This window comes from Edaphosphingomonas haloaromaticamans, from assembly GCF_001853345.1.
GTDB lineage: Bacteria > Pseudomonadota > Alphaproteobacteria > Sphingomonadales > Sphingomonadaceae > Sphingomonas_E > Sphingomonas_E fennica.
The window spans coordinates 1-45,542 of record NZ_MIPT01000002.1; the positions used below are offsets into that span (position 1 = coordinate 1).

Consider the following 45,542-nt stretch of genomic DNA (forward strand, 5'->3'; position numbering starts at 1 on the left):
CAACCGCGTGGCTGTTCATCGCCTCGATCCAGCTCCTTACTCGCCGCATCGCAAGAGCATGAAATCAGGCCCGATAGTTTTGAATCAGACTCTTACACATCGGCACAACAACGATGCCAGTGCGATAATTTATGGCCATCTCAGAGACGGACTTCGCACATTACGTATACAGCAAGGCGGAAGGTGACACCATTTCACGGGCAAGCTCCGGAAGGGGCGACAATCGACCGGGCATATGCTCGATCGAACGGGAAACCCAGACTTGAAGGAATGGATACTTGCGCAAGAAGACGGCAATGATCGCTTCGCTCGCAGCTCTCGGCTTCCTCGCCGTCAGTGCCGGACCGGTGCTGGCGGACGGGATGCCGCCGGGCATGCCCGATCTTGAGGAGACCCTCAAGGCCAGGCCGGCGCCTGCCCAGCCCGATCCTGCCCACATGCAGGGCATGGCTCACGGTAAGGAGCAGATGCACGGCCAGATGATGCAGGGCCATCGAATGGCGATGCGGGATTCGCAGGACCAGGACGGCGCCTCCGGCATGTCACACAGGTCGGACGGTGGTTGCTGACCCTGCCATCATTCCATCAGACGACAAGGTTGACGGACAAGATCATGGCCGCTTTCAACCGAAGCCTTGGTCCGCCGTTCCCACGGCGGGCCAATCGCTTTTCTGGCCGGTCTCAGGACGAGAAAACCAGGCCGGGTCACATTTTTGATCGATCCCGGATCATCATTTTACGCGCCTGCTCCAGCAGGCACACGGCCGATCGGATTTCGATTCGTAACTTACGTATACAGACAGCGTCTCGCTAGCAGCATTGAAGCTTCGGAATTGCCGGGATCGGAACGTCGATCGGGCAACAGGAAGAACACTCGGAGACCCTCAATGCGACAGACGACATTTCTCGCGGCGCCCGTCAGCCTCTTCGCGACGCTAACCTTCGCCGCCGGCACCGCTCTCGCCCAGTCGACGCCCGCGCCCGCGCAGGCTGCGCCGGCCCATGCCCACCAGCAGGGCATGGATCATGGCGGGCAGCAGATGCACGATCAGATGATGAAGGATCATCAGGCCGGCGCGCAGAAGCAGCAGGGGCAACCGGCCCAGCAGGATCAACAGGGCATGTCGGGGATGGCCGGCATGTCCGGCGGCTCGCCTGCATCGAACGGCTCGGGCATGGCCGGTAAGGCGAAGAGTGGCTGCTGCAAGATGCCGATGAAGAAGGCCAAGCCGGCGGCGAAGAAGAAGACCGCCAAGCCCATGGCCGACAAGCCGATGAGCGACATGTGAGGTTTCCAGCCCCGAGAACAGACCCCAGGGGCTGAGGGCCCGCCGTTCCCCCGCGGCGGGCCAGTTCTTTGACGATGCCCAGCGTCGCCCCGTGCTCCCAGCTTTCAAAACCGGGTCCGAGCGTCTGACTTGACAGAGGAAACAGCGATGCGAAAACATCTTGGCGTCGGTGCTGCTGTTGGCTTTCTGCTCTTTGGCAGCACGCCGCTCCTCGCACAGGGTATCGGCCATAGCTTGTTCATGCGCGGCAAGATCGTCCGTATGGATGCGGGCGGCACAGTGGCCTGCCTGGGTAAGGCCGATGGCGCGCACATCGGGCAGATACTCGAAGTCTATCACGCAACGCCGCGCCACCGCCGTCTTGTCGGTCATGTCGAAGTCGACCAGATTTTCGACGACCATTATGCTCATTTCCGCGTGAGGGACGGGACGCTTCAGAAAGGCGATTGGGTGAGCCTAAAGCGCGTCCGGGCGTAACGCCAGAATTGGAATGCCAAGCGCCGCCCTCGCCAAAAGAAGACTCGGCCGAGTAACGCCTGTCTCGGCATAATTCCGATCAGGCGTGCGCGAATACGTTCAGGAGTCGATGAATAGTCATCGGCTCTGTTGGCGTGTCTGACCCTCAAGCCCGCGACCCCGATACCAGACTACCTTCTGCGGAACTTACTTATAGGCCACCCGGGCAAAGAGATTACTCCGTCAGGCCATCGATAGAGATGGAGTCAGGTTATGTTCGAGAAGGCGATCGGGACCATTAACGCGGCGGCCTCCTTCCGACACCGCTATGATAATTTCATCGGAGGCCGCTGGAGCGCTCCTGCGGGCGGCGAGTATTTCGCCGACACGAGCCCGATCAATGGCGCCCAGATCGCAGAGTTCGCGCTGTCGACGCCGGAAGATGTCGAGCGCGCGCTCGATGCGGCGCACGCCGCCAAGGATCAATGGGCAAGGATCGCGCCCGCCGAACGCGCCAGGATTCTCAATCGCGTCGCCGACCGGCTCGAAGACAATCTGGAGTTGCTGGCACTTGCCGAGACGATCGACAATGGCAAGCCGATCCGCGAGACGCGCGCTGCCGACGTGCCGCTCGCGATCGACCATTTCCGCTACTTCGCCGGCTGCATCCGGGCGGAGGAAGGCGGCATCTCGACGATCGATGCGGACACCATCGCCTATCATTTCCGCGAGCCGCTCGGCGTCGTCGGCCAGATCATCCCGTGGAACTTCCCGCTGCTGATGGCGGCGTGGAAGATCGCCCCGGCGCTGGCGGCGGGCAACTGCACCGTCATCAAACCCGCATCCCAGACGCCGCTCACCTTGCTGATGTTCGCCGAGCTCACCGCCGACATCCTGCCGCCCGGCGTGCTCAATGTCGTTACCGGCCCGGGACGGACCGTTGGCCAGGCGATCGCCGCCAATCCGCGCATCGCCAAGGTCTCGTTCACCGGCGAGACCGTCACCGGCAAGCAGATCATGCACGCCGCGGCGGACCATCTGATCCCCCAGACGATGGAGCTTGGCGGCAAGTCGCCCAACATCTTCATGGCGGACGTGCTCGACGAGGACGATGCCTTCTTCGACAAGGCGCTCGAAGGCTTTACTTTGTTCGCCTTCAACAAGGGCGAGGTCTGTACCTGCCCGTCGCGCGCCCTGATCCATGAGTCGATCTTCGACCGCTTCATCGAGCGCGCCGTGGCGCGCGTCGCCGCGATCCGCCAGGGCGATCCGCTCGACCCGTCGGTCCAGGTCGGCGCGCAGGCGTCGGAGGACCAGCTCCACAAGATCCTGGGCTATATCGATATCGGCAAGGCCGAGGGCGCGCAGTGTCTGGTCGGTGGCGCCAGGGCGCTGCCGGGCGGTGCGCTCGACCAGGGCTATTTCGTGCAGCCGACCGTGTTCGTGGGTCAGAACCACATGCGCATCTTCCAGGAGGAGATCTTCGGTCCCGTCCTGTCGGTCACCACGTTCAAGACGGTCGAGGAGGCGATCGCACTTGCCAATGACACCGCCTACGGTCTTGGCGCGGGCGTCTGGACCCGGAGCGGCAACACCGCCTACCGGCTCGGCCGCGCGATCGAGGCCGGGCGGGTCTGGACCAACTGCTATCATCAGTACCCCGCCCATGCCGCCTTCGGCGGATACAAGGCATCGGGCTTCGGGCGTGAAAACCACCGGATGATGCTCGATCATTATCAGCAGACCAAGAATCTGCTCGTCTCCTATGACGAGCACGCGCTCGGCCTATTCTGACCCCCCGCTTAAAAGGAGAAACGGACATGGCGAAAACCATGAAGGCGGCGGTCGTCCGCGAATTTGGCAAGCCCCTGGTCATCGAGGACGCGCCGATCCCGACGGTCGGCCCCGGGCAGGTCCTGGTCAAGATTGCGGCAACCGGCGTGTGCCATACCGACCTGCACGCGGCAGAAGGGGACTGGCCGGTCAAGCCCAACCCGCCCTTCATTCCTGGCCATGAGGGCGTCGGGCATGTCGCCGCCGTTGGTGCCGGCGTCACCCATGTGAAGGAAGGCGACCGGGTCGGTGTGCCCTGGCTCTACACCGCCTGCGGGCACTGCGTGCATTGCCTGGGTGGCTGGGAGACGCTTTGCCACGAACAGCAGAACACCGGCTATTCGGTCAATGGCAGCTTTGCCGAATATGTCCTCGCCGATCCCAACTATGTTGGTCACCTTCCCGACAATGTCGACTTCCTCGACATTGCGCCGATCCTCTGCGCGGGCGTCACCGTCTACAAGGGATTGAAGGCCACCGAGGCCCGACCCGGCGAGTGGGTGGTCGTCTCCGGCATTGGCGGGCTCGGCCACATGGCGGTGCAATATGCCCGAGCCATGGGTCTCAATGTGGCCGCGGTCGACATCGACGATAGCAAGCTCGACCTCGCTACACGCCTTGGCGCCACACTGACGGTCAACGCGCGCAACGAGGACCCTTCGGCAGCGCTCAAGAAAGCCATTGGCGGCGCGCACGGGGCGCTGGTGACCGCCGTTTCGCCCAAGGCGTTCCAGCAGGCGCTCGGCATGGTCCGGCGCGGCGGCACGGTCGCGCTCAACGGCCTGCCGCCGGGCGACTTCCCGTTGTCGATCTTCGACACCGTGCTGAACGGCATTACCGTGCGCGGCTCGATCGTCGGCACGCGGCTCGATCTGCTCGAGGCACTGGCGTTCGCCGGCGAGGGCAAGGTCAAGGCCACGGTCCATGCAGACAAGCTGGAGAACATCAACGACGTCTTCTCCCGCATGCATCATGGCGACATCGAGGGCCGGATCGTCCTCGACCTCGCCTGAAGCCGACTTCGCGAAAGTACAGTTCATGTCTCCCTTACATATCCGGCCGATCGCGCGGCGCCGTTTCGTCCAGGGGCTGGCGATCGGCGGCGCGGTCGCCGGTTTCGCCCCGGCGCTTCTCGCGCGATCCGCACCAACCTTGCCCGCTGAGCTGAGCGGGACCGAGTTCGACCTCGAGATCGCCGAGCTGCCGGTCAACTTCACCGGCAAACGCCGTATCGCGACCGCCGTGAACGGCAGCGTGCCCGCGCCGGTCCTGCGCCTGCGCGAAGGCGACACGGTCACGCTGCGCGTACGCAACGGCCTCAAGGAGATGTCGAGCATCCATTGGCACGGCATCATCGTGCCGGCGGAGATGGACGGCGTGCCCGGCATCAGCTTTGCCGGCATCGCGCCGGGCGAGACCTTCACCTATCGCTTCGAGGTCCGCCAGAGCGGAACCTACTGGTATCACGCTCACACGCTCGCCGAGCAGACGGGACTCTATGGAGCGATCATCGTGGAGCCAAAACAGGTGCCGACGGCGCGGGCGCCCGATCGCGACTATTGCATCGTGCTCAGCGACTGGTCGGACGAGCCGCCGCTGCAGATCTTCCTCAATCTCAAGAAGCAGAGCAGCTACTATAATTTTGCGCAGCCGACCGCCGGCGATTTCCTCAAGGATGTCGGCACCATGGGCTTGGGCAAGGCGCTCGAGCGGCGGCGGATGTGGAACAGCTCGCGGATGAACCCGACCGACTACAGCGATGTCTCTGCCGCGACCTACACCTATCTGATGAACGGCGCGCCGCCCGCCGGCAACTGGACCGGTATCGCCGCGCCCGGCGAGCGCGTGCGCCTGCGCTTCGTCGGCGCGGGGACGGCGACGTTCTTCGACGTGCGGATCCCCGGGGTCGAGCTGACGGTCGTATCGACCGACGGGCAGCCGGTCGAGCCGGTCACGGTCGAGGAATTCCGGATCGGCCCGGGCGAGACCTATGACGTCGAGTTCACCATGCCCGAGGGCGGCGCCCGCACCATCTTCGCGCAGGCGATCGATCGGAGCGGCTATGCCCGTGGTACGATCGCACCAGCCCCGGGCATGGCGGCAGCCGTGCCGCCGCTCGAGGCCCGGACCTGGCTCGAGCCGGTCGACATGATGGGCGCGATGGCGACGATGGGCGCAATGGGAGGCGACGCGCATGCCGGGCACGGCATGACCGAGATGGCGGCCAGGGCACGGCACGCCCGCACCGAATATGGCGCCAATACCGACATGCGCGTCGACTATCCGCGCACCAATCTGGACGATCCCGGCGCCGGGCTGCGCCGGCGCGGCTGGCGCGTGCTGACGCTGGCCGATTTGCGCACGCCGGGCGGCGATCCGGACCCGCGCGAGCCCGAGCGCGACATCGAGCTGCATCTGACGGGCAATATGGAACGGTTCATCTGGTCGCTCGACGGCATCAAGCTCAACGATTCCAGGCCGCTCCATTTCAGGCCGAACGAGCGGCTGCGCGTCACCTTCGTCAACGACACGATGATGGCGCATCCGATGCATCTGCACGGCATGTGGAGCGATGTCGAAGGCCCGGACGGCGCCTTCCAGGTCCGCAAGCATACGGTGGTGGTCCAGCCCGCCCAACGGGTGAGCTTCCGCGTCACCGCCGACGCCATGGGCCGATGGGCCTTCCATTGCCATCTGCTCTATCACATGGCGGCCGGCATGTTCCGGGAGGTGGTGGTCGCATGATCCGGATTTTCCCCTCGCGCGGCATCGCTCTTGGCGCTGCCCTCTTCCTGGCGCCGGCGATCACGGCCCCCGCCCTCGCGCAGGATGCCTCGCCCCCGTCGCCCGCCACCACCCCTGCCCAAACGGCCACTCCCGCTCCGCACACTCCTTCCGCGCAAGGCTCTCAGGACCATGCGGGCATGGACATGCCGGGCATGGATATGACCGACACGAAGGCGTCCGGTAACGGCGCCACGATGGACATGGGCTCGATGCAGGGCGGCCAGGCCCCGCCGGACGCGCGCAACTCGGACGATTATGCCGACGGCTACCGCAACTCGACGCTGCCGGGCTATGAGATGGCCGACAAGCTCTCAATCCCCAAGATACTTGTCGATGAGCTTGAGTTCACCAGCGGCAACGAGGGTCAGGGCGTGGGCTGGACCGTGCTCGTCACCAAGGGTCAGGACAATGACAAGCTCTGGCTGCGCAGCCAGGGGCTCAAGAACTCCCGCGACCAACGTCTCGATCCGGAGAGCAGCGTCGAGGCGCTGTGGTGGCACAGCAAGAACCCGTTCTGGGGCACGCTGCTCGGGGTCAGGCAGGATCTCGGCAAGGGTGCGACCACCTGGCTGGCCGCCGGCGTCGAGGGACTGGCGCCCTATTGGTTCGACGTCCAGCTCACCGGCTATGTAGGAACCGATGGGCGTCTCGCGGCGCGCGCCAAGGCGTCCTATGAGGTCTTGTTCACCAATCGGTTGATCCTTACGCCGCAGGTGGAGACCAATATCTATTCGAAGCGGTCGAGCGATCGGCAGCTCGGCAGCGGCTTCAGCAATGTCGAGCTGAGTGGACGGTTGCGCTACGAGGTGTCGCGCAAGTTCGCGCCCTATATCGGCTTCGTCTGGGAGCGCGCATTTGACGGCACGGCCGATTTCCGTCGCCTGCGCGGGGAAGGGCCTTCCGAACACAGGCTGGTGATCGGCTTGCGCGCCTGGTGGTGATCCGCGGATGGCCACTCGAGGGGTCGACCGCGAACGCGCCGCGTGACAAGGCTGGATCGCAAGCCAACGGTCGCTGGCCGGCCTCCTTTTTCGTCTTGTTGCTCGCGGCGGCTGCGGCGTCGGCGGGACAGACGGCCATTCTCGCCTTCCTTCCGGCACTGGTCGACCCGGCTCGTGGCGCGCTATCGTCAAGCGCTCATGATTTTCATGTCGCGAGCCTGACCGCGGTCCATCCCCTGGCAGCCTTGCTGGCGGCGCCGCTCTGGGGCTGGATCGCGGACCGGGTCGACTATCGGGCGATGTTGCGCGCAGCGCTGGTCATCCTCGCCCTGGTGACCGCGCCGATCGGCCTCGTCGGGCTGCCTGAGCTTTATGCATTGCGCCTGGTGGCGGGGATGGCGTCGGCCGCCATCATACCGTTGGGCTTGCTCTGCGCGAGCTTTGCCGCAAACGAGCGCGCGGACCAGGCGCGGCGCTTCACCTGGCTGACCGCCTTCTTGTTTCTGGGCGATCTCGCCGGTCCGCTGGTGGCGGAGGTCTCGGCCGCGATCCTGCCCCGCGCTCCCCTCATGATCCTCGCTTTCGGCATCGGTGCCGTCGGGGCGGCGCTTTGCGCCGTGCGTCTGCCGCGCTGGTGTGCACCTTGCATCGATGGCGGAGACCTGCCCGCGCCGACGCTCGGCGCGACGCTGATCCTGCTTTTCGTCACGATCGTCGCGGGCGGCGGGCTGGCGGCGATGCATGTCAATCTCCTGGTGACGCGGAGCGTCATTTCGCTGAGCCGCGAAGAGATCGCCTGGATGCTCAGTCTCTGCGGATTGGGCATGCTGGCAGCACAGATCTTCCATGCGAGGCTCGATTGGCTGGTGACCATGCCGAGGCGGCTTGCGGGGCTGACGCTCGGCCTGCTGGCTGCGGCGCTCTTCCTGTTCCCTGTCGCCGCGAGCATGGCCGAACTCAGTGGGATCATCGTTGCTGCCGGCTGGAGCTCGGCAACCCTTCGATTGGTCACCAGCTTCTGGATCAGCGGTGCGGCAGCCCCTTCGGGTCTGAAGCTCGGTCTCCAGCATTCCGCCGCCAGCATCGGGCAGGCGCTCGCGCCGCTGGCGATCGCCGTCGTCGCTCCCGGGGCGCAGCACTTAGTCTTGTGGGGGATTGGTGGTCTGTCGCTGGCGCTGCTTGTGTCCTTGCCGCTCGCCTGGAGGCCGCGCGCCATCGTGAAATCTTCAGCGTGATGAGGGGTAGGGGGCATCAATGCGTATAGATCATTAGGAACCCTATCGCATGCTTCCGGGAGCCGTTCATGAAGACCCGTCTTTCTGCCGCCTTGCTGTTCCTCGCCCTGCCCGGCGCAGCGCTTGCGGCGAATGATGTCGTCGTCCACCGGGACCCGGGTTGTGGATGCTGTGAGAAGTGGGCCCAGGCGCTTCGCGCGAAGCTGGGCCGCACGGTCGTCATGCGCGACGATGCGTCGCGCGGGGCGCTTCAGCGGAGGGCCGGCATGCCGGGCACGCTGGCATCCTGCCACAGCGCGATGGTTGATGGCTATCTGATCGAGGGCCATGTCCCGGTCGCCGATATCAAGCGCCTGCTGGCAACCCGTCCCGTAGGCGTCAGAGGCATTGCGGTGGCGGGGATGCCGATCGGCTCGGAGGGCATGGAAGTGGCAGGCGCCGCCCGCCAACCCTATGCGGTGGTGTCGTTCGGCAGTTCGGGCCAGAAGGTCTTCGCGCGGCATTGATCACGCACGCCTCGGCTCTCGCTGGTGATTTCCTGTTTGAATGACTGGGACTTGCTCGCCCCCACCTGTATAGTCATTTGATGCATGCTCCCGCTCGCCCCCATAGCCGCGCATCCGCTCCCCGGACGAAAGCTGCTTCTGTGGGCGAACCCGCGGTCGACGCTGCCGGTGCGGAGAAGCAACCTCGCTATGTGGCGATCAAAGACAGCATTTTCGAGGACATCCGGGAAGGTCGCCTGAAGCCCGGCGACCAGACGCCGTCAGAGGCCGAGCTCGTCGAGACGTTCAAAGTCTCGCGCATGACCGCAAACCGGGCGTTGCGGGAACTGCAATCGGCCGGTGTCGTGGTACGGCGGGCGGGGCGGGGCAGCTTTGTCGCCGAGCCCCGGCCGATCGGGCAGCTGATCGAGATCCGCAACATCGCGGAGGAGGTGCGCGGCAGGGGCCACGCCTATCGCGCGCGCGTCATTTATAATATCGAGATACGGGCTGATGCGGAAAGGGCAGCTCTGCTGGAAGTCGGCTTGGGCACGCGCCTCTTCCATTCGCTTATCGTCCATCACGAGACCGAATTCCCAATTCAGGTCGAGGAGCGCTTTGTACTGGCATCTGCTGCGCCACGCTACGGAGAGAGGGATTTCAGCGCCTCGACGCCGAATGAATATCTGACACGTGTTGCCCCGCTCGAGCGAGTAGAGCACCGGGTGTGCGCGGCGATGCCGGATACAGCCATGCGAACAATGCTGGGCCTCGCTGAAGGAGAACCAGTGCTAATGATGACGCGCAGAACCTGGAGTCGCGGACGTCTCGTATCGCACGCTTGGCTCACGCACCCGGGCAATCGGTTCGAGCTATCGGCGGCTTTTTCTGTTGGGACCTAGCGATCAGCCCGCGCCCAACTTGACGGCCGATTTGCGCCTGCGCCGCAACCATCGCACGTCGGCGCGACTGAAGCTCTTAAACAGCAGGTAGAAGCCCGTCCCCGACAGCCACAAAGTACCGAACGCAACGAAGACGATCAGCGGGTGATTGAAGCTGGTGCGGTTCACATAGTCCATATTGTGGAGCATCCAGAAGAAATCCCAGGTGCGCCATGTGTCGCCGCGCATGACCAGGAATCGGCCGGTGTCGGCGGAGATGTAGGCGCTGCTGTTCTCTGCGTCCGCGAAATCCAGTCGCCACATGGTGCCTTCGTGCTCGCGCGCTTCCACATTCGGTTCGGCGAGCAACGTTGCCTTGCGGATCGGTGCTTCATTCACCATCGTCGCGACGTCGCGCGCGACCTGCTCGTCGACCCGAACCGGGGCGCCGCTCGTCGCGTCGATTAGCCGCGTGCCCGTGGTGGATCGAAGCTCGTAGACGGGGCGTGTGGCAAGGGACCGCAAGGCGATGCCGAGCACGGGACCATCAAGAGCGAGCTTTGCCGGCGCAATATAGTCACCGGCAGGTAGGGCGTGCTGATGGCTGGCCTGCGCACTGTGTCCGCCGACCTTCTCCTGATCGAGCAAGGCCATCATCGAGCCGCTCAGAGCCCAAAGGAGAAACTGCACGCCCAGGATCAGGCCGACCCATTTGTGGATGCGCCGAAAAAAGAGCGGGGTGAACCGGATTTTCTTCATGCCTTCTTCTTCCTGCGCCGCGGGAACGACCAAAGCAGCAGCCAAGCCCCGGCCAGCGCCATGGCAAGGGCACTCCAGGTCGCCACGCGCAGCAGCGGATTGTTGACGTCGGAGCGATCGTCATAGTCCATGATGTGCAGCATCCACGCGAAATCGAACACGCGCCACAGCGCATGGCGGCGCGAGATCAGCTCACCGGTCTGCGGAGAGAGATACAGGGTTGGCCGGTTCCAGGCATCGAATTCGACCTGCCAATAGGGAGGCTTGCGCGCCTGCATTTCCAGTGGCGCCGTCGTCAGCAGCCGGGCTGCGACGATGTCCCCGGTGCCGCTGTAGATGCGCCGAGCGGCGGCGCGGATTTGTGCCTCGCTCAAATCGGGGATGGGCTGTCCCGAACCTGCATCGAAGAGTCTTGGACCACCCGGGGTTTGCGCGCGCCAGACGGGCTGATCCATGAACCGTTGCAGGCGGATCTCGGACGCGTCGGGAGCCGATTGAACAATCCGCGCCGGCGGGACGAAGCTCGCAAGGTCGATGGGGGCGACGACCGGTGGGCGGACCAGATCGTCGCCATGGATGATGTCGATATGGACGGCCACCATATAGAAGCCGGTCAGCGTCCAGAGCAGAACCTGGACGCCGACGATCAGGGCCAGCCACTTGTGCGTCCGGCGGATGACCAAAGGCCAGCGAATTGCCATGTGCTGCCCTTCAGAACGCGGTTCGGAAGCCGGCGTAGAAGCGCCGTCCGAGCAGATCATAGGTCATCGTGTCGGTGTTGGCATCGGTGAAGCTCTGGATATAGGGCGCCTTGCGGTCGAACAGATTATCGGCCCCGATCTGGAAACGTGTCTTCTCGTCGATCGCGAAGGCAAGCTGAAGATTGTGGTAGAAGACGTTCGGCGTGCGGTAGCCGATGTCGCCGGCCGATGCGTTGAAGTCGGTCGCCTTGCCGATCCATTGTGTCGACCAGGTCGCGCTGATGCCGTCCTTTTCCGCCGTCAGCACGCCATAACCACGCCATTTCGGATAGCCGCCATTGCCGCCCCCGATAAACCCGTCGAAATAGATCGGCGCGCCGCCGGGGAAGGGGTTTACGACATATTTGTTGAGATAGGTCATGTTGAGATCCAAGGAGATCTTCACCTCGCCCACCGCACCACTGTACACCAGACCCAGATCGAGACCATTCATCTCCTCGCGGCCGGTGTTGATGGGCTGGGCGGAGAGGTAAGTGACCTCGCCGGTCAGCGCGCTGCGCGTAAAGTCGCTGCAGAACGGGTGCGACAGGTTCTGGCTCGCATAGCAGACTGCGAGCTTGGTCGAGCCGGGAATGGCCCGGATCGCGTCCTTGATCTTGATGTCGAACCAGTCTGCCGTCAGCGACAACCCTGGGATGATGCCGCGCGGCGATATCACCGTACCAACGGTCCAGGTCGTGGAGCTTTCGGGCCGAAGGCTCTGGTTACCGCCCACTGTGGTGAGGATCGTGGTGCCGAGCTGCGTATAGTTGGCCGGCACACCGGACGCCTGACAATTGGCGATCAAGGTCACGTTGCCGCTGGAGGTGTAGCGCGAGCAGGGATCGGTCGTGGTCAGATTGCCTTCCGAGACGCCGCCGAAAAGCTCCGGCACGTTGGGAATGCGAAAGCCCGTCCCATAAGTGCCGCGCAGACGGATGCTGTCATTGACTACCCAGTCGGCACTGAGCTTGTAATTCCAGTCGCTCCCGAAGAGATTATAGTCTGAGTAGCGGACTGCGCCATCGAGCGTGAGCGCCTTGGCGAAAGCTGTGTTGGCAAGCACCGGCACCGATAGCTCGAGATAGGCTTCCTTGGCGGTGCTCGAGCCCGAAATAGGATCCTGCTGATTGACGTTCGCCACGCCGAGCACCGTCAACGGGTCGGGATCGCGCCAGCCTTTTTCGCGCCGATAGACCACGCCGGTGGCGAAGGACACCGCGCCGGCTGGAAGGGAGAAGAGATCGCCGTTGAGGTCAGCCGTGACCGTGCCGAGTTCGTTGCCTCCGCGATCGCGCGAGGTGAACAGAATATAATCCAGAACCTGAGGTGTCAGGTCTCCGAACCCAAGATAGTCACCGCAGGGGATGGCCGCGCCCGCCGTGCTGGAGCATTTGCTCCTGTCGAGCGTGTTCGCGACGCGCTCGAGATTGGCGATGTTGGTCGAGCCGTCGACGGCCGTGTTACGCCCGAAGCTGCCCGCGACTTCCCAGGCCCAGTCGTTCGCCAGCTTGCCGCGCAGCCCGAAGGTGCCTTGCCAGGTATCGGTCTCCTGGAAGAAGTGGCGCGCGCCGGGTTCGGCGAGGCGGCGCTGGGCCAGGACCAGGTTCTGGCCGGTCGGATTGGTCGGATTGCTGGCTGGTATCGAGAGATTGCGCAGCGTGCCGGGTGTCGCGATCTGATTCGACTTGCGGAACGTATAGAGGAACTCGCCGAACGCCTGGATACCGTCGGTCAGCGCATAGTCCGCGAAGAAGGCCGTGCTGACGCGCTCGACTGGGCTGACCGCATTGAGAAACGGGTTCGAGTTGAAGTTGTGCTTGGCGGGACTGTAAGGCTCGTAGAAGTTCCCGTTCCCTCCGGGTACCTGGTTGAAGTTGATCTGTTGGCCGTTGGGCAGCACCGCGCGTCCGCCGATCGTCGAGGCGCTGTTGACGCAGCTCAGCGAGCCCGGCGTCGTTTCAGCGAGCGAGCAGGGCGCACGCGAGGCCATGTTGACGGCGCTGGTCTTCTGGTAGGTGACTGCTGCCATGAACCCGCCACGATCGTTGCGAATGCCCCAAAGTAGGTCCGCGGTGAGATCGGAGCCGTCGCCGCGCTCGGTAATGCCTTGTCGGACGCTGAGACCCAGGCCTTCATAATCGGTGCGCGTGACAAGGTTGACCACGCCGGCCATGGCATCGGCCCCGTAGATAGCGGACGCGCCATCCTTGAGGACATCGGTGCGTGCCAGCGCCACGACCGGGATCATGTTGAGATCGGGTGAGGAATTGGCGCCGGTGCCGCCCGCGACGAGACGTCGGCCGTTGAGGAGCACGAGTGTGCGCTTGATGCCGAGGCCGCGCAGATTGACCTGAGCAGTGCCATAACCGTTGTTGGTCCAGTAGGCCGATGTCTGGTTGCCCGCGAAGCCGGCATTGGCCGGCAAACGCTGCAAGGCGGTTTCGATATTGACGATGCCGGTATTTTGGATCTGCTCGGCGGTGACCACGGTGGCCGGTCCAACCCCGGCCAGATCCTGCCGACGGATTCGTGAGCCGGTAACGACGATGTCGCTGTCATCCCCCAGGACTTGTGCTTTTGGCTGCGGTGTCGGATCGGCCTGAGCGAGAGCCGGCGCGGCGCAGCCCGCGACGATGGCGGCGCTGCCGAGCAGGGCCATCCTGATGGTCATGTGCAATCCCCCTGACGTTTTAGAACAGCCACAGACAACATCAGTTGTATATACAGGTCAACAGTATTTTTCCTGTTTTTCCAATACCTTATTCTCGTGAAATTTAGATATAGATATAGCTATAATACGCACGCCAGACGTCGAACCCTCATGACTGAAGAGATATTTTTGCGAGCGCTCATTTGCAAAGCTGCTGAGATAGGAGATAGAATATCATATGGTAATACAGCCTCGCACGCTTCGATTTGATGATCGGGACATTTGGCCGGCAAGAATGCGAAGCGGCATGATCACATGTTATTGGTGTCGGCGTGATATACCTAGGTATAGCGCTAGAGATGCTCCGGGAACATTAGTCCTTTGCTGAGCTTGCACGCGCCAGGGAAAGTAATACCGATGCGGACCGCATTTGATCCTCGTTTCCTGGATGTGTCGCGCCTTCTTCCGGATTGAGCCGCAGGTTCGCCTTTTGAGGCAGATGAAACGACTCCTGACGAAACGTCGTGCGACGAGTCCGGCGACCTGAGATCGTCGCGCAGCCACTGGGTCACTTGGCGATGATCCAATCCGGTTCGGCAGTGGCGGCGCAGTCCTCGAACGTCGATCGCATCCGCGGAGCCGACGGGCCGGCTTGTGCATGAGCCGCCCTGATTTTGCCGCTGGGCAGTACGGCAGGTTGCGAAAAATGCTTGCTGTGTCCCGGTCGGCGCGCGGGCGTGCAGCTCGCGCCTCGCACGATCACACGCGCAGCAGTCGCCCCACCGCCCGCATGATCGTCGCCCGGCGCGCCGCGTGCTCGGCAGCGTCGCGTGCAGCTCCGGTCATGCACCAGAGCTGGGTGAGGGCGGCGACAAGCCGGACGACATCCAGGGGCGTGAAGTCGGCGACGATCCGCCCCTCGGCCTGCGCCGCTGCGATCCCGTCCAGCTTTTCCCCGAGAAGGACCTCGCCGGCCGGGAGCATCAGAACATCCTGGCCACGCTCCAAATGATGCCAGGTCAGCAGCCTCCACAGGCGCGGGCGTTCGACCAGCAAGTCATAGGTGCGCCCCGCATAACCCTCAAGATCATTGGGATCGAAGCGATCGGCCTGCGCCGCGTCCATCACTTCCTGCGTCAGCGCGGCATCGAAGAGCGCCTCCTTGTCCCCGAAATAGGTGTAGAGCATCGGCTTGCTGATACCCGCCGCCTGCGCAATCCGGTCGATCCGCGCGCCCGCCAGCCCATGGGACGCGAACTCCTCGGTCGCTGCAGCCAGGAGCGTCTCGCGGCTCTGTGCGGCATTCCGCCGGGTTCGTTGCTTCATCACACCTCCAAGCATTGACGCATTCCAGGTTTCAAGTTACCTACCAGTTGGTAATATATGGAGTAACATATGTCCAATCACTGGTTTCTCACGGGCGCGTCCAGCGGCATCGGCCGCCATCTGGCCGAACTGATCCTGGCCGCTGGCGACGACCTTACCGCGACGGCCCGCAAGCCCGAAAGCCTCGATGATCTCGCGGCGAAATATCCGAGCCAGCTGCGCGTCGAAGCGCTCGACGTCACGGTCAAGGACGATATTGCTGCGGTCGTGGCCCGGGCGCAGGCGCGTCGACCCGTCGATATTCTGGTCAACAACGCCGGCGGCGGCGTGATCGGCGCCACCGAAGAGATGTCGGACGCCGAGGTCGAAGGCCAGATCGCGCTCAATCTCATGGCGCCCATCCACATCACCCGCGCCTTTGTCCCCGCCATGCGGCTGCGCGGGAGCGGCCGGATCATCCAGATCTCCAGCGCTAGTGGTCAGGGCTCGCTTCCGACGAGCAGTCTCTATCATGTGGCCAAATGGGGCCTGGAGGGCTTCAGCGAATGCCTCCGCCAGGAGCTTGAACCCTTCAACCTGTTCGTGACACTGATCGAGCCGGGCGGGGCGCGCACCAGCTTCAGCCACAATCTGCAATTCGCCAGCGAGATCGCCGCGTATCGCGATACGCCCGCCGGCCATATCCGCAAGATGTTCGAGACCGCCGGAAACGAGCTCTACACGCTCGACCCGCAAAAGATCGCGCAAGGGATCGTTGATGTCGCAACCAGCGACCATCCGCCGCTGCGCGTGACTCTGGGGGGTGACGCTTTCGGCGTTGTCCAGGCGGCGCTGCAATCGCGGCTCGCCTTTCTGCAGTCCCAGGAAGCGCTCGCGCGCTCGGTCGCTTTCGACAGTTGAGCTTTTCCGTCTTCCAGCTTTCGTCTCCGCGCGGTGCGACGCGCCTCACCGGGGCCCGGCAACCCTGTCGTCAGCGCCGTTATCCGATACTTAGGTATAGTCATCCGACACGATTGCAGAGGCGCCACACGGGCAATCGCTTGGTACCATCGCAAGAGAGGAAAACCCTCGCGGTCGCCAATCAAGGGTGCGCAGACCTTCGCAGTCTGCGTGCCCTTGATGTGGCAGCGCGCCGCCCAGCCACGCGCGTCATGAACGGGAGCGGCCTTCTGCGAAACCCAACGCTCCGCCGCATTTTCTATAAGCTCTCGCTCGAATTGCTGCGCGCCGCCTTCTTCTTCCTGCGATTGGGCTTGAAGAATGACGAGTGTTTGTGCGCGCGTCTCAATAGGCGAGGCACACGGCTTCCGGTCGCCGCCGCCGTTCTTTGTCACAATGGCAAACGGCTACGGCCGGCGACCCTGATCGATCCGGCGTGCGAGCACGTCGGCAAGGATGACTTCGTGTGGATCAAAATGTCCCAGCCCAGCGAAACAGAACTTGCCGACATCGCCGGGAATTACGGCCTTCACCCGCTTGCCATGGAAGGTGCCGACAACGGCCACCAGATTTCGAAGCTCGACGATCACATGCTCAGGGTTGAGAGCGCCATCACCGGCATCCGCGACATCCTGATCTCGGTGTTCGAGGCGAGTCACCTGCTCGAACAGCAGCGCCAAGGTGCGATCACCCGTTAGCTTGCCGCCCGGGCTGCGATCCTCGCGGTGCCTACCGCGATTGCCGGAATCTACGGCATGAATTTCGAGAATATGCCCGAACTGAAGACGCAATGGGGATATTTCGTCATCCTCGGCGTCATCGCTGCGGTCTGCATTGGGCTCTACATCCGGTTCAAACGTAGCCACTGGCTTTGACGGCGCAGATCGGCTTTCCACATCGCGCCGGGCTGAGGCTGCCGGGGGCCGGCCGCCACAATTCAATGCTTTCGAAGCGTCTCGATGCGGTGCCGGTCCAACGCTTCGAGCAAAGCCCTGCCGATCAGCGGCTTTGCGAGAACATGATCGAAGCCCGCCTCAGCGGCCCGCGAGGCCAGCAGCGTGTCATGAAAGCCTGAGATCATGATCGCGCGTCCCGACCATCCGATCTCGCGAAGGTGACGCAGCATCGCGAATCCGTCGATGTCGGGCATGCGATAGTCGAGGATGACGCAGTCTGCCTCCTTCGCGCGGGGGTCGGCCAACAGCGCGTGGCCGGTCGTATATCCCCACACGGCATAGCCGCGCGATCTCAGCAGCAGCTGGAGGCCACGCCGCACGCCGGGATCGTCGTCGGAGACGAGGATGGTGTATCTGCCATCATGCTGAGTGGAACGGACCGATGGCATTGCGAGAAGCGGACACCCGTGTGACGATTGCACCATCGATCGCATATCGCGCCTCGTCCCGTCGCTACGTAGAGGTCGCAGTCACTTCGGCTTGCGGCCCATGCCCGCGGCAAAGGCGATCCGCAGGGCTTCGGACAAATTGCGGACCTCGAGCTTGGCCATCAGGCTCGCGCGATGGACCTCGACCGTTCGCGATGAACAGCCCAGGTCATAGGCGATCGTCTTATTGGGCAGGCCGTTCGCCAGCCCTTCCAGCACTTCACGCTCCCGGGGCGTCAGTGCAGCGACCCGCACGCCGGCTTCAGAGGTTTCCAGAGTGCGAAGGTCGACATCGTCGAGACGCGCGAACGCGCGGCTGACGGCGCCGAGCAGGGCGGCTTTCTCGAAGGGCTTCTCGAGAAAGTCGACCGCGCCGCCTTTCATGGCCTGCACCGCAACCGACACGTCGCCATGGCCGGTCAGGACGATGACCGGCATATTGACCCCGCGTGCTGCCATGGCGGCCTGAATCTCGAGACCGTCCATCTCGGGCATGCGCACGTCGAGGATGACGCAGCCGACGGCCGCCGACTTCGCCTCCTTGAGAAACTCCACGCCCGAGGCATAGGTCACGACGTCGTAGCCCGCGGTCTTGAGCGCAAAGCTCGCCGCCTTGCGGATGCTCTCCTCGTCGTCGACCAGATGGATGACGCGTCTATCCCCCATGTTCCTCCTCCGCCCGCGCATGGATCAAGGTAAAATGAAAGCGCGCGCCGCCGCGGTCGGGGCGCTCCATCCAGATACGGCCCCCATGCGCTTCGATGATGGTCCGGCAGATCGAAAGGCCGAGGCCCATGCCGTCGGCCTTTGTCGACTTGAACGCCGTGAAGAGCTGCTCCCGGACCTCGTCGGCGATGCCGGGGCCGGTATCCTCCACGGTCACCTCGATCAGCCCGTCAGGGCGCAACCTGGTCGCTACCTTGAGGTCGCGAACAGGACACGCCGCCATCGCCTCGATGGCGTTGCGCATCAGGTTGACCAGCACCTGCTGGATCTGCACCCTGTCGACGAGAACCGGCGTCGCGGCGGGATCGACCGCGAAGAAGCTGCGGATGCCGCGCTCGCGTGCACCGACCAGCGCGAGCTCGCTCGCCTCGGCGACAACCTGCGGCAGATCGTGGAGGCTCTTGTCGACCTCGCCGCGGGCGACGAAATCGCGCAGGCGCCGGACGATATGGCCGGCCCGCAGCGTTTCCTGTGCCGCATCATCCATCACCGACCGTAGCGACACGAAGGGTTCGTCGTCCCGCTCGTCGAGCATGTCGCGGATCGTCTCGAGATAGAGCGCGACCGCGGCAAGCGGCTGGTTGAGCTCATGCGCGAGGGTCGAGGCCATCGTGCCCATCGCGCTCAGCCGGGAGACATGGACCAGCTCTGCCTGCAGTTCCTTGAGCCTGAGCTCATCCTGCTCCTTGGCGGTGAGATCCCGGATGAAGCCGGTGAACAACCGCTGCCCGTCTTCACCGGCCTCGCCAACCGACAGCTGCATCGGGAAGGTCGAGCCGTCGCGGCGCTGGCCGACCACGACGCGGCCGAGGCCGATGATCCGGCGCTCGCCGGTCTGGAGATAATGCGCGATATATTCGTCATGCCGGTCGCGATCGGGCTGGGGCATCAGGCAGGAGACGTTGCGGCCGACGAGCTCGGTTTCCGAATAGCCGAACAGGCGTTGGGCGGCCGCGCTGAACGACGTGATGTCGCCGGTCTCGTCGATGATGATCATCGCATCGGGGACGGTCGCCAGGATCGACTGGAGATGCTGCTCGCGGGTCTCGATTGACGCCCGGACCGCCGCCTCGTCGGTGACATCGCGACTGATGCAGGCAAAGCCTCGATGTGCGTCGCCTTCGAACAGGGCGCTGATCGTCAGGCGCGCGAGATACTCCGCTCCGTTCTCGCAGACCCGCCACGCTTCGCGCTCCAGCGTGCCTTCGTGAAGGGCGGCCGCCAGGTCTGCGCACGGGCGGCCGGCCGCAATCTCGTCGGGCGGGTAGAACAGGTCATGGGGCTGTCCCAGGACGCGATCGAGGGGCCAGCATTCGGCACGCTCGCCTTCTTCATTATAGCTCAGCACGATCCCGGCAGGATCGAGCAGCGTCAGGACATGGCCGCCAGCCTGTCGCAGGAACAACGGCGCAAGCCGCACCACCTCCCTGGCAATCTCGTCCGCCCCGCGCCTCGTGTCGACCATCGGCCGGCTCACATACCTGGCCGGGCGCACGTATCCGGGCGTAGCCCGACCGTGCCACTCAGCGCCGCGCGAGTATGGCCTTCATCTCGTCGATTTCCTGCCGCTGCGAGCGCTTGATCGCTTCGCAAAGCCGGATGACTTCCGGATCGCTGAGCTTTGCTTCCTGGCACATCAGGATCGCCCCGGAATGATGCGGGATCATCGAGCGCAGAAAGGCCGTGTCGCCGATCGTGGTCTGGGTGCGGATGAGTGCAAAGCTGCCGAAGAAGGCGACCAGCGACGCGGCGATCAGCGCGATGTTGGCGGCCTTCGACACGAACATGTGTCGCATGGCGAGGATCATCAGCACCACCATCGGTGCGACCATCATCAGCGTCATGTAGAGCATGTTGAGGTTGTTGTAGAAGCTGTCGAGCCCGTCGATCATGACGAACATCACCAGATACATGATGACGCCGCTGATGACGGTCTGAACGGCAAGGCTCCAATAGGCACCCATCTTCCGGGTGTTCATGTGGGACGAATGGTCCATGGCGTATCTCCTTCGCTCGGCGCCGGCCGACCTGGGTATGAGTGTAACGCCCCGCTCTCTTGTTCGCCCCCGCCATCAGCCGTCCTGATGCTAAAACCAGAAGCGAACGCCGGCGACGAAGCTGGTGGCATGGACGTCCTCGCCCGCAAGCCTCGACAGCCGCGCCGTGTCTCCGGCTTTGCGCAGATAGGAAACGCCGATGTAAGGTGCGAACTGGCGGCTGAATTCGTAGCGCAGGCGCGCGCCGAGCTCTATGTTGACCAGCCCCGAACCGATGTCGTTCTCCGGAATATCCTGCGCGGCGAAATTGACCTCGGCGCGCGGCTGCAAGATCAGGCGCTGGGTGATGCGCTGGTCGTAATAGCCCTCGACCCGGCCCAGAACATCGCCCTTGGTCGAGAGGAACAGCGCGCCTTCGACCTCGAACATGCCAGGAGCCAGGCCCTCGACGCCGATCGTCGCGTAGGTGCGGTCGGGCCCGCGGCCGAAGTCCTGGCGGATACCGCCCTGAAGATTGAAATAGGGGTCGATGGCCCGGCTGTAGAGCACCTGCACCTCGGCGCTGTCGATGCCGCGGCCGAACTCGCCTTCGCCCTCGCTCTTGAGCCAGAGGCGGTTGATGTCGCCGCCGTAAAAGCCTTCGCCATCCCAGCGATAGCCATCGCGGCCGCTATGCGCCTGATACTCGAACAGGTTGAGCAGCACCTGCCCGAAATTGTTGCCGCCGCTGTCCTTCATCATGATGTCGCGCGAGCGCGCCATCTCGCCGCCGGGAAAATCCCGATCGGCGAAGTGGTCGCCTGGGGGCGGCGGCGGGGGCGCATTGCCGGCCGGAAGTGCGGTGCCGGTCATTTGCATGCCGGGCATGGCGGGCGTTCCCGGCGTCGCTGTCTGGCCATGCTGCGCATGGTCCATCCCGGGCATGTCGGGCATCGCGCCGTCCTGATGCTGGGAGTGGTCCATGCCCGGCATCTCCGGCATTGCGGGAGACGTGGATTGCGGCTGACCGGCCGCATTTGCTTGCGCCGCGGGAGTGGTCTGGTGCTGCGAATGGTCCATTGCCGGCATGGTGTCCGGCGCTGGCTTCTGAGCGCGCGGCCTGGCAGTGGGCTTGGGGCGCGGCGCGGCGGCCTTGTCCTTCTTTTTCTCCTGCGCCGGCCGCGCCCCGCCCGGCGGCGCCATGCCGGGCATGTCGTGCATCGAATGATCCTGGGCAAAGGCGGGTGCGGCGGCGAGAAGGGCGATCGCGCTCACCAGCGGCGTGAGGATGCGGGTCATTGCGCGTCTCCCTTCGGACGCACGCTCACGACCCGCATCATCCCTGCATGCATGTGGTAGAGGAGATGGCAGTGGAAGGCCCAGTCCCCGACCGCGTCGGCGGTGAAGTCCCAGCTCACCTTGCCGCCGGGCTGGACGATGACGGTGTGCTTGCGCGGCGCATGGTCGCCATGCCCGGTCACCAGCTCGAAGAAATGGCCGTGGATGTGGATCGGATGCCCCATCATCGTGTCGTTGATGAGATTGACGCGCACCCGCTCGCCTTCGATGAACGGGATCGGCTCGTGATGGTCCGACATTTTCTCGCCGTCGAACGACCACATGAACCGCTCCATGTTGCCGGTGAGGTGGATGTCGATGCTGCGGCTCGGCGCGCGCACGTCTGGATTGCGCTCGAGCGCCATCAGATCCTTGTAGACGAGCACCTTGTGGCCGACGTCGGTGAGGCCCTGGCCGGGCTCGCCGGTGCGGTCGACGGGCATCGGCGAGATGGTCTGGACGCTCGGATCGCGCTTCACCTGCGGCGCGTTCGAGAAGTCGCGCATCTTCATCGAACCCATCGCGTGCCCGCCATGATCCATGCCCGCCATCTGGCCATCGGCGCCCATCGCGCCGTGGTCCATGCCGGCCATCGATCCATGATCCATCCCGCTCATCGCGGAATGATCCATCCCCGAATGGTCCATGCCCGCCATGGCGCTGTTGTCCATGGTCGCCATCGCTGCCGCCGCGCCGGTCGCGAGGCGCGCGGACGCGTTCTTCTCGGCCGTCGGATCGACGCCCCGCATAGCGCCGCCCGACATGTCCATGCCTTCCATGCCCGGCATCGAGGACATGTCCATGCCCATGTCCTTCATGTCGGCGAGCGGCCGTTTGCGTAAGGGAGGCACCTCGCCAGCCATGCCGGCGCGCGGCGCGAGCGTGGCACGCGCCATACCCGAGCGGTCGATGGCCTCGCCGACAAGAGTATAGGCCTTGTCCTCGCCTGGGCTGACAACGACGTCGTAGGTCTCGGCGACACCGATCTGGAACTCGTCGACGGTGACGGGCACCACATTCTGCCCGTCGGCCTGGACGATGCTGAGCGGCAGGCCGGGTACGCGGACGTTGAAGGTGGTCATCGCCGACGCATTGATGACGCGCAGCCGCACCCGCTCGCCCGGGGTGAAGAGCGCGGTCCAGTTGTCCATCGGACCATGGCCATTGACGAGATAGGTGTAGGTCGATCCGGTGACATCGGAGATGTCGGCGGGGTCCATCCGCATCTGGCCCCAGTCGAGCCGGTCCTTGAGTGGCTGGTCCTTGCCCGAGAGCAGCCCGGCCAGCGTCTGGCGCTGGAAGTTGAAATGGCCGGGGTTGACCTTGAGACGCCGGAAGATCGCCTGCGGCGAGAGTGCGCTGTGATCGGCGAGCACGATGACATGCTCGCGGTCATAGGCGACCGGATCGGCACCGGCGGGGTCGATGATGATCGGGCCGTAATGGCCTTCCTGCTCCTGCAGGCCCGAATGGCTGTGATACCAGTAGGTGCCGCTTTGCACGACGGGGAACTGGTAGAGGTAGTTCGATCCCGGCTTGATGCCCGGAAAAGACACGCCCGGCACGCCGTCCATATTGGCCGGCAGGATCAGCCCGTGCCAGTGGATCGAGCTGTCCTCCTCGAGTTGATTGACGACGTTGAGCCGCACGCGCTGGCCTTCGCGCAGCCGGATCAGCGGGGCGGGGACCGTGCCGTTGAGACCGATTGCGCGGAACTGGCGCCCGTCGATGCTCATCGACTGCCGGGCGATGGTCAGCGTGATGTCTTCGCCCGACACGGTCGGTAGCGTCGGTCGCATCCCCGGCGAGATGGTCTGCGCCCAGGCAGGCAGCCAGGCTGATAATGCGGCGCCACCACCGGCGAGGGCCGCGCCGCGAAGGAACTGGCGGCGGTCGAGGGCAGAAATCATTCGGTTTGTCTCAGCTTGCGGAAAGAGGGCGGACCTATTGGAAATACGCAGCCCACCCGCCTGCCCCTCAAACTTTCTTCAAACTTTCCGCGAGGCGCGCCCGGGCGCGGTAGAGGCGGGTCTCGACGGCCTTCTGGGAGATGCCGAGGATCTCGGCGGTTTCGGCTTCCGATTTCTCGTCGATCGTCCGCAGGATGAGCGTGTCCTTGAGCGAGGCGGGCAGGGCGGCGATCGCCGTCATCGCCTCGGCGAGTTGCTGTTCGGCATCCAGGGCGCGGTCGGCCGAGGGGGCGTCGTCGACGATATGTTCGGCTTCGCCCAGAGGAAGGGCGAAGGAAAAGAAATTGCGGACCGCACGGCGACGGCGCCAGTCGTGGCATTTGTTGATGACGATCCGCGACATCCAGACCGGGAAGGGCCGCGTCCCATCATAGCGGCTGAGCGCGGAAAAGGCGGCCACGAAGCTCGCCTGAGTGACGTCGAGCGCCTCGTCGGGGCTACCGACATGGCTGCGCACGAGACGGTGTACCCAGCCCTGATGCCGGCGGACCAGCTCGCCATAGGCCGCTTGCCGGCCCCCCAGCGCCAGAGCCGCAAGCTCCCCGTCCGAGCAGTCGGGGAGGTGGAGCGTCATTTTTTCTCGGCCGTCAGCGCTTTCACGACGGCGTCGTCGAACTTCACCGTCTGGTCGGGGCGGAGCACCGCACGCATCGCGAAGATATGCTCGAGCGTTTCCTTCTGCAGCGCGCCCATCGCCTGGTGTGACCGGTCGACGGCGGCGGAGACCTGAGGCCCATAGCCATGTTCCGACCTGATGGCCTGCGCGAGCCATGCATTGTCGGCGCGCAGTTCCGCTTCCAGGGCCTGTCGGCGGATGGCGTAGCGGGCTTCGATAGCCTCGAGCCGTGCATGTTGCGCGCTATCCAGCTTGAGATCGCGATGGAGCAGGTCGTGCAGCTCATTCTCGACAGGGGGCGCCGGCACGACATAGAGCCGGCCGATCACGACCCCCGCTACTGCCGCAACAAACGTCAGCAGCACGAGAAGGAGAAGGCCGCGGCGATCGCGCATCATTGCGCGCTCAGCAGCGTCGAAGGAGCGAGCGCGAGCCGCGCGTCGAAGGGCGATGCCGCAGCATCTGCCGAACGCACTGGCACCGCGGAACCGGCGATGCCGATGAAGAGCGCGACCGCGGCTGCGACACCGAAGGTCGTGGCGCTCAGGCGCGGCATGGCCTGGAGCCGGGCGATCTCGGCCATGACGCGGCTGTCCAGCCCGGCAAGCCGGGGATCGAGGGGGGCTTCCCGCAACCGGCTGAGCATGTCGTCGAGGTGGTCCATGATGTTTCTCCGTCTTCTCTTCTCAATACGCAGGGTGGTCTTCTAACCCTTGTCCGGGAACAAAAAGAAAATTGCGAGGGGTGCAGGTCGCGGCTGCGTATTCTCTCATGTCACTGACAGGAGAATGTCCAAATGCGCTTCTTTTCGCCGCTCGCAGCCATCGCCGCCGTCGGCCTGAGTGTTTCTGCTCCGGCCTACGCCCATCCCAAGCTCGTGTCCTCGACGCCCGCCGCCAACGCCAGCGTCCCGGCGCCGTCGCGTATAACGCTCACCTTCAGTGAAGGTCTGATGCCGAAGCTGTCGGGCGCCGAGATCGTGATGACCGGCATGCCCGGCATGCCCAACCACCGCATGGCGGTAACCGGCTTCAAGACGTCCGTCGAAGGCGACAAGACGCTCGTGCTGACGCTCGCCAAGCCGCTCATGGCGGGCAGCTATCAGGTCGCCTGGCACGTCGTCTCGACCGACACGCACCGCATCCAGGGCAATCTCGCCTTTACCGTCAAGTGACGCCATGAACGACGTGGCACTCGTCGCCGTCCGCTGGGCGCTCTACGTCGATCTCGGCCTGCTGTTCGGCCTGCCGCTGTTCGCGCTCTATGCGCCCGGCGGCGGCCGGATGGTGCAGCGGCATCTGCCGATGGCGGCAATGGTGGCCGGTCTCGCCTGTCTCGCCCTCCTGCTGTCGGCGCTGGGGTTCGCGTTGCAGGCTGCGGCGATGACCGGGCTGCCACTCGCCCAGCCTGATCTTTCCATGGTCGCAGAGCTGTTCAACGGCACTTCCATGGGAACGGCGCTGAAGGCGCGCCTCGTCGCGCTCCTCGTTCTTCTGCTCTGCATCCCCTTCTATCGCCGGCAATCCCGTCCTGCCTTCATCGCCTCCACTCTGGCGGGCGCGGTCGCGCTCGCGACCCTCGCCTGGAGCGGGCATGGCGCGGCCGGCGAAGGCGAGGCGGGCTGGCTGCAACTGCTGGCCGATCTCATCCATCTGCTCGCCGCCGGCGCCTGGTTCGGCGCGCTTGCCGCCTTCCTCGCGCTGGTTCTTCCCAGGCTCGCAACCGATGATGTCGCCGCTGAAGACATGGACCAGGTCACACTGGCCGAGGAAGCCCTGCGGGGTTTCTCCCTCGTCGGCACGATCATCGTCGCCCTGCTGATCCTGACCGGGACGGTGAACGGCTGGTTTCTGGTCGGCCCGGGCAACATCGCCTCGCTCGGTCAGTCGAGCTACGGCCTGCTGCTCATCGCCAAGCTGGTGCTGTTTGGGGGCATGCTGGGCCTTGCCGCGCTCAACCGCTACCGCCTGACCCCGGCACTGGCACAGGCGATCGAGGAAGAGGACGCGCCACGGGCGCAGGCGCTGTTGCGCGCGAGCCTCTTCGTCGAAGGCGGGCTTGCGATCGTCATTCTCGGGCTCGTCGCCTGGCTGGGGACACTATCGCCGCCCATGTCGATGTAGCTTATCGTTTCGGACGCCTCGCGTTGGGAGAAGCCAATGCAATCCTACACCCCGCCGCTCGGGACCGGATCGACGAAAGACTATGATCGCGCGATCCGCCTGTGGACGCGGGAGAAGCGGTGGCGTGCCGCCATGCTCGCCGCCCTGGCGCCCAAAGCCGGTGAGACGGTCGTCGACGTCGGCTGTGGCACCGGCAGCTTCGCGCTGATGCTCAAGCAAGCCGAGCCCAGGACGCAGGTGATCGGTCTCGATCCCGATGCCGAGGCGCTCGACATCGCGCGGCACAAGGCCGCTGCGCGGCAGGCCGATATCGACTGGCGTCAGGGATTTGCCAGGGACGTGGCCCCGGGCACCGCCGACGCTGTCGTATCGAGTCTCGTGCTGCATCAGATGCCGGTCAGGGAGAAGGCGGCAACCCTGCGCGCCATGTTCGCCATGCTGCGCCCGGGTGGCCGCCTGGTGATCGCAGATTATGGCCGCCAGCACGGTCTCATGCGGCTCGCCTTTCGCCTGACCGTGCAGCGACTCGATGGCATCGATGATACCCGACCCAACGCCGACGGCGTGCTCCCCGGCCTGATCGCGGCGGCCGGCTTCAGGCATGTGGCCGAGACGTTTCGGCTCTTGACCATCACCGGCGCGATCGAATTGCTTACCGCGCATCGACCGGCGCAGGCCCAGGGCCTTACGGTTGCGAACGACCTTGGCTGATCCCGGCCGAGCGACCGGGTACGCCGATTTGGCCGCTTAGGCGATTACGTATTGACCCTGACACGGTGTCAGACCCTAGATCGTCAGGCGTCGAAAGGAGCAAGGCGATGAACGAGACACATGGAGCGGCGCATGGCGGCGGTTGCTGCGGCGGCCACGGCGGCGCGAAAGCGGCGACCGGCATCAAGGACCCGGTCTGTGGCATGACCGTCGATCCGGCGACCACCGCGCACCATGCCGATCATGGCGGTGAACGCTATCATTTCTGCAGCGCGGGCTGCCGGGCAAAGTTCATCGCCGATCCCGAGCGCTATCTCGGCCCGCCGGCACCGCCGTTCGCAGCGCCCGTGGGCACGATCTGGACCTGCCCTATGCATCCCGAGATCCGGCAGGACCATCCCGGGTCCTGTCCGATCTGCGGCATGGCGCTCGAACCCGCGACCGTGACCGCCGACAGCGGTCCCAGCCACGAGCTGGTCGATTTCACGCGGCGTTTCTGGGTTGGCCTGGTGCTGGCCCTGCCGGTGCTGATCCTCGAGATGGGGGCGCACCTGTTTCCTGTGATCCATCGCCTCGTGCCGATGTCGACCTCGGTATGGATCCAGTTCGTGCTGGCGACGCCTGTCGTGCTCTGGGCGGGCTGGCCGTTCTTCGAGCGTGGCTGGGCCTCGCTCAAGACCCGCAACCTCAACATGTTCACCCTGATCGCGATGGGGACGGGGGTCGCCTGGATCTACAGCGTCGTCGCGACGCTCGCGCCTCAGCTGTTCCCGCCTGCCTTCCGCGGCGAGGACGGCATGGTTGCCGTCTATTTCGAGGCCGCCGCGGTGATCACCGTTCTCGTGCTGCTCGGCCAGGTGCTCGAACTGCGCGCGCGTGAGCGGACCTCGGGCGCGATCAAGGCGCTGCTCAACCTCGCGCCCAAGACCGCGCGCCGGATCGCCGCCGACGGGAGCGAAGAGGAGATCAGTCTCGATCTGGTCGCGGTCGGCGACCGCCTGCGCGTGCGGCCGGGCGAGAAGGTGCCGGTCGACGGCGTAGTCGAGGACGGCCGCTCCTCGCTCGACGAGTCGATGGTCACCGGTGAATCCATGCCCGTCACCAAGGCCAAGGCCGACACGGTGATCGGCGGCACGCTCAACCAGACCGGTGCGCTGGTGATCGTCGCCGACAAGGTCGGACGCGACACCATGCTTGCGCGGATTGTCCAGATGGTCGCCGAGGCGCAGCGCTCGCGCGCGCCGATCCAGCGCATGGCCGATCAGGTGTCGGGCTGGTTCGTGCCCGTGGTCATCGCGGTTGCGGTGGTCGCGTTTATCGCCTGGGGTATCTGGGGCCCCGAGCCGCGCTTCGCCTATGGGCTGGTGGCGGCGGTCGCCGTGCTGATCATCGCCTGTCCCTGTGCACTGGGTCTCGCCACGCCGATGTCGATCATGGTGGGCGTCGGCCGCGGCGCCGGACTCGGCGTCCTTATCAAGAATGCCGAAGCGCTCGAGCATATGGAGAAGGTCGACACGCTCGTCGTCGACAAGACAGGCACGCTGACCGAAGGCCGCCCTGCCGTCACCCAGGTCGTGCCGGCGCCCGGCTTCGACGAAGCCGAGTTGCTGCGGCTTGCCGCCTCGGTCGAACGGGCTTCCGAACATCCGCTCGCGCTGGCGATCGTCGAGGCTGCGAAGGATCGCGCCATCGCCACGAGCGACGTCACCGACTTCGACTCGCCGACCGGGCGCGGCGCGCTCGGTACGGTCGAAGGGCGGCGCATCGTCCTCGGCAATGCGCGGTTCCTCGCCGACGAGGGCGTCGCCACCGAGGCGCTCGCCGGCCAGGCCGACGCACTGCGACGCGATGGCGCCACCGCAATCTTCATCGGAATCGACGGCACCGTCGGCGGTGCCTTCGCCATCGCCGATCCGGTGAAGGCCACGACGCCAGAAGCGCTCGCCGCGCTCAAGGCGGAGGGTATTCGCGTGGTCATGCTGACCGGCGACAACCGCACGACAGCGGAAGCGGTCGCCCGGCGCCTGGGCATCGACGAGGTCGAAGCCGAGGTGCTGCCCGATCAGAAAAGCGCCGTGGTCGCCAAGTTCAAGCGCGAGGGGCGGGTGGTCGCCATGGCCGGCGACGGTGTCAACGACGCCCCCGCGCTGGCCGCCGCCGATGTCGGCATCGCCATGGGCTCGGGCACCGACGTCGCCATCGAGAGCGCGGGCGTGACCCTGCTCAAGGGCGACCTCACCGGCATCGTCCGGGCGCGTAAGCTCAGCCAGGCGACCATGTCGAACATCCGCCAGAACCTCGTCTTCGCCTTCATCTACAATGTCGCGGGCGTGCCGGTGGCGGCGGGCGCGCTCTATCCGCTGTTCGGCATCCTGCTCTCGCCGATCATCGCGGCCGCCGCCATGGCGCTCTCCTCGGTCAGCGTGGTCACCAACGCGCTGCGACTCAACCGGAAGGCGCTGTGAACATCGGCGAGACGTCTCGGCGGAGCGGCGTCTCGGAGCGGATGATCCGCCATTATGAGAAGATAGGCCTCATCCCGGCGCCGCCGCGCCGGGGTGCGGGCTATCGCGACTATGACGAGCGCGATCTTCATCGCCTGCGGTTCATCGCCAATGCGCGCGATCTGGGGTTTCCGATCGAGGAGATCCGCACTTTGCTCGGCCTTTGGGCGGATACGGGTCGCGCGAGTGGCGAGGTGAAGCGGCTTGCGCTGGCCCGTGCCGAGGAATTCGAGCGCAAGGCGGCAGCGCTGACGGCGCTGCGCGACACGCTGGTCGATCTCGCCGAACGCTGCCACGGCGACGCGCGGCCGGATTGTCCGATCATTGCCGAACTCGCCACGGGCCGATCCGCATAACGTCCGATGTCGCAGGATGGTGAAGCCTAATGGCGATCGTCCTCAGGCGATCCGTTCAGGTCCACAGCAAACGCGATCCGTAGCAAGTCGGGCAAACTTTGGGCTCCCAGTTTGACCATCAGGCTGGCTCGATCCAGCTCGACCGTGCGCGGCGTGGTACCGAGTTCATCTGCGATAAAGCTATTGGGATAGCCTCGCGCAATCCCTCTAAGAACGGCCCGTTCGCGCTGCGTCAGTCTCGCGGCTTTCGACAGCGCGTCGGCCTGTTCTGCGGCACGCCCGGTTATATTCTCCAGCGAGCTGAAGGCGCGGTCGATCGCGCCAAGCAATGCGGCCTTTTCGACCGGTTTGGCGAGAAAGTCGGCAGCGCCCGCCTGCATTGCCTGCACGGCGAGCGTGGGATCGCCATTGCCGGTGAGCATGACGACAGGCATATCAATCCCGCGTCGCGTCAGCTCCACCTGGACCTGAAGGCCGTCCATGTCCGGCATGTGCATGTCGAGGATCACGCAGCCTTTCTTAGCGTCACCCGCGGCCGACAGAAACTCCGGCCCCGAAGCGTAGGCCTCGACGGCGAAGCCGGCGGTACGCAACGTGAATCGCAGTGCCTTTCGGATTGTCTCTTCGTCATCGACGATGTGAACGACGCGCTTGTTCCCCATACTCCTCGGATCGATCTGGAGTGCCGCGCCGCAAAGGCACCGCTATTGGGGAGGCCTCTTACGGGCAGGACCATGGTCCAAGGTCAAGGCCGAAATATTGCCGCAGCAGTTCCAACGGCGCAGGTGCTCGACATCGCCCCGATACGGCGGCTCTTACCACTGGAGTTCGGGCACCTCCGTCTGGTCTCCTGGAAGGGGGGCGCCCCAAAACGCGGCGGCCGAAAACGTACACGCCCTCAACGGGGCTGAACGCGCTACCTGCAAAAAGGGGCGTGAGGCCCAAAAGTGCGTCTGTCGGGCTCGACTTCAGAGCCGCAAAGCTCGGGCACCTGCTGGGGACATAGGAGCCGTTCTAGGCCGAGAATCTGACGTCGCTGACCAATCCTCAGGTCCGGACAAAAATTGGAAACAGTACACATGCGAGAAAATTGTGAGCGGCCAGTCATTCGCTATCCCAAGGACGTACCGGACGCACCCTTTGACGTTTCCCGAGACCGTCGTGCCGGACGTGTGCGACAGTGAACATAGGCGCCGCACCCCATCGACCCCCCTTCTTTTAAACGGCAGTCTATCGCACCCAATGCGTAATCCGACGAGTTTCATTCTCTCGGAAGGTGCATAGCGATAGGTTTGCGCTTATGACGCGCTGCGGCCCTCCAGCGTGTGCGGCTGACCACTCCCGGCGGCAACCTGTTTGTCGCCGGGAGACCAATTGACCTATCGGCGCGGCTCCGGCGCATCGGGATACCGCGCGTCATAGGCGGCCGCATGAGATCCGACGCCAAAGCGCTGGATCGCTGCTTGTTCGGCCGCGATGGCGTGCGCCAGCGTGACGGGCTTGTCGAGTGCATCCGCCTGCGCATGCGCTAGCTCGGCTGCGTGCCATGCCTCAAGAATATCGCCATCCGAAAGAATCGGAACGCCATGCTCCTCCATCAGCACGTCAAGCTGGTGTAGCAACTCGGCGGCGCGATAGGGCTTGGCGATAAAGCCCGCACGGTCGGGTAATGCTTCCGGTTCAGGTCGGACGCGGCCTGAATTTACGAGAACGACCGTTTCGGGCCAGCGCTCCCGGATCGTGCTGGCGAGCGCCAGGCCATCCATGTCGCCGGGCATTTCAATATCGGTCATGACGATCCGAATGTCTTGGCGCTCTTCAAGAATTGTGAGCGCGTCTTGTGCGTCGCACGCCTCGAACACGCGGTATCCCGCATCCTGAGAATTTTGGTCGCGAAGACGCGCACGAGCGGTTCATCCTCGACAACCAGAGCAACACTATAGTCCAGCGCCGGACCTTGCGGTTTCTCCATCAGACTGGTTCCTCTACACCCCCCTTGGCGTCCTAAGTCTCCCCGCGCTGTGCCTCCGCGACGTCGCGGAGGATAGCGCTCCAACACGCGATAAGCAGCCCCTCATCGTCCGATCTCTCGTTGGTCGCGGCCGCGTAGATACCAAGGAGGCGGGCAACTTCATCGACCGGAGCGCCGCCCTGGCGCGCCATCAGCGTGGCGAACATCGCCAGCGCGCCGCCGATCGCGCGTACCAACGCAGGATCGGCGGCAAGCTGCGACGTGGATTCTGGCGTGTCGATGCTGTCGTCCGGCAGCGTGTCACCCGGCTTCATCGGGGAAACCCTTTCAGCGGCATCGATCGCCGCCTGCAAATGGTTCGCCGCGCGATGCTCTCTCGCCTCGTCGAGCATCGCGATAGCTTCGCGCATGTGGGCGATGGCACGCCGGCGAAGCGAAGCCAGATCTTTCATGTCCTGCCCTTGCGGAGGCAGGCCGTGGCCAACACCGGCCTGAGCGCTGGCGGATCGCCGGCCCTGGCGATCTCGACGGCATTCTTACCCGTCTGCCTGGCGCGATACGTTGCCTGACCGGCAAGGTGCATCAATTCGTCAGCGTTGCGCGGGGCATCGGAAGGGATCAGCACCGCCCCCATGCTGCACGTCACCGGATAAGGCGGGCCTGCCAGAACAGTCCTCAGGCGGGCGTGGATGTCCTGTGCGAAGCTCTGGCCTTCGGCGATAGGGCCAAAAATGCTCGGGCCTGTCGGAGGCCCTACCTGCAGGCCAGGCATGACGGCCAGGATCGCTGCAAACACTGCGACGGAATAGCCCTCGCGCGCGCCAAGGCCCCATGCGGATCCACAGATGATCGGCATATAGAGGCGCGCGAACCCGACGGTGGGCACGGCGTGGTCGAGCGCTGCGAGGGCCCCGGTGGCGGCGACGATCGCGAGCCAGATTTTCTCTCGCGAAAGAGCTTCAAGATACCCGGCCAATCGGCCGACAGGCAAATGGCTGTTCATGCGCGTTTTCCAAACTCGGCGAATCTTTCAACTTAGCAGCGGTCCGAAAAATGATACTTAAAACCCGTCGCCTTATAACCATCTTGCAGGCGATTCATGAAGGGTGAAACGCGCCGATCCTGGATGTTTACGTGCTACCGTTGCAGCGAATATCCGCCGATACCGGAAAGCCCTTGGTGTCAGCCAACAGGTCTTCGCCTATGATATCGAGATGGATCGCACCTATTTCGGCGGGATTGAGCGCGGCGAGCGCAATGTTTCGATCGACAATATCGAGCGCATCGCCACGGGATTGAAGATCAGCGCGCATCTTTTGCTGATGCAGCCCGAAATTCTGGCTGTGGAAGCCGATAGCTAGGCGAAATGTGGCCGGGCACGGCCTTTTACTGGCAACGCATGCGTAGCCATATTTCGAAGCTGTGCGGGCCTTGCGCGATGCGCCGGATCGCCGCCAGCATCCTGCGGCGGACAACCCACTGGAAACCTGCCCACGCTGCGCGCAATCTCGGCGTAGCTTTGGCCGCTGACTTTATTCAGCACGAATGTCTCGCGCGCTGCCGGCGTCAATGTGTCGAGAGTGGCCCTCATCACGGTTTCGGTGTCGTCGGCGCTGCCAAGCGCCCATTCGATCGTGATCGCAGCGACTGCTTCGGGGCGGCCCAGTTGACGGGCAGGGCGCGTTGTCGTGCGATATGGTCCGTGATCGTCATCGTCGCGCGTCTCGCCTTGCGGTTGGTTGGGGCACTGCCCGGTTGAGAAACCGACATTGAAATCCCGTTCACGGGCGCTGTCAGCCCGACTTGGTAGGGGCGCATCTCGTGCGCTAGGGGATGCGCCATCCATGCCTATCGACAGTCCTTCTTGAAACCGCGTGGCGCTTTACTTATTAAAGTTGCCGGGCGCCGTGTTCGGGTCCGGTGGACATGGAGGGCGCCGGCTCTTCCCGGCGCATCTCATGCCCAGATCGCTTCCCTAGGAGGATTTGGAAATGAGAAGCACGTTTGACTTTGCGCCGTATCGGCGTTCCACCGTTGGCTTCGACCGCTTGTTCAACATGCTCGAAGCGGGTCAGCGCGAGGATGATGGCTTTCCACCGTTCGACATCGTGAGGGACGGCGAGGACAGCTATCGCATAACGCTGGCCGTCGCCGGCTTCCGACCGAACGAAATCGAGGTCGTTGCCCAGCAGAATCAGCTCACCGTCACCGGCCAACGCGCCGAGGATGAGGACGAGGCCGACTATCTGCATCGCGGCATCGCGACCCGTTCGTTCGAGCGGCGATTCCAGCTTGCCGACTTCATCGAGGCCGGCGAGGCGACATTCGAGTATGGCTTGCTGAGCATCCAGCTCAAGCGGGTCGTTCCCGAAGCGATGAAACCGCGCAAGATCGAGATCAGCGGCGGTGCGAACGCCGCTAATGACCGCATCGAGGCACCCAAGGACGCCCAGGCGGCCTGATCGCGATCATAATCGGCTCGCCGGCGCCGTCCCCGTGGGGGCGGTGGCCGGCGGGTCATGCTCCAACTCTAGCCAGACAAGGAGATAACCGTCATGGCGCTCCGTGATTTGATCCCCTGGAGCCGGCAGGAGAACCGGCTTCCCGCGGGCGGGACCGGCGCGGCCAGTGGCGGCGTCCGCTTCGAGCCGCGCTGTCTCCCCTTTGTCGAACCGTTGACGGGATGGAGCGGCGGGCGCGATCCTCTTGCCCATGTCGAGCTGCGATTTCACGATCGTGATGCGGCCGAGCGCTATTGCCGTTCGACAGGACTGGTATTCCGGCTCGGCGCGTAGCCGGGCCTTCTAGGAGGTTGACGGGTTTGAGAAGTGTCGACGACGATCTGGACTATTACATGAGGCGCGCGGCTCAGGAGTGGGCGGCGGCCGAGACTGCGGCGATGCCAGAGGCGATCATCGTTCACGCGCAGCTCGCGCGCGCCTATGACGCACGCGCGCGGGCGCTCCGGGAGCATGCGGCGGGCGTGGCGTCATAGAACAGCCGCGCTAGAGCCTCTCCGGCTCGGCAGCCTCGATCACGGTGCTCAGCCGTTCGATCACGGCCGCGTTCGTAGCCGTTTTTGGAAGTTCGCGCTGCGCAAAGCGTTTCAGGCGTCGCACGTCGCGCGCGGGAAGCGCGAGGCGTAGCAATGTCTGGTCGAGCTTGTCCCGGTCCACTGACTGCGCCTGCTTGCCCGACTGCAGGAGATGATCGAGCAGGCGCTTGCGATCGGCGAAGCTCCAATCGAGCCGCGCCAGTTCATCCGGAGAGAGCGACAGCAGCGCGAGCGCAATCTCCATGATGTCGGCAAAGGGCAGCAAGACCGTGACGGTCCGGCTGCCCCGTTCACGCCAGCGCCGCAACGCGCTGCGGCTCATTGCCGGGTCTCTGAACCGGGCGATATATGCCGGTCGCCCGCGCCGCGCTCAGCGCGATCGAGCCAGCGCAGCGCTGCCATCACATCGTCGACCGGCACCGGGCTGCTGGCGCCTGGTGGGCGACGGAGGGCCGGTTGGCCCTCGACGGCCGAGCGATCGGACGCCCAGGAGGCGAGGATGGCGCGCTTCACTTCGGGCTCAAGCTGTGGGTGCCGAGCAACGATGAAGGAATCAAGGAACGAGCGTGTGTGCGACATGACATATCCTCCTTTCCTGCCGCGACTCTCTCCGAAAAGGGAGTTCCCAGAAGATTGGTTCGGACTTACTTAGGGTCAATGGATGAGGATGCGCCCAGCGCTTGCCGGGCGCTCGTTTTCTTCGTGCATTGAGCACTAAAGAACTAACGCGCAGTACACCGATTAAATTCCGTGGCGAACGGCCTCCGCAATCGCCGGCATCACGTCGATTTTATTCGAGGTATGTGCAACAGCGTTCGTGCTGACGATCCTCTCGACAAGCTCACCCAGAACGTGCGCCGCATCGCCGGCAAAAAGCGGATGCACGACCACGCAATGCGGTCGCGCGAACCCCATGCCGACCAGCTGGCGCGCCGCCTCGGCGAGGGTCCGGCCGGACGAGGCGATATCGTCGACCAGCACTGGCTGGCGATCGAGAAAAGCTGGGGCATTCGGAATCGAGATGGTGACGTCACGGTCGCCAGACCGGATTTTCTCGCACACGAGAAACGGAGCATCCGCATCGGCCGCCACCTGCGAGACCCACTGTTCGCTTTCCAGGTCCGGACCGATGATCAGCGGACGAGCGACATTGCGCTTGATCCACGAGGCCAGAAGCGGCGCGGCATGAACAATCTGGGTCGGGATGCGGTAGATTTCCGACAGCGCATGATAGCGATGGAGATGCGGATCGACCGTCACCAGCCAGTCGAGATGGCGGGACAGGATCGCGGCAAAGGTTCGCGACGTCACCGCCTCGCCGGGATGGAAGCGTATGTCCTGACGCATGTAAGCGAGATAGGGGGCGACGAGCCCGATCCGGCGTGCGCCCAGCTCGCGCGCCGTGTCGGCTGCGAACAGCAGCGGCAACAGCTTGGCGTCCGGATGATCGAGACTGGACAGCAGGATGACCTCGCGGTCGCTGACGTCGTTTACGACCCTGAGATAGGTTTCCCCGTCAGGAAACTGACGATGCTCGATCGTGCCGACTTCTGCATCGAGCGCGGCGAATAGCGGCTGTGCCAAGGCCTCGCTGCCTGGCAGCGCGAACAGCACGGGCCGGTTCATAGCGCTTCAATCCCGAAGATCGGCCCGTCGCTCACCGCATAGGCCGCCGCATAGTCGAGCTCGCCCGGACTCTCGGCATGGATGGTGCACAAGGGAGCCCCGGCATCCACCATCTGGTTCAGCCGACACTGCAGCGCGACGCCGGCGGCCTTGGCCATCGGCGCGCCGGCGAGCTTCGCGACCGTCGCAAGCTTGCGGTTGTCGATACTCACCAGGCGGCCGCGATGGGGAGCGATCATGTCCTGCTGAAACCGAGCGACCGGAGGAGCTCGCATGCCGCCCTGCGCTTCGCAGATACGTTGGAACTTGGCCCAGGCCCGGCCGCTTTCGAGGCACTCGAGCGCCCGCGCATAGCCTTTGCCGGCGGATGCCGCCTCGGTGAGCTCGAGGAGTCCTCCCGCCAGCTCGCAGGCCCGGTGTGCGAGATCTTCGACGCCCACCTGACCCTGGAGCACGCCAAGGATGTCCTGCGCCTCGAGCGCCGGGCCGATGCCCCGTCCGATCGGCTCCGCGCCGGGGCCGCGCATCACGCGCGTGCGAAGCCCGAAGGCTTGGGCGACCGAGCTCAGCGCGCGCTCGAGCGTGTCGGCGGCATCGGCGCCGCGTACCTTCGCCGTCGGCCCAACCGGGATGTCGATGACCAGATGGGTCGCACCGGCCGCGATTTTCTTGGACAGCACCGAGGCGACCATCTGCCCGACGGCATCGATATCGAGCACCCGTTCCACGCCGATGATCACATCGTCGGCCGGACTGAGATTAACGGCGCCGCCCCAGGCGATGCAGCCGCCTTCGCGCTCGACCACTTTGCGGATTGCGGAAACGTCGAGGTCGACAGGGGCCAGCACCTCCATCGTGTCCGCCGTGCCGGCCGGCGAGGTGATCGCCCGCGACGATGTCTTCGGCATGATGAGGCCCTCGGCGGCCATGATCGAGACGATGATCGGCGTGGTGCGATTGCCCGGCAATCCACCGACGCTATGCTTGTCGACGATGACCTCTCCGGGCCACTGCAATCGCTCGCCGACATCGACCATCGCCCTGGTCAGGCTGATCGTTTCGTCCGTATCGAGCGGGACCGCTGAGCAGGCCGTGACGAACGCCGAGAGATGGACATCGCTATAGCGTCGCTCGGCGATGTCGGTGATGATCGCTGAAAAAGCCCCATCGGAAAGCCGATTGCCATAGACGCGCCGACGCACGTCGCTGAGCGAGGCGAGAGGCTGGGCGTGCGCGATCTCGACCGGATCGCCGTCACTGACGCCGAGCCGCTGCCAAGCGGATTCGGACAGGCCGATCTCGCCTGGCGCTGGAGCCTCCGCGGAACTATGCAGCAGCGAGACGACGATTTCCCGCCCGCCGGCGCGCAGCGCAACTTGCGCGCGCGACGCGAGACCTTCCGAGCGGCAGACCGGACAGTCGTGGCGCATGACCGCGATCTGATCGCTTCCGGCAGCCGACAGGCCGATGCGGTGTGCCCGCAGCGTCGTCGCGACAGGCTCTGCTTCGGCGTCCTCGATAATCCCGGGCTTCATGCGAGCATGCCCCAGCTACCCAGCGCCGGTACGCTGCATGCCCAGCCCAGCTCCTCCGAGACGCGCTTTGCCAGAACCTGGGCGCCGGTCGGCTCGCCATGGGTGACATAGACATGGCGTGGGGCCTCGTGCAGAGACCCGAGCCAGCGCATCAGCTCGTCACTGTCGGCATGGGCCGAGAGCATCGTCAGGTTGGCGACCTCGGCTTCGACCGGGATATACTCACCGTGGATCTTGATCGTCCGGGCGCCTCCGATCATGGCGGCGCCGCGGGTGCCCGCCGCCTGGAAGCCCGAGAAGAGGATGAGGTTCTTCCCATCCGGCGCGAAGCGCTTGAGATGGTGGAGCACGCGGCCGCCCGTCGCCATTCCACTGGCCGAGATGATGACCTTAGGGGCGGGGTTGGCGGTGAGTTCTTTGGATTCTTCCACTTCGCGCACATAGTGCGCGACCCCGCACGCCGCTTCACACTCGGCGCGTGTCAGGCGATGCTCGTCCATGAAATCGCACATCAGCCCGCTCGCGTTGATCGCCAGCGGGCTGTCGAGGAAGATCGGGATGTCGCGCAGACGGCCTTCGGCGCGCAGCCGGGAAAAATGGTAGAGCAGGGACTGGACGCGGCCCACGGCGAAGGCGGGGATCACCACGGTCCCGCCACGCTTGACGCACCGTTCGACATGGTCCCCCAGGGTCTTGGTCGGATCGACCTGTTCGTGGCGGCGATCGCCATAGGTGGATTCCACGAGGACATAATCGGCACGGGCAGGTGGCTCGGGATCCTTCATGACTGCGTCGCCATAGCGCCCGACATCACCTGAGAAGAGGATCGTGCGGCCCTTCCAATCGATCTCGATCGAGGCGGCGCCGAGGATGTGGCCGGCGCGATGATAGCGCGCCCTGATGCCGTCCGCGATCGGGTGCCACGCCCCGAACTCGACCGTGCGGAACAGCTGCAGCGCAAGGCGGGCGTCAGCCTGCGTGTAGAGCGGCAGCGCGGGCTGGTGCCTGGAAAAGCCGTGGCGATTGGCGAACTCCGCATCCTTTTCCTGGAGGTGCCCGCTGTCGGGGAGCAGAAGCTCGCACAAAGCTTCGGTCGCCCGGGTGCTGAGGACGGTCCCGTCCCAGTCAAGGCGCGCCATGCGTGGCAGCGCGCCGGAATGATCAAGATGCGCGTGCGTCAGCAGCAACAGGCCGACATCGGCAACCTCGGGCGCGATCGGCGCCCAATTGAGGCGGCGCAAATCCCTCGGACCCTGGAACAGGCCGGAATCGACCACGACCTGCGTATCGCCGTCGTCCACCAGATAGCGCGACCCTGTCACCGTTTCCGATGCGCCGAGGAACGCGACGCCAAGGCCGTCGGCAGGTCGCGTGGCGAGGTCGATCCTTGCTTCCCGTTCGAGCAGGTTCACCCCGACATGGCCGCGGGAATGATGCTTTTTCCTTTTCTTGTGCATGAACTCTGGCCTGCCTCTCACGCTTATTGTCCTTAGCGCAGCATTGGTGGACGACCAGCGCACGCCTATACGCAAAAGCCGCAGAATGACGGCCGCGTCATGACCACTGCGTAACGCCGATAGGGATGGTGAGGTTTGTGAACCAGCCGGCATCGCCTTCTTGGGCGAATGACGGACTTCGGTCTCTACTTATACCTTGCTCCCGGGACTCGGATCTATGCTCGCAAGACATTGGCGAGAGAAGAGCGGCATATGGACGGGCATGACCATCGCATGCGCAAGCGTGGAAAGATCGTTTTGATCGGCTTCCTGCTAGTCGCGGGCTTTTTCCTCATCACCGAGCACACCGCACATTTCCTGGGTGTGTTGCCCTATCTGATCCTGCTCGCCTGTCCGCTCATGCACCTGTTCATGCATCACGGTCATGGCGGCCATCAGCATGGCCATGACCAGATGCCGGGTGCTGTCCCGACCGGACTGCCTGCGAATTCGAACGAGCGCGTGGAAGGGGGGCCGCGATGACGCATACCGATTATGGCTATGGTCTTTGGGGGCTGGCGCTGGTCAACGCCTCCGTGTTCATCCTATTCGCGTACAGCTTCTTCAAACCCGCCACCGGGCGCGACTGGCGCAGCTTCGGCGCATTCAGCGCATTCATCGTTGCACTCTTCGCCGAAATGTATGGCTTCCCGCTCACCATCTTCTTGCTCTCGGGTTGGCTCCAGTCGCATTTCCCCGGCCTCGACTGGTGGAGCCACGATGCCGGCCATCTGCTCGAGATGATGTTCGGCTGGAGGGTCAACCCACATTTTGGCCCGTTCCATCTTGCCAGCTTCGTGCTGATCGGCGCGGGCTTCTGGCTGATCTCGGCCGGATGGGCGCCGCTTCACGCAGCCCAGCGCGTTCACAAGCCCGCAACGACGGGAATCTATGCCAAGGTTCGCCATCCGCAATATATCGGGTTCATCCTCGTGATGCTCGGATTTCTGCTGCAATGGCCGACGTTACTGACGCTCGCCATGTTTCCGGTGTTGGTGGTGATGTATATTCGCCTTGCCCGGCATGAGGAGAAGGCGGCGCTCGCGGAATTTGGCCAGGCATATCGTGCGTATATGGACCGCGTACCCGCCTTTGTTCCGCGGCTACGTGGTCGGTCGGCTCGTTTCTCCGACTCCAACCCCGCTCGGGGGGAGGCGGCAGGTAAGGCGATGAGGCCCGAAGAGCAAGCTCCGCCGCGCCGAGGCTGAGGGGTTGGACGCTTCGCCGCGTATTATATTCGAACGGTGACGCACGCATCAGGCGCGTTGCACTGCGGTACTTTGATTTGTCGGGAGTAGCTTCACTTGATTTGGCGGATCGCGTGACATGAAATCCGTCGTGGTGCCCCAGAGTCGTCCCTCATCGGACCTTCGCGCATCGGCAAATCGTGATGTCAAAAAGCGCCTTCCCTCATCTGCTCTTCACTGGGACGAAGACGTACCAAGGCAGTGGTGGTCACAAGTTCGGCCGCTCGCCGCCGCCGTTCGCGCACGCCCTCCGCAATTGTCCATGAGCGGGTCGGCGACCCTCCAAGCACCGCCAAGCCGGGCCCGACGGAACCGCGAACGGCGTAGCTGACTCAGTCCGGCCGTGCGCCTTTTAGGGTGAGAAAGTAACTGGATGTGCATCGAGTCAGAAAGACAGCTTTTTCAAGCGATAGACCCTGCGGCGGCCGACGCGATATTCCATACATTGAGTGCCCGATGGGTGTTGCACATCCTGGTAGCCCTGAGCAAAGACGAGCTGCGATTTACATCCATTCGTCGAGCCATACCGAAAATCAGCGCTAATGTGCTCACGGTCCGCCTACGGGAATTGGAAGGCGTATCTCTGGTCTCGCGAATGATGTCGCCACCGCCTGAATCCTATCAACTCTATGGCTTGGGGCCATTGGCGCATGGTTTGAGACCTGCGCTCCAACATCTGGAGCAATGGAGGACTAAGCTCAGCTTACTCGAATGAAATGCAGCGTTTTAGGTCGATGTTTTATCGTCGACTGCGTTGAGACCACTCAACAGTGGATTTCCTGCTCCCCCGTGGTTGGCCCCTCGGCAGGAGAACAGCCGCGATCTCATCGTAGCTGATCGGGTGGACACGGTCGCTCGTGCGGAAACGCGCGATGTCCAACGTGTCGTCGCCGAACGTCACAGCAATCGAGTTTATGAGATAGGCTCGCTCCCGGGAGTAGGGCAGCATCCAGATCACTCGTTTTGTCGCGATATTTTGGCGTAGTCTGGTCAGTTTGAGCGTTAGCTGTCGGCTCGGCTGATCGTTGGATCCGACGGCGAGGACGGTGGTGCCATATAGCCTGGCGGGTTTACGCCACGCCAGTATCTGGTCGATGGTAGCGCCTGCCTCGACCACCGAATCGCACCCACTGGCGTATCGGTTATTGATCGCTCCCGACAGTCCGACGCCAATGCTGTCACCGATAACAAGGCACGCGAACATGCACATCCTCGTGTAGAGAGGCGACTGAGATTGCCGGACGGTACAGAACTTGGAACCAACTCGGCCTTGCTTAGTCTTCCATTGCCATAACGTGTGCAGCAAGCGCCGACACGTCGGCATGGCCTAGGATATAGGATGCACCCGTCTCGGAAAAGAATAGTTTGACGCGCTGCTCTTCTGAGGCGGGGGTAGAGGTCAGCACCGCCACGTCAGAATTCTTCCAGAAGGCGTCGACAAAATTTACAAGTTCAGACCAGGCCTTATCACTGTCGTCGTGAACCGTGATGCGCTCTCGCCCACGATAGAGTATCACAAGAACCGATACCTGCATGACACCTTGAAGCTCGCCCTGTGTACCTACCAATTTATGAACTGTCTCCAGGCTGCTGACCATGCTAAGCCCGACGCCGTTCGAGATCGCTGAAAATCGTCTCCAAATTGGAGCAACTTTGCGTGTGTAGTCGATTGATTGCGACTGGTGTAAGTCTCATGGAAACGACGGCCGTGGTCGACTGATACGACCAGAGCGGATGGAAGGGTTGTGAACCGTGGAACATCTTTCGGCCGCGGAGCTTCAGAATTGGATCGCGCTCTATGCCGCTGCGGGGCTTTGCTGCGCCCTTGCTCTTATCATGTCCTTGGGTTTCATCACCGTCGAGCTGTGCCGCGAACGGACATGGGAAACGGTCACCACGCCGAGGAACCTGCTCCGGCTCATCCCTAAAACCTGGTGGAGATGGCAGAAGCTGTACCTGCTTTCGACCCCTGTTACGCTTGCCATCGTGAGTGCATTCGCCATGACATTGTCTTGGCCTTAGGGCTACGCCCTTCCATCAGGATCGGTAGAACGCTTCGACGATCAGGCGCCAGATTTGTTCATCCTCAACGTCCTTCGGCGTGATTGAAAGAACGGGAGCGATCTGTTCAAGGCTCCGGCGAGCAGCCAGCTTCGGGATACGTAGCTCGACGCTCGTCTCCTCTAGAGCTTGCACTATGAATCGTCGAATCTCACCAGTAAGACGCGAGCGCGCTTCGAGGAGGAATTCCGGTCGACAGCTTCCAAGCGGGGTCAGCCGGTCAAAAACTGGCTTCTCAATTGCTAGTTCGATGCCATCTTGCATGAGGCGGTGCCTCGATCGGAGGAGGGCTCTCAACAAGGTCCTATGGAAATTGCTATCGACCGGTATGAACCTCAGACCCGAATAAATCGGTTGGGCGTAGGCTCGCAGTGGCGCATAGCCTTGCGCTTCGGGATATTGGCCGATAACGACAATCACCAGATACGGCCCTGTGATCGAGTTATCCCGCACCGATGGCGACTGGACGCGATTGGCGACTGCGATCGGCTCGGATCCTGCCGGAAAGATCGTCGAGCCTTTGAACGACTTGGCAAAGATCGTGAGAAAGCCTTGGGGTGCATGGCCGCGCGGCCATCGGCGAGATAGCGCTCGGATGCCTGCGAAGGCCCGCCTGCTGTGAAGCGCGTCGCCGTGAGTCCAGAGAACACGATCGAGTTCGATTCCAGGGGCAACTTCGATCCTCGCGGCGGCCGCTGCGAGCAGCTTGAACTCCGCGCCGATGGCACGCTCTGACGGCTCCTGATCGCTGGGGACGGCAATGTTGAGACCGGCATTGGCGATCAGCCTCCAGAGCAGGCGGGCGAGGCGCGGAACGGAAGCACTTCGCGTGCGGTCGTCGCTGGCGTCGTCATCTGGTCGTTGAGCGAGCTTTTCCGGCGCCGGGCGCAGAACCTCGAAATAGCCGACGGGGGGGTCTGCCGGCGTCTGGGCTCTCCGCGTTTCCGTGATGCGGTTCGTGGCTTGGTCCCGAAAGAAGGGACAGGACGAAACGTGTTCGGGCCGGTTTGTGCTTGTGAGCCGCCGCAGGTAATAGGTCTCCGCTTCCGACAGGAACGCGGGTGTCAAAATGGGTGGTGCCTGTTTGGTGCCACGGCAGTTGCAGGCAATCCACTTCGAGCCGATACGCGCCTGCTGCACCAACGTGATGCCGGCCTCTTCGTCATGTCGGGATCCTTCACCGATGTACCAGCGCACGAGAGCCGCCCGAAGGGGGAGCGGAAGGGGGATGCGAGCGGCGTCAAGTCCGTCGCTATGGCGATCAATCAACCACATGGACTAACCTGTCGAAGCGGGTTTCGATCCGATCGTCCCTGAAGCGTTCAGGATTGACAACAATATTCGCCCTGACCTCCACTCCCCATGAGCACGGCTAGGAGGTGCGAAATGAGATCAATCTTGCTCGTGGCGGTCGCCCTATCCGTTGCCTTTCATGGCTCGGAAGCCGGTGCCAGCCAAAAAGGCAGGGAGCGCAGGTCGGTGGAGGTGATCGTGATGGGGACGGAGCCAGCGCCGAGGGGATCTGCTGTCGATGCCACAGCTCCGCGCGCAGAGGATAACGGAGGCAATCGTCAAGTGACGGCTTCCAATTCGCTTCCTACGGCATTTCGGACCCATGACCTGAGCAGGCGTTGGGTCGCCTTTGAGATGGCGAACAGCTTCGCTGCGGCGACAGCGCAAACCGATCCCAATGACCAGGATCCCTTTGCGCATGTAGGAGTCGCGTCAACTGCGCCTCTTCAGTCGCAGGACGCCGTGTCATTCACTTCCCCAATAGCAATCCCAGGTTGGATGCGCGAGGGTGTGGTCTTCTCGAGTGTTCCAACGAGTAGTGCGCCGGGCTGCGCCCCAAGCGGCTATCGACCGGCGAGTTTCCTTGATTCCCGCACCGAATATAGACGATCCGGATACTATGAGATGATGAGCAGCATCGCTTGTGAGTACGGCATTCCGGTCGGCCTCTTCGATGCGATGATCATCCGGGAGAGCGGTTACAAGGCAGGGATCTATTCGCCAAAGAACGCTTTCGGATTGACGCAGCTCATGCCCGGCACGGCCGCCGACCTTGGAGTCAATCGCTACGACGTCGAGCAGAATCTGCGAGGCGGGGCGCGATACCTCCGGCAGCAGCTCGATCGCTTCGGACAGGTCCACCTGGCTCTTGCAGCCTATAATGCCGGACCGAGCCGCGTGAGGGACGGGATGCTGCCGCGGATCGCCGAGACCCAGGCCTATGTCGATAACGTGCTTCTAAATTGGCGACGTTTGGCGGCGCTGCCGCCGCGGGCGACGGTCCAGGTCATGTCGGAGCTCGCTGCCGTGCGGCAGCAGCACAGAGCCCGAAGGGTAACAGTTTTTNCGTACTAGGCGAGAAGCGGATCGAGCAAGTCCGTGGCCATCGTCGACATCCACAAGAGCAGGCTGAGGGTAAGCGTGGTCAGGAAACCGCCATCGCTTAGCTGTCGCGGGATTTAGCGTCGGTGTAGGCGGCTCTTCCCTGTGCCCGTCGCTTGGCGAGCTTC

The 45,542-nt window shown here is 63.9% G+C and carries 51 protein-coding genes and 1 pseudogene; 26 read left to right on the top strand and 26 right to left on the bottom strand.

The window, feature by feature from the left end:
- The first annotated feature begins 278 nt into the window (after positions 1-278).
- The 10 genes from BHE75_RS21345 to hutC all read left to right on the top strand — a co-directional run bounded on the left by BHE75_RS21345 (position 279) and on the right by hutC (position 9,928).
- Entirely contained in the window at positions 279-569 is a 291-nt protein-coding gene (locus BHE75_RS21345) for a hypothetical protein (protein ID WP_007406388.1), read from the top strand.
- A gap of 318 nt (positions 570-887) precedes the next feature.
- The gene (locus BHE75_RS24630; protein WP_015449265.1) at positions 888-1,289 is read left to right on the top strand and encodes a hypothetical protein; all 402 of its coding nucleotides are present in this window, start codon (positions 888-890) and stop codon (positions 1,287-1,289) included.
- 147 nt (positions 1,290-1,436) lie between these two features.
- Positions 1,437-1,766, top strand: coding sequence for a hypothetical protein (locus tag BHE75_RS21355; protein ID WP_004212674.1), 330 nt, complete (start codon positions 1,437-1,439; stop codon positions 1,764-1,766).
- Positions 1,767-2,018: 252 nt separating this feature from the next.
- The gene (locus BHE75_RS21360) at positions 2,019-3,539 is read left to right on the top strand and encodes an aldehyde dehydrogenase family protein (RefSeq protein ID WP_015449264.1); all 1,521 of its coding nucleotides are present in this window, start codon (positions 2,019-2,021) and stop codon (positions 3,537-3,539) included.
- Between the two features lie 26 nt (positions 3,540-3,565).
- Positions 3,566-4,591, top strand: coding sequence for an alcohol dehydrogenase AdhP (adhP, locus tag BHE75_RS21365; protein WP_004212676.1), 1,026 nt, complete (start codon positions 3,566-3,568; stop codon positions 4,589-4,591).
- A 25-nt stretch (positions 4,592-4,616) separates the two neighbouring features.
- Positions 4,617-6,323, top strand: coding sequence for a copper resistance system multicopper oxidase (locus BHE75_RS21370; protein ID WP_037486761.1), 1,707 nt, complete (start codon positions 4,617-4,619; stop codon positions 6,321-6,323).
- Complete coding sequence (locus BHE75_RS21375; RefSeq protein WP_191225256.1) at positions 6,320-7,306, top strand: copper resistance protein B; 987 nt, start codon at positions 6,320-6,322, stop codon at positions 7,304-7,306. Before BHE75_RS21370 ends, BHE75_RS21375 begins: the two co-directional genes overlap by 4 nt.
- On the top strand, positions 7,300-8,541 hold the full coding sequence (locus tag BHE75_RS21380) for an MFS transporter (protein WP_015449261.1): 1,242 nt from the start codon (positions 7,300-7,302) through the stop codon (positions 8,539-8,541). Before BHE75_RS21375 ends, BHE75_RS21380 begins: the two co-directional genes overlap by 7 nt.
- A 68-nt stretch (positions 8,542-8,609) precedes the next feature.
- Positions 8,610-9,047, top strand: a complete 438-nt coding sequence (locus BHE75_RS21385) for a DUF411 domain-containing protein (RefSeq protein ID WP_004213035.1) — start codon at positions 8,610-8,612, stop codon at positions 9,045-9,047.
- Between the two features lie 191 nt (positions 9,048-9,238).
- Positions 9,239-9,928 carry a histidine utilization repressor gene (gene hutC / locus BHE75_RS21390; protein WP_230588639.1) on the top strand — a complete coding sequence of 230 codons (690 nt, stop codon included), beginning with the start codon at positions 9,239-9,241 and terminating at the stop codon, positions 9,926-9,928.
- 3 nt (positions 9,929-9,931) lie between these two features.
- Here the strand turns inward: hutC and BHE75_RS21395 are convergent, their stop codons facing one another.
- The 4 genes from BHE75_RS21395 to BHE75_RS21410 all read right to left on the bottom strand — a co-directional run bounded on the left by BHE75_RS21395 (position 9,932) and on the right by BHE75_RS21410 (position 15,385).
- Positions 9,932-10,666: a PepSY domain-containing protein gene (locus BHE75_RS21395; RefSeq protein ID WP_004213137.1), complete on the bottom strand. Its 735-nt coding sequence runs from the start codon at positions 10,664-10,666 to the stop codon at positions 9,932-9,934.
- Positions 10,663-11,367 carry a PepSY domain-containing protein gene (locus tag BHE75_RS21400; protein WP_004213138.1) on the bottom strand — a complete coding sequence of 235 codons (705 nt, stop codon included), beginning with the start codon at positions 11,365-11,367 and terminating at the stop codon, positions 10,663-10,665. The genes BHE75_RS21395 and BHE75_RS21400 overlap by 4 nt, the downstream gene beginning before the upstream one ends.
- A 10-nt stretch (positions 11,368-11,377) precedes the next feature.
- The gene (locus BHE75_RS21405; protein ID WP_070936263.1) at positions 11,378-14,080 is read right to left on the bottom strand and encodes a TonB-dependent receptor domain-containing protein; all 2,703 of its coding nucleotides are present in this window, start codon (positions 14,078-14,080) and stop codon (positions 11,378-11,380) included.
- A gap of 738 nt (positions 14,081-14,818) precedes the next feature.
- Positions 14,819-15,385, bottom strand: a complete 567-nt coding sequence (locus BHE75_RS21410; protein WP_015449258.1) for a TetR family transcriptional regulator — start codon at positions 15,383-15,385, stop codon at positions 14,819-14,821.
- Between the two features lie 69 nt (positions 15,386-15,454).
- Between BHE75_RS21410 and BHE75_RS21415 the strand changes: the two genes are divergently transcribed.
- The gene (locus tag BHE75_RS21415) at positions 15,455-16,285 is read left to right on the top strand and encodes an SDR family oxidoreductase (RefSeq protein WP_015449257.1); all 831 of its coding nucleotides are present in this window, start codon (positions 15,455-15,457) and stop codon (positions 16,283-16,285) included.
- Between the two features lie 611 nt (positions 16,286-16,896).
- Positions 16,897-17,199: pseudogene (locus BHE75_RS25395) on the top strand (CorA family divalent cation transporter); the annotation flags it as partial.
- A 62-nt stretch (positions 17,200-17,261) separates the two neighbouring features.
- Here the strand turns inward: BHE75_RS25395 and BHE75_RS21425 are convergent.
- The 9 genes from BHE75_RS21425 to BHE75_RS21465 form a co-directional block, all read right to left on the bottom strand.
- Positions 17,262-17,669, bottom strand: a complete 408-nt coding sequence (locus BHE75_RS21425) for a response regulator (RefSeq protein ID WP_016743851.1) — start codon at positions 17,667-17,669, stop codon at positions 17,262-17,264.
- An 81-nt stretch (positions 17,670-17,750) separates the two neighbouring features.
- The gene (locus tag BHE75_RS21430; protein WP_015449255.1) at positions 17,751-18,374 is read right to left on the bottom strand and encodes a response regulator transcription factor; all 624 of its coding nucleotides are present in this window, start codon (positions 18,372-18,374) and stop codon (positions 17,751-17,753) included.
- A complete protein-coding gene (locus BHE75_RS21435) occupies positions 18,364-19,899 on the bottom strand; it encodes a PAS domain-containing sensor histidine kinase (RefSeq protein WP_030089528.1) in 1,536 nt (511 codons plus the stop codon). Before BHE75_RS21435 ends, BHE75_RS21430 begins: the two co-directional genes overlap by 11 nt.
- A gap of 58 nt (positions 19,900-19,957) precedes the next feature.
- A complete protein-coding gene (locus BHE75_RS21440) occupies positions 19,958-20,431 on the bottom strand; it encodes a DUF305 domain-containing protein (RefSeq protein ID WP_015449253.1) in 474 nt (157 codons plus the stop codon).
- A 90-nt stretch (positions 20,432-20,521) separates the two neighbouring features.
- Entirely contained in the window at positions 20,522-21,709 is a 1,188-nt protein-coding gene (locus BHE75_RS21445) for a copper resistance protein B (protein WP_015449252.1), read from the bottom strand.
- A complete protein-coding gene (locus BHE75_RS21450; RefSeq protein WP_015449251.1) occupies positions 21,706-23,658 on the bottom strand; it encodes a copper resistance system multicopper oxidase in 1,953 nt (650 codons plus the stop codon). The genes BHE75_RS21445 and BHE75_RS21450 overlap by 4 nt, the downstream gene beginning before the upstream one ends.
- 67 nt (positions 23,659-23,725) lie before the next feature.
- Complete coding sequence (locus tag BHE75_RS21455; protein WP_017501305.1) at positions 23,726-24,292, bottom strand: RNA polymerase sigma factor; 567 nt, start codon at positions 24,290-24,292, stop codon at positions 23,726-23,728.
- Positions 24,289-24,729, bottom strand: a complete 441-nt coding sequence (locus BHE75_RS21460; RefSeq protein WP_026109207.1) for a periplasmic heavy metal sensor — start codon at positions 24,727-24,729, stop codon at positions 24,289-24,291. The genes BHE75_RS21455 and BHE75_RS21460 overlap by 4 nt, the downstream gene beginning before the upstream one ends.
- Positions 24,729-24,998, bottom strand: a complete 270-nt coding sequence (locus tag BHE75_RS21465) for a hypothetical protein (RefSeq protein ID WP_037447996.1) — start codon at positions 24,996-24,998, stop codon at positions 24,729-24,731. The genes BHE75_RS21460 and BHE75_RS21465 overlap by 1 nt, the downstream gene beginning before the upstream one ends.
- Before the next feature lie 132 nt (positions 24,999-25,130).
- On the opposite strand from BHE75_RS21465, the gene copC reads away from it, so the two are divergent.
- Genes copC through BHE75_RS21480 form a run of 3 tightly spaced genes read left to right on the top strand, consistent with a single transcriptional unit; the run spans position 25,131 to position 27,168 of the window.
- Positions 25,131-25,508, top strand: coding sequence for a copper homeostasis periplasmic binding protein CopC (gene copC / locus BHE75_RS21470; protein ID WP_007406420.1), 378 nt, complete (start codon positions 25,131-25,133; stop codon positions 25,506-25,508).
- Positions 25,509-25,512: 4 nt separating this feature from the next.
- Complete coding sequence (gene copD, locus BHE75_RS21475) at positions 25,513-26,457, top strand: copper homeostasis membrane protein CopD (RefSeq protein WP_070936264.1); 945 nt, start codon at positions 25,513-25,515, stop codon at positions 26,455-26,457.
- Between the two features lie 36 nt (positions 26,458-26,493).
- Complete coding sequence (locus BHE75_RS21480; RefSeq protein WP_020820524.1) at positions 26,494-27,168, top strand: class I SAM-dependent methyltransferase; 675 nt, start codon at positions 26,494-26,496, stop codon at positions 27,166-27,168.
- 83 nt (positions 27,169-27,251) lie between these two features.
- Here the strand turns inward: BHE75_RS21480 and BHE75_RS25120 are convergent, their stop codons facing one another.
- Positions 27,252-27,413, bottom strand: a complete 162-nt coding sequence (locus BHE75_RS25120; RefSeq protein ID WP_254684573.1) for a hypothetical protein — start codon at positions 27,411-27,413, stop codon at positions 27,252-27,254.
- On the opposite strand from BHE75_RS25120, the gene BHE75_RS21485 reads away from it, so the two are divergent.
- Together BHE75_RS21485 and cueR are read left to right on the top strand one after the other, a co-directional pair.
- Positions 27,372-29,633 (top strand): heavy metal translocating P-type ATPase, encoded by a 2,262-nt coding sequence (locus BHE75_RS21485; protein ID WP_368073075.1) that lies wholly within the window; start codon positions 27,372-27,374, stop codon positions 29,631-29,633. The genes BHE75_RS25120 and BHE75_RS21485 overlap by 42 nt on opposite strands.
- Positions 29,630-30,028 carry a Cu(I)-responsive transcriptional regulator gene (gene cueR, locus BHE75_RS21490; RefSeq protein ID WP_020820526.1) on the top strand — a complete coding sequence of 133 codons (399 nt, stop codon included), beginning with the start codon at positions 29,630-29,632 and terminating at the stop codon, positions 30,026-30,028. Before BHE75_RS21485 ends, cueR begins: the two co-directional genes overlap by 4 nt.
- Before the next feature lie 26 nt (positions 30,029-30,054).
- Here the strand turns inward: cueR and BHE75_RS21495 are convergent, their stop codons facing one another.
- From BHE75_RS21495 to BHE75_RS21510, 4 genes are all read right to left on the bottom strand, one after another.
- Complete coding sequence (locus tag BHE75_RS21495) at positions 30,055-30,690, bottom strand: response regulator transcription factor (RefSeq protein ID WP_021235673.1); 636 nt, start codon at positions 30,688-30,690, stop codon at positions 30,055-30,057.
- A gap of 717 nt (positions 30,691-31,407) precedes the next feature.
- Positions 31,408-31,890 (bottom strand): response regulator, encoded by a 483-nt coding sequence (locus tag BHE75_RS21500; protein ID WP_076605464.1) that lies wholly within the window; start codon positions 31,888-31,890, stop codon positions 31,408-31,410.
- Positions 31,891-32,032: 142 nt separating this feature from the next.
- Positions 32,033-32,392, bottom strand: coding sequence for a hypothetical protein (locus BHE75_RS21505; RefSeq protein ID WP_139181862.1), 360 nt, complete (start codon positions 32,390-32,392; stop codon positions 32,033-32,035).
- A 56-nt stretch (positions 32,393-32,448) separates the two neighbouring features.
- A complete protein-coding gene (locus tag BHE75_RS21510) occupies positions 32,449-33,003 on the bottom strand; it encodes a diguanylate cyclase domain-containing protein (RefSeq protein ID WP_037474040.1) in 555 nt (184 codons plus the stop codon).
- A gap of 103 nt (positions 33,004-33,106) precedes the next feature.
- Here BHE75_RS21510 and BHE75_RS21515 point away from each other — a divergent pair, with 103 nt between their 5' ends.
- The gene (locus BHE75_RS21515) at positions 33,107-33,361 is read left to right on the top strand and encodes a helix-turn-helix domain-containing protein (RefSeq protein ID WP_037474038.1); all 255 of its coding nucleotides are present in this window, start codon (positions 33,107-33,109) and stop codon (positions 33,359-33,361) included.
- Here BHE75_RS21515 and BHE75_RS24295 read toward each other — a convergent pair.
- Positions 33,358-33,846: a hypothetical protein gene (locus BHE75_RS24295; RefSeq protein ID WP_137863633.1), complete on the bottom strand. Its 489-nt coding sequence runs from the start codon at positions 33,844-33,846 to the stop codon at positions 33,358-33,360. The two genes, BHE75_RS21515 and BHE75_RS24295, sit on opposite strands and share 4 nt — an antisense overlap.
- 145 nt (positions 33,847-33,991) lie before the next feature.
- Here BHE75_RS24295 and BHE75_RS21520 point away from each other — a divergent pair, with 145 nt between their 5' ends.
- The 3 genes from BHE75_RS21520 to BHE75_RS24635 all read left to right on the top strand — a co-directional run bounded on the left by BHE75_RS21520 (position 33,992) and on the right by BHE75_RS24635 (position 34,995).
- The gene (locus tag BHE75_RS21520; RefSeq protein ID WP_070936268.1) at positions 33,992-34,462 is read left to right on the top strand and encodes an Hsp20 family protein; all 471 of its coding nucleotides are present in this window, start codon (positions 33,992-33,994) and stop codon (positions 34,460-34,462) included.
- Positions 34,463-34,555: 93 nt separating this feature from the next.
- A complete protein-coding gene (locus tag BHE75_RS23670) occupies positions 34,556-34,795 on the top strand; it encodes an NADH dehydrogenase ubiquinone Fe-S protein 4 (protein WP_052027569.1) in 240 nt (79 codons plus the stop codon).
- Between the two features lie 26 nt (positions 34,796-34,821).
- On the top strand, positions 34,822-34,995 hold the full coding sequence (locus BHE75_RS24635) for a hypothetical protein (RefSeq protein ID WP_171012666.1): 174 nt from the start codon (positions 34,822-34,824) through the stop codon (positions 34,993-34,995).
- Positions 34,996-35,005: 10 nt separating this feature from the next.
- Here BHE75_RS24635 and BHE75_RS21530 read toward each other — a convergent pair whose 3' ends face one another.
- The 5 genes from BHE75_RS21530 to BHE75_RS21545 all read right to left on the bottom strand — a co-directional run bounded on the left by BHE75_RS21530 (position 35,006) and on the right by BHE75_RS21545 (position 39,673).
- Positions 35,006-35,377: a hypothetical protein gene (locus BHE75_RS21530; protein ID WP_037474030.1), complete on the bottom strand. Its 372-nt coding sequence runs from the start codon at positions 35,375-35,377 to the stop codon at positions 35,006-35,008.
- Positions 35,374-35,634, bottom strand: a complete 261-nt coding sequence (locus BHE75_RS23675) for a hypothetical protein (RefSeq protein WP_084653581.1) — start codon at positions 35,632-35,634, stop codon at positions 35,374-35,376. Before BHE75_RS23675 ends, BHE75_RS21530 begins: the two co-directional genes overlap by 4 nt.
- A 162-nt stretch (positions 35,635-35,796) precedes the next feature.
- On the bottom strand, positions 35,797-36,681 hold the full coding sequence (locus BHE75_RS21535; RefSeq protein WP_037474028.1) for a ribose-phosphate pyrophosphokinase: 885 nt from the start codon (positions 36,679-36,681) through the stop codon (positions 35,797-35,799).
- Positions 36,678-38,216 carry a thymidine phosphorylase family protein gene (locus tag BHE75_RS21540; RefSeq protein WP_070936269.1) on the bottom strand — a complete coding sequence of 513 codons (1,539 nt, stop codon included), beginning with the start codon at positions 38,214-38,216 and terminating at the stop codon, positions 36,678-36,680. The genes BHE75_RS21535 and BHE75_RS21540 overlap by 4 nt, the downstream gene beginning before the upstream one ends.
- Positions 38,213-39,673, bottom strand: coding sequence for an MBL fold metallo-hydrolase RNA specificity domain-containing protein (locus BHE75_RS21545; RefSeq protein ID WP_171012665.1), 1,461 nt, complete (start codon positions 39,671-39,673; stop codon positions 38,213-38,215). The genes BHE75_RS21540 and BHE75_RS21545 overlap by 4 nt, the downstream gene beginning before the upstream one ends.
- Positions 39,674-39,925: 252 nt before the next feature.
- On the opposite strand from BHE75_RS21545, the gene BHE75_RS21550 reads away from it, so the two are divergent.
- The 3 genes from BHE75_RS21550 to BHE75_RS25330 all read left to right on the top strand — a co-directional run bounded on the left by BHE75_RS21550 (position 39,926) and on the right by BHE75_RS25330 (position 41,674).
- Entirely contained in the window at positions 39,926-40,195 is a 270-nt protein-coding gene (locus tag BHE75_RS21550) for a DUF2933 domain-containing protein (protein WP_066701148.1), read from the top strand.
- On the top strand, positions 40,192-40,920 hold the full coding sequence (locus BHE75_RS21555; protein ID WP_083216029.1) for a methyltransferase family protein: 729 nt from the start codon (positions 40,192-40,194) through the stop codon (positions 40,918-40,920). Before BHE75_RS21550 ends, BHE75_RS21555 begins: the two co-directional genes overlap by 4 nt.
- Positions 40,921-41,332: 412 nt before the next feature.
- Complete coding sequence (locus tag BHE75_RS25330) at positions 41,333-41,674, top strand: winged helix-turn-helix transcriptional regulator (protein WP_076605463.1); 342 nt, start codon at positions 41,333-41,335, stop codon at positions 41,672-41,674.
- A 559-nt stretch (positions 41,675-42,233) separates the two neighbouring features.
- Here BHE75_RS25330 and BHE75_RS21565 read toward each other — a convergent pair.
- A complete protein-coding gene (locus BHE75_RS21565; protein ID WP_070936271.1) occupies positions 42,234-42,557 on the bottom strand; it encodes a hypothetical protein in 324 nt (107 codons plus the stop codon).
- 154 nt (positions 42,558-42,711) lie between these two features.
- Here BHE75_RS21565 and BHE75_RS21570 point away from each other — a divergent pair, with 154 nt between their 5' ends.
- Positions 42,712-42,981 (top strand): hypothetical protein, encoded by a 270-nt coding sequence (locus BHE75_RS21570; protein ID WP_066701146.1) that lies wholly within the window; start codon positions 42,712-42,714, stop codon positions 42,979-42,981.
- A gap of 15 nt (positions 42,982-42,996) precedes the next feature.
- Here BHE75_RS21570 and BHE75_RS21575 read toward each other — a convergent pair whose 3' ends face one another.
- Positions 42,997-44,295: a hypothetical protein gene (locus BHE75_RS21575; protein WP_066701145.1), complete on the bottom strand. Its 1,299-nt coding sequence runs from the start codon at positions 44,293-44,295 to the stop codon at positions 42,997-42,999.
- Positions 44,296-44,940: 645 nt separating this feature from the next.
- Between BHE75_RS21575 and BHE75_RS25125 the strand changes: the two genes are divergently transcribed.
- Complete coding sequence (locus tag BHE75_RS25125; protein WP_438830637.1) at positions 44,941-45,387, top strand: lytic transglycosylase domain-containing protein; 447 nt, start codon at positions 44,941-44,943, stop codon at positions 45,385-45,387.
- The last annotated feature ends 155 nt before the right edge of the window (positions 45,388-45,542 follow it).

Coding starts and splice junctions, on each gene's coding strand:
- BHE75_RS21535 (WP_037474028.1), bottom strand. CDS start 36,681: ATGAACCGGCCCGTGCTGTTCGCGCTGCCAGGCAGCGAGGCCTTGGCA.
- BHE75_RS24630 (WP_015449265.1), top strand. CDS start 888: ATGCGACAGACGACATTTCTCGCGGCGCCCGTCAGCCTCTTCGCGACG.
- copD (WP_070936264.1), top strand. CDS start 25,513: ATGAACGACGTGGCACTCGTCGCCGTCCGCTGGGCGCTCTACGTCGAT.
- BHE75_RS25120 (WP_254684573.1), bottom strand. CDS start 27,413: ATGATCGGCATGGTGCGCGGTGGTCGCCGGATCGACGGTCATGCCACA.
- BHE75_RS21355 (WP_004212674.1), top strand. CDS start 1,437: ATGCGAAAACATCTTGGCGTCGGTGCTGCTGTTGGCTTTCTGCTCTTT.
- BHE75_RS21465 (WP_037447996.1), bottom strand. CDS start 24,998: ATGGACCACCTCGACGACATGCTCAGCCGGTTGCGGGAAGCCCCCCTC.
- BHE75_RS21455 (WP_017501305.1), bottom strand. CDS start 24,292: ATGACGCTCCACCTCCCCGACTGCTCGGACGGGGAGCTTGCGGCTCTG.
- BHE75_RS21545 (WP_171012665.1), bottom strand. CDS start 39,673: ATGCACAAGAAAAGGAAAAAGCATCATTCCCGCGGCCATGTCGGGGTG.
- BHE75_RS21400 (WP_004213138.1), bottom strand. CDS start 11,367: ATGGCAATTCGCTGGCCTTTGGTCATCCGCCGGACGCACAAGTGGCTG.
- BHE75_RS21435 (WP_030089528.1), bottom strand. CDS start 19,899: ATGGTCGACACGAGGCGCGGGGCGGACGAGATTGCCAGGGAGGTGGTG.
- BHE75_RS25330 (WP_076605463.1), top strand. CDS start 41,333: ATGTGCATCGAGTCAGAAAGACAGCTTTTTCAAGCGATAGACCCTGCG.
- BHE75_RS21450 (WP_015449251.1), bottom strand. CDS start 23,658: ATGATTTCTGCCCTCGACCGCCGCCAGTTCCTTCGCGGCGCGGCCCTC.
- BHE75_RS23675 (WP_084653581.1), bottom strand. CDS start 35,634: ATGTCGCACACACGCTCGTTCCTTGATTCCTTCATCGTTGCTCGGCAC.
- BHE75_RS21550 (WP_066701148.1), top strand. CDS start 39,926: ATGGACGGGCATGACCATCGCATGCGCAAGCGTGGAAAGATCGTTTTG.
- BHE75_RS21395 (WP_004213137.1), bottom strand. CDS start 10,666: ATGAAGAAAATCCGGTTCACCCCGCTCTTTTTTCGGCGCATCCACAAA.
- BHE75_RS21575 (WP_066701145.1), bottom strand. CDS start 44,295: ATGTGGTTGATTGATCGCCATAGCGACGGACTTGACGCCGCTCGCATC.
- BHE75_RS21460 (WP_026109207.1), bottom strand. CDS start 24,729: ATGCGCGATCGCCGCGGCCTTCTCCTTCTCGTGCTGCTGACGTTTGTT.
- BHE75_RS21495 (WP_021235673.1), bottom strand. CDS start 30,690: ATGGGGAACAAGCGCGTCGTTCACATCGTCGATGACGAAGAGACAATC.
- BHE75_RS21530 (WP_037474030.1), bottom strand. CDS start 35,377: ATGAGCCGCAGCGCGTTGCGGCGCTGGCGTGAACGGGGCAGCCGGACC.
- BHE75_RS21485 (WP_368073075.1), top strand. CDS start 27,372: ATGACCGTCGATCCGGCGACCACCGCGCACCATGCCGATCATGGCGGT.
- BHE75_RS21405 (WP_070936263.1), bottom strand. CDS start 14,080: ATGACCATCAGGATGGCCCTGCTCGGCAGCGCCGCCATCGTCGCGGGC.
- BHE75_RS21440 (WP_015449253.1), bottom strand. CDS start 20,431: ATGGACCATTCGTCCCACATGAACACCCGGAAGATGGGTGCCTATTGG.
- BHE75_RS21370 (WP_037486761.1), top strand. CDS start 4,617: ATGTCTCCCTTACATATCCGGCCGATCGCGCGGCGCCGTTTCGTCCAG.
- BHE75_RS21480 (WP_020820524.1), top strand. CDS start 26,494: ATGCAATCCTACACCCCGCCGCTCGGGACCGGATCGACGAAAGACTAT.
- BHE75_RS21410 (WP_015449258.1), bottom strand. CDS start 15,385: ATGAAGCAACGAACCCGGCGGAATGCCGCACAGAGCCGCGAGACGCTC.
- BHE75_RS21430 (WP_015449255.1), bottom strand. CDS start 18,374: ATGGGGGATAGACGCGTCATCCATCTGGTCGACGACGAGGAGAGCATC.
- BHE75_RS21510 (WP_037474040.1), bottom strand. CDS start 33,003: ATGAACAGCCATTTGCCTGTCGGCCGATTGGCCGGGTATCTTGAAGCT.
- BHE75_RS21415 (WP_015449257.1), top strand. CDS start 15,455: ATGTCCAATCACTGGTTTCTCACGGGCGCGTCCAGCGGCATCGGCCGC.
- copC (WP_007406420.1), top strand. CDS start 25,131: ATGCGCTTCTTTTCGCCGCTCGCAGCCATCGCCGCCGTCGGCCTGAGT.
- BHE75_RS21505 (WP_139181862.1), bottom strand. CDS start 32,392: ATGCTCGACGAGGCGAGAGAGCATCGCGCGGCGAACCATTTGCAGGCG.
- adhP (WP_004212676.1), top strand. CDS start 3,566: ATGGCGAAAACCATGAAGGCGGCGGTCGTCCGCGAATTTGGCAAGCCC.
- BHE75_RS21375 (WP_191225256.1), top strand. CDS start 6,320: ATGATCCGGATTTTCCCCTCGCGCGGCATCGCTCTTGGCGCTGCCCTC.
- BHE75_RS21565 (WP_070936271.1), bottom strand. CDS start 42,557: ATGGTCAGCAGCCTGGAGACAGTTCATAAATTGGTAGGTACACAGGGC.
- BHE75_RS24295 (WP_137863633.1), bottom strand. CDS start 33,846: ATGGATGGCGCATCCCCTAGCGCACGAGATGCGCCCCTACCAAGTCGG.
- BHE75_RS21360 (WP_015449264.1), top strand. CDS start 2,019: ATGTTCGAGAAGGCGATCGGGACCATTAACGCGGCGGCCTCCTTCCGA.
- BHE75_RS23670 (WP_052027569.1), top strand. CDS start 34,556: ATGGCGCTCCGTGATTTGATCCCCTGGAGCCGGCAGGAGAACCGGCTT.
- BHE75_RS21385 (WP_004213035.1), top strand. CDS start 8,610: ATGAAGACCCGTCTTTCTGCCGCCTTGCTGTTCCTCGCCCTGCCCGGC.
- BHE75_RS21555 (WP_083216029.1), top strand. CDS start 40,192: ATGACGCATACCGATTATGGCTATGGTCTTTGGGGGCTGGCGCTGGTC.
- BHE75_RS21540 (WP_070936269.1), bottom strand. CDS start 38,216: ATGAAGCCCGGGATTATCGAGGACGCCGAAGCAGAGCCTGTCGCGACG.
- BHE75_RS21520 (WP_070936268.1), top strand. CDS start 33,992: ATGAGAAGCACGTTTGACTTTGCGCCGTATCGGCGTTCCACCGTTGGC.
- BHE75_RS21425 (WP_016743851.1), bottom strand. CDS start 17,669: ATGCCATCGGTCCGTTCCACTCAGCATGATGGCAGATACACCATCCTC.
- BHE75_RS21445 (WP_015449252.1), bottom strand. CDS start 21,709: ATGACCCGCATCCTCACGCCGCTGGTGAGCGCGATCGCCCTTCTCGCC.